This window comes from Sulfurospirillum sp. E15m (genome assembly GCF_059415145.1).
The window spans coordinates 115,344-156,127 of the sequence record NZ_JCAHZS010000008.1; the positions used below are offsets into that span (position 1 = coordinate 115,344).

A 40,784-nucleotide genomic window follows, 5' to 3' on the forward strand; every position below is an offset into this window, starting at 1 on the left:
GCATGAAAGTGTTTATGCCAGAGATGCCAGGCATGCCTGCGATGGAATCTGAGGCAGATGTGATGAATCAAGGCGACTCGTATATGGCGCATGCAACGTTTTCAATGCACGGAACATGGCAAGTGAGCATCGTGGTTGAGACGAAAGACGGCAAAAAACAACGTCTTAAATCTAGCGTAAATCTTTAATATGAAATCGCTCATTCTAGGCGTAGCTATTGCGAGTTACGCTCTAGGAGCGAGTTCACTCAGTGAGCTTGCTCTTAAAAATAATTATGATTTAAAGGCGCTTGAAGAGCAAAAATCAGCGCTCATGCAAGAGGTTGATTTGAGCAAAGTATGGGAAAATCCAAGGCTTGGCATTGGAGCAAAAGATATTTTCTTTGATAAGCCTCTTAAACGTGACACGGGAACCCAAAATGAATTCTTAGAGCTTTCCCAAAAAATACCGACAAGTTCAAAGCTCGACATCAAAGCCTCCATCGCACAGCAAAATGTCGCAGTCAAAAGCCTTGAAATTCAAGATAAAAAACTGGACATCACCAACACGGTGATGAGTTTGCAGTACACTTTAGGGCGCATTGATGCGGACATGCAGACATTGGCGCGGTATGAAAAAGTATTGACCGATTTAAAAGCGGCGCACTTAGCGTATAGCAGTACCGTGAGTGCCCACTACAATCAAACGCTCTCCAACACCATTTTGGAGAAAAATATCGCCATTTTGCAAAAGAGTTTAGTGCGCGAAAAAGGCTCGGTGTTGCACAAACTTGAGAGCATTGTCAATACGCCTGTGAACGAGAGTGCAAAGCTTGATTTAGCACGGCTTCCTTATACCAAAAGCAATGAAGAAGCAACCCTCAAAGAGCGCAACCCAAAACTCTTGCTTCAAAAAATCCAAACACAAAAAGAGCTGAACAATCTCCACTATGAAAAAGCGCAAAAAATTCCCGATGTGACCGTCGCCCTTGGGTACAATCACCGTGAGAGCAGGGACGATATGTGGTATCTCTCTTTTTCCATTCCATTGCCGATTTACGGGCGTGAAAACCTCTCGATTCGCAAAGCGGAATTGACGCAAAATGCTACTGAACAGAGTGAAAATGCGCTACAAAACAAGCTCATTTTTGACTTGCAAGATGAACTTTTGAACAAAGAGCTTCAGTCGGAGAAAATCAGCCTTAACCAAGGGATTTTGGACGAGAACCGACGTATTTACGACAATATTCTCTCTACCGCATTTAGTCAAAACGATGCGCTTGTGAAATTGCTGAGCAATCTTACCACGTCGCTTGACACGGAACTTAAAATCAACGCTTTGATGCTAGGCTACGACCTTTCATGTTTAAAAATCAACTATCTATTAGGAGAGCTGTAATGAAACGACTTTTTTTATTTTTGTGTGTGGTGATGCTGAGTCTTTCGCCGCTCAGTGCCAAACAGCTTTTCAATGTCAAAACCATCAAAGTCACCAAAGTCGTTGATGGCGAGTACAAGGATTTTTACGGTTACACCAAACCCAACGAAGAGACTACACGTGATGTGGTGCTTCGTTATGATGCCTTTGTTGGTGACATCTATGCCAATAAAATGCTCTCCTATGTCAAAAAAGGCGAGCCGTTGTTTCGTGCGTATTCTCCTGAAGTGTACACCGCGGAGCAAGAGTTACTCGGAGCGCTTCGCATCAACAACAAAGGGATGATTGAGAGCATCGCGCAAAAGCTCAAACTTTTGGGCGTGGACGAGGGAGTTATTCATAAAATTATGACCGATAAAAACACCCCTGAGCAGATCACGACGTATGCGCCATATAGCGGGTATATCACACAAAAGAAGATCAACCAAGGCTCGTTTGCGCCTAAAGGAAGTAGGCTCTATGAGCTGAGCGATTATAGCAATTTGTGGATGATGGTAAGCGTGTATGAAAAAGATGTCGCGTTTGTGAAAAACACGAAAAATGCCGAGCTCTTTTTTGACATTACCCCAAAGCCTTATAAGGCGAAAGTCGATTACATTTACCCCAGTGTCGATGCCAAAACCAAAAGCGTTGAAGTACGTCTTTTAGTTGAGAACACTGCGTTAGAACTTCCCATCAACGCGTTTGCGAGAGTGCGTTTTAGCGGCATGAAAAAAGAGTACCTTAGCCTTCCAAAAAGTGCGGTGCTGACCAAAGGAAGCCAACACTTTGTTTTTGCCAAAGGCGAATTTGAGGGCGAGTACGAGCAAAAAGAGGTGATCGCAAAGCGATTATCAAACGATACCTTTGAGGTTGAGAGTGGTGTAAAAGAGGGTGACGAAGTGGTTGCGAGTGCGTTGTTTATGTTTGATAGTGACGCGCAAATCAACGGAGCACTCCAATGATAGACGCCATTATCAATGCCAGTGTCAGGAACAAATTTCTGGTTATCTTGGGTATTGTCATTGCATCGTTGGTCTCCATTTGGGCGATTAAAAACACTCCCTTAGATGCGTTGCCAGACCTGACACCACCGCAAGTCATCGTCAATGTCAAGTACCCGGGGCAATCGCCAAAAATCATCGAAGATCAAGTGATTTACGAGCTTTCCAACTCTTTGCTCTCGGTGGCTAAAGCCAAGACGGTTCGGGCGTTTAGTTCGTATGAAAATGCCATCGTGTACATCATCTTTAACGATGACACCGACATGTACTGGGCAAGAGATCGGGTGAGCGAAGTCATCGCTTCCGTGTCTAAAAATGTTCCTCAAGGCGCAAGTATCAAGTTAGGACCTGACGCGACAGGTATCGGTTGGGTGTTTGAGTATGCGCTCAAGTCCAAAAATAGAAGTTTAGAAGAGCTTAGAAGCATTCAAGACTACCTCTACCGCTACGCACTTTTGGGAGTCGATGGTGTGAGTGAAGTGGCGAGTGTGGGCGGCTATGTGAAAAACTACGAAATTACCTTGCACAAAGACGCACTGGTAAAGTACAACCTTAGTGTCGCGCAAATAAGTAAAGCACTTTCTTCCAATAACCGCGATTTGGGTGGGAGAGTGCTGTTGGAAAACGGGTATGAAAACATCATCCAAGCCAAAGGATTTGTGAGTTCTTTAGAAGAAATCGGCGCTATTGCTCTCCAAACGACAAATGGCATTCCGCTCACCATTAAAGACATCGGCGATGTACGCATCGTGCCAAGTTACCGCAACGGTTTGGCTGAACTCAATGGTGAAGGTGAAGTGGTGGGCGGCGTTGTTGTCGTGCGCTACAAAGAGAACGCTTACAAGGTCATTCAAGCGGTCAAAGAGAAGCTGGCTTCTTTACATGTAAACGATGTGGAAGTGGTCACGACGTACGATAGAAGCGATCTTATCACCAAAGCCATCGGCAATTTGGAACACACACTCCTAGAAGAGAGCATCGTGGTTTTAGCCGTGGTGATGCTCTTTTTGCTTCATTTTAGAAGTGCGCTCATCGTTATCATCGTTTTACCGCTGACTATTGCGCTGACGTTTTTGTGTATGAAACTTTTTGGGTTGGAGTCCAACATCATGAGTTTGGGTGGCATTGCTATTGCCATTGGTGCGATGGTTGATGCGTGTATCGTGATGATTGAAAACGTGCACAAAAAGCTTCTGCATGAAGAGCATCTCACCCCTGCTAAACGCAACGAAATCATCATCGCTTCATCCAAACAAGTCGGGCGTCCTATCTTTTTTGCCCTCATCTTAATCGTCGTGAGTTTCTTGCCGATTTTTGCGCTCAGCGGACAAGAGGGCGCACTGTTTAAGCCGCTTGCCTTTACCAAAACCTTTGCGATGCTCATCGGCGCGGTGCTTTCCATAACGCTTGTGCCTATTTTGATGCTCTTTTTTATCAAAGGTGGTATCGTGAGTGAACATAAAAATCCGCTCAATCGCTTTTTTATTTGGCTCTATCAGCCACTTTTGAGCGTGTTTATCCGTTTTCGCTATGTCGCTTTAGTGCTATTTGCGCTCATCATGGTTTATGGCGGTTACGTGTTTACCCATCAAAAATGGGAATTTATGCCGCCTCTTAATGAGCAGACGTTTATGTATATGCCCGTGACACCCTATGGCATTAGCATCGACTTAGCAAAGGCGTACACGCAAAAAACCAATGAAGTGATTAAAAGTTTTCCTGAGGTTGAAACGGTCTTTGGTAAAGCGGGACGCGCAGATAGTGCGACTGACCCCGCGCCGCTTTCGATGATAGAAACCATCATCCAGTTTAAACCAAAAGAGCAATGGCGAGAAGGTGTGACGTATGAGAGTTTGTTAAACGAGATGGAAGACAAACTTCAGGTCATGGGGCTTGTGAACTCATGGACGTACCCGATTCGTGGGCGCATTGATATGTTGCTGACTGGCATTCGTACACCTGTGGGCATCAAACTGTACGGAGACAATAACAAAGACCTTGAACTCTATGCCAAGAAAATCGAGCAAGTTTTACAAGGGTTTGGCGCGACCAAAAGTGTTTTTGCCGATAAATCCAATGCGGGCTATTTTCTCAACATTAACCTAGATCAAACCAAACTGGCCGAGTATGGACTCAGCAAAGATGAGGTGTTGCAGTTTATCGACAGCGCGATGGGTGGGGCGAAAGTGAGTACCTATTTTGATGGGATTGAGCGTTATCCGATTTCATTACGCCTTGAGCAAGAAGACCGTAAAGATTTAAGTGTCATTAGCGAACTGCCGATAAAAACGGCGTACGGCTTCCAACCGCTCAAAAACGTTGCGAAACTCAGCTACGACGTCAGTCCAAGCGTGCTCAAATCTGAAATGGGCAAGAAAGTGACGTTCATCTATATCACGCTCAAAGAGGGTTACAGCTCACGAACGTATAAAAAGGAAGCAACGGAACTGCTCAAGTCCGTGCAACTGCCGACGGGATTTTACTTTACATGGGCAGGCGAGAGCGAATACCTAGAAAGTGCGATGGAGAGGCTCTCTTACATCGTGCCAATCACGCTTGTCATCACTTTTGTGCTCATTTTCCTAGGGCTAGGCAAAATCAAAAATGCGGTAATCGTCTTTTTAACCCTACCGTTTGCGGCAGTGGGCGGCGTGTTATATCTTAATTACCTCAATTTCAACCTCTCCATCGCTGTCGTGGTCGGCTTTTTAGCACTCATTGGTGTTGCGGTAGAAACGGCGATAGTCATGATCATCTACCTTGAAGAGGCGCTTTTACATGTCAAAGAGCATACACGTGAAAATGTCAAACACGCCATTTTTGAAGGTGCGGTGATGCGCGTGCGCCCCAAACTGATGACCGTTTTCGCCATCCTCGGCGGACTTTTACCCATCATGTACCTAAACGGTGTAGGAAGCGAAGTGATGCAACGCATCGCCGCCCCGATGATCGGTGGTGTGGTCAGTTCTGCGGTTTTAACGCTTCTCATCATTCCTGTGATTTACTATATGGTGCAGAAAAAAGTGGACTGAAAAAGTGTTTACATGTAAACCTTTATTGGAAGCGATACCATTTGGTGTATAATCGTTTAATTTTTGAGAAAGTGCGATTTATGGACGAACTTATTTTAAGCATCATCAGCTTTTTTGCTTCCATCATCACGGCGATAACAGGCATCGGTGGCGGGTTAATGTTAATTGCTATCTTGCCCTCTTTTTTGCCTGTGAATGCGATGATTCCCGTGCATGGATTTACCCAAATCGCCAGTAATGCCTCTCGTGCCTATTTTGGGCACCGCGATATTCAATGGAGCGTCGTGCCGAAATTTTTTATGGGCTCGTTAGTCGGTGTCGGCGCTTTTGCACTGATCCTTCATCTTTTAACGTTAAAATGGATACCGCTTTTTATCGGAGTGTACATTTTGCTCTCGTTGTGGTCGCAAAGCTTTAACGAAAAAATCAAAAAATACGAAAACTATTATGTCATCGGATTTTTCCAATCAGGACTCTCCGTCATCGTAGGCTCAACGGGACCATTAGCCCTTACCAAACTGCTTAAAGATTTTGAAGACAGAGACAAAGTGGTCGTCACATCAGCGGTGCTTATGAGCATCACACACGCCTTAAAAGCGCTCGTATTTCTCTACTTTGGATTTGTTTTTTCGGAGTATCTGGTGTTGATTTTGAGCATGATCGCAGGCTCGATTTTAGGCTCCTACGTGGGCACGAAATTTCGTAATGTTATCGACGGTAAGAAATTGGTGTTGATTTTGAAATACCTACTCACCGCAATGGCGATTAAATCGATTGTGGGGATTTTTTAACGGACGAATTTACTCCCTAGTACCTTTTAAAACCTTCAGGGTAAGAATAGTTTTTGCTTTCACTTCTGTTTAGGAGGTGCATGATGAAAATCGAATCGCACAGCATCACGTATGCAACAGCGCATGAGTTCTCTTATGAAAAGACAGATACCTTCGATGAAGCGTTAGCGTCGCTTTCTTCAAGCGAAGCGACCCTTCAAGACGATTCAAATTCTCTGAGTGAAGTTGATTGGATTCGGCGTATAAAATTTATGCTGATTCAAATGTTGCTCGCTATGTTAAACGGTACGCAAGAAAAATCTTCCAGTACCGTGCAAAACATGTGCGAAGACCAATCTTTACATGTAAATCAATCCTCAAACCAATTTCGTGTGTTGAAATTTGCCGAAGTAACGTACGAATCCACTTACCAAGAAGAAGAAAGTTTATCGATGCAAACGAAAGGATGCGTTAAAACCCAAGATGGTAGAAGTATAGACATAAACCTTGATGTAACGATGCAGCGCTCTTTTTACTCCAAAACCATGACAAAAGAGACGATGATGATAGACCCGCTTGTGATCAACTTTGAGGGCAATCTGCCTGAGCTTAGCGATGCAACATTTTCCTTTGACATTGATTGCGATGGAAAGAGTGACCAAATCTCATGCCTTGCTAAAAACAGCGGTTTTTTAGCACTCGATAAAAATCATAACGGTCAAATCGACGATGGCAGCGAGCTATTTGGGACACAAAGCGGCAATGGTTTTAAAGACTTGAGTCAATACGACATCGATGGCAACCAGTGGATTGATGAAAATGACCCTATCTTTGACGGGCTTCGCATCTGGAGCAATCATGAGCTGATAGGCTTAGGCGAAGTGGGAATCGGTGCGATATATCTGGGCGCTCAAAGTTCACCCTTTACGTTTAAAAACGATGCCAATGAGAGTCTAGGCTCACTGCGACAAAGTGGTATTTTTCTGTTTGAATCAGGAGATGTTGGCACGATTTCTCAGATTGATTTTGCTAAACATGGCGTTCAAGAGCCTATTGTCGAAGCTTTAGCGAAAGTGTAGAGGTGCGTTGATGGGCTACTTTTATAGTTTTACATGTAAAAAAGTTTGAATCAAAAAACTATGTGAAGTAGCCCGTATTTTTTTACTCATACCTTTTGCCGTTATACTCCAAAAACCCACCGACATGGCGATTGTGTGGGTCGTGGTGTGTCCAGTGAATGACGCCGCCTTTGTCATTGGTTTCTAAATCCCCACAAAACTTTATAACTCCACCTTCTTGTAACGGCGTCACTTTAGGAGCGATGTCGATGTTATGGGTGATTAAGAGCGTTTTGCCTGAAGATAGTTTGACGATGAAACGCTGATGGCGATTGCCTACGTTGTCGTCGCTTAGAAGTTTGATGACTTTGCCCGAGTCGCACATAGGCGTGCCTGCGAAGAGTTCGAGCGTTAGGAAGATGAAGCATAAAACGGTTTTCATACGGTATGTTTACCTTTTACATGTAAAGATTTTTAGTGAAAAAGCATTGTAGCAAAGCGTCAATAAAAGAATAGGTACTAAAAGAGCTGAAATTTCAAACGTTAGGTTTTTGGGTAATGTTACTCTAATTTTATTTGATTATAGTGACAGAACTTGCTTTGAACTGGAGAGAAACATGAACTCTAAAAAAGTACCTTTATCGGTTTTAGATTTAATTCCCGTGGGAGAGGGCTTTACCATCGCACAAGCCATCGCCAATAGCACTAAACTCGCCCAAGCGGTTGAAGCGTTTGGGTATAGTCGTTATTGGGTCGCAGAGCATCACAATTTTAGCGGAATCGCCAGCGCCGCGACATCGGTCGTACTCAGTTACATCGGCGCACACACGCAAACGATTCGGATAGGCTCTGGCGGAATTATGCTCCCCAACCATGCGCCACTCGTGATTGCTGAACAATTTGGAACGCTAGAATCTTTGTACCCCAATAGAATCGATTTGGGTTTAGGAAGAGCGCCGGGGACCGATAGACAGACCATGCTAGCGCTTAGACGCGACCCCAACAATGATGGCTCGGATTTTCCTAGGATGCTTGAAGAGTTACAATACTATTTATCAAACCAAGCAGGCGCAAAAGGCATCAAAGCGGTGCCGGGTTATGGGCTTGACATACCCATCTGGTTGCTGGGTTCAAGCACCTTTAGCGCGCAATTAGCCGCACACAAAGGCTTGCCTTTTGCCTTTGCCTCACACTTCGCACCGGGTGATATGGAAGATGCCATCAGGCTTTACCGTGATAATTTTAAACCCTCGTCTTCATTACAAGAGCCTTATATCATCATCTGCATCAATGTCGTTTGTGCTGAAACAACGGAACAAGCTCACTACCTAGCGACCAGTGAACTTCAAAAGTTCCTGCACCTTCAACGTGGCGATAATGCCAAGTTATGCAAACCAACGCATGATATGAATAGTTTATGGAAAGAGTGGGAAGAAAAGAGCATACGCCATAAAACCAGAGAGTCCATCTGGGGAACGCCAGCCTTTGTGAAAGAAAAACTAGAAAGCCTGATAGAGAGAACAGGTGCCAATGAAGTGATGATACACTCGATGATTTATAATCCAGAAGATAAAATCAACTCATATGATTTGATTTCGAAGGTTTGGTTTGAGTGAGATAGGCTACTTTAAATAGTTTCTTACAATCTTTAACCTAAAAGCTTTACATGTAAAACTCTATTTTGACGCATTCATCGCGTTTAAAATGGATTTTACGTAAGGTGATTTTTGTTTGCCGTAGGATTCTTGGTCGGTAAAACCGTTGGCGAGAATCGCTTTTTTCGATGCTTCATATGCCTCTCGTGCTGCGGGATTATCTAGCATGTAGTTTTTATAGTCTAACTGCTTTTGATGTTCTTCGCTTCCGTTTTGAATCACATGAACATGCACGCAGTACTCGATGCCATCCTCCCTCACGGTTGCATCTTTGCGTGGGCGCTCTTTGGGGAACGGTTTTTCACTGATTTGGTCTTGAAATCCAAGGTGTCGTAGATGTTCAACTACCTCGTTTAAATCGTTGTTTTTGTATAAAACCGATAGATCAATAATCCCCTTGCCGCCAACTTTAAAGGAGGTGGAGCCTATATGAATGACCTCAAATTGTTCAGTCTGAATAAAATCAATCAAGCGCTTAGCCACGTCACAATAGCGCGGTGACCAAGGGTTGAAACTCGCTTCAATTTTTTGATAGTTTAAAATTTCCATAGGCGGTAATGACTCCCTATAAAGTGTAGAGACAATCGGACATATGCGATTTGTCTCTTTACATGTAAACACACAATGATGGCTATTTTTGCGAAATCGTCACAAATTGCGTCAAAATTCTTTTCAAGCTTCCCTCTTCGACTTTTTTATCATAGGTTGCGAGAATTTCTCTAGGGGCGACGATGGCTCCGAGTTTGGAGAATTGTGTTCGCATAGCGTTGCAGACATCGTTACCGCCGCTTCCTGAGTGGGTGGCGAGTTGGACGCATTTGAGCGTGAAAAGCTCTCTAAAACTCTCACCATTTCTGGATAACCATGCGATGACATTGGTCAAAACTGGGGGAATGGAGTAGTTGTACTCAGGTGCTACGACGATGTAGCCTGAGGCATTTTTCATCTGTTCTGCAAGCTGGGTGATTTTGCTTGGAATGCCTTCATTGGCCTCTTTTAAAGTGTCGTAGAGCGTTATGTTCAAATCAACTAAATTGATTATTTCACTTTTGTGTCCCATTGTTTCTAAGTTTTGCGCGATGGTGCGGGCTAACTTCATATTTTCATGTAAACTTGCAACAAATATCAAATACATACTCAATCCTTATTGAAGACAAAATAGTGTTCATTATAGTACTGACTGAGTAGGGAAGTCAAGAATAAAAGAGGTGTTTTTTTCTATTTATCTTCACGGTAAGCGAGCTGATTTCGTCCGTTATTTTTGGCTTGGTAGAGCAGGTCATCGGCTTTTTTAATGAGTTCGTGTTCTGTGGTTTGCGCATGGGGATAAAGGGTGATAAGCCCGATGCTGGCCGTAACAACGGGCATGATGAGCGAGTGTGGATTGGGAATGTTGAGCATTTGAATCGTCTTTAAAAGCGTGTTCATGAGGACAATGGCAGGCTCAAGCGGTGTGTTTCCAAGAATGATGGCAAACTCCTCGCCACCGTAACGTGAACTCAAATCGCTTGGTCTTTTGGCAACGTTTTTTATCACGGCGCCGATTTTTGCAAGGTACTCATCGCCTTTGAGATGACCAAACGTGTCATTGACGCATTTGAAGTAGTCGATGTCAATAATGGCAAGCGTTAGCGGCGTATTTAACCGAGAACACTGCTTCAAAGAGGATTTGAGGAATTGATTAAAATAGCGATGATTTGGAAGTTTGGTGAGGCTGTCTATTTTGGAAAGACGAAGCACTTTCTCTTCGGCTCGTTTGCGTTGGGTGATATTTTGGTGTGAAATGACAAAATAATGTTTCTCTTGAATCGTTAAAGGCGTGACCCGCATCATAAACCAGAGTTTTTGCTTGTCAATTGTACAAGGGTATTCAAAATAAAAAAGGCTTTTTTCAGCCTTGATGACTTTACGAATGCCTTTGGTGGCTTTGCGGCTAAATACATCCCCTGCGGCAGCAGCTTTGTCGCAGACCTCAAGGTAATTGACATTTTCCCAATGCCTGCGTGCCCCATGATGCTCTACTCCAAAGGAAATCCAACTTTGATTAACAAATACAATGACCCCATCTTCGTCAATAACGGCCATTTGTTCGGTAACAGAATCTAAAATAGCTTTTAAAAAAGCGTAGGATTCAATCAAGTAGGTGTCCTTTTTCTCTGTTTAAAGTGATGAATGTGTCAATGATGTGCTCAAAAGTCATAACATTTTGTGATTAATCATAAGATATTTTTGATTAATGTATTATTTTTGTGACCGTTGCACAAACGCTTCTGCCTCTTTTTGATAAAGCACATTCGCAACATCTTTATCGACAATCGTCATGCCAATGGGTGCTAAAGAAATGCCGATGAGTTTAAGGTGCTGAATCGCAAAAGGAATACCGATGATGGTGATAGCACACGCAAACGCGGAGAGAATGTGTCCAATCGCCAGCCAAAATCCTGCGAAAATAAACCAGATGACATTGCCGACAAATCCCCAAGTTCCCGTGCCGATGTCCTCTTTTTGATGCAGTGCTTTACGGCTAATGGCTTCTTTGCCAAACGGGAAAAAGGTAAATTGTCCGATGACAAAGCAGGCTTTTGCCCACGGAATTCCAACGATGCTAAAAAGAGCGATGAGTCCAAAAAACCACCATGCCAGCCCCATAAAAACACCGCCGAAAAGAAACCAGATGATATTGCCAAGTAATCGCATGCATTTGCCTTTTATTTTTTGCATATTGTACTTCAAAATCTGTGAAAGACGTATCGAATCGTTAGGATTCATTAGAAAATGACATATGACGTGCGCAATTAACATTTCATTTATGCAGAAGTACTACAATGAGTGTATCAAATCCCAAGGAGCATTTTATGTATGTGCACGACTGGATGTTTGGGCATGGTTTTTTCATGCCGTGGGTATTTATTTTTCCTCTTTTGTTGGTATTCATTTTTTTTATGATGATGCGCGGTTGCAGCTCCTGCCATCATCATCGCTCTAAAGACAAAGAAGATGAAGCATTGGACATTGCGCGCAAACGCTTCGCACGAGGCGAAATCGACGAGGAGACGTTTGAAAAAATCAAACAAAAGCTCTCTTAACGCAGAGTAATTTCTGAAGCGTTTTACATGTAAATAATTACATGTAAAACATTACGAACTCTTCAAGTGCGATGCGAGGTGTTCGGTAGGAATTAATGAGGGCTTCTTTATCTTCGTAGCCCAAAGCTATGCCGCAGAGTAAAAGCATATTTGGTTTAATGTCTAGAGCTTTTTTCACGATGCTTGGGTACTCTGCCAACGCAGCTTGCGGGCAGGTAGCAAGCCCTTTTTCCGCGGCACTGAGCATCACCGATTGCAAAAACATCCCATAATCCAAATACGAGCCTTTTTCTAAACTTGCATCGATAAAAAAGAAGAGCACCACAGGAGCGTCAAATGCGCGGTAGTTGAGCTTCCATTGTTCTTTTTGTCTCTCTTTGTCTTCTTTGCTAATGCCCAGTGTGGAGTACATCAAAAGTCCTGTCTCTTTACGCCTGCTTTTATAAGGCTCTTCCCATGTGGATGGATAGTAAGCGTAGTCCATGACTTCTTTCTGTCCCTGTTCAAATGCTTCAATAATGCAATTTTGAAGGGTACACTTTTTCTCTCCACTCACAACACACACGTGCCACGGTTGCATATTAACACCTGAGGGTGCATGTTTGGCATCGTCGAGTATGGATTGAATGAGTGCTTGTGGAACCTCTTTTTTTAAAAAAGCGCGTGTGGATTTTCGCTCTTTAAGTGCTTCTGATACCTTCATAGACTGCCTTTTGTGTAAATTGATGTCTTATTGTACGAAACTTTTGTAAAATTAAATAAAATCCCTAACATTAACGTCTCTTCTTTAGAAAGAAAACATGGGCTATAATTCTTTTTTTGATGAAAGGATGTACCCGTGCTATCTGCAATCGATTTTTCCATTATGGCGATTTTTCTTCCGACTTTTTTCTTTGTTTCGGTGACACCGGGCATGTGCATGACACTTGCAATGAGCCTTGGCATGAGCATCGGTTTAAAGCGCACTTTTGCCATGATGGCAGGAGAGCTTGTGGGTGTTGGTATCGTGGCACTCTCTTCGGTCATTGGAGTTGCGGCAATTATGGTCAATCATCCCGATGTTTTTACAATTTTTAAGTATGTCGGTGGAACGTATTTGGGCTATCTTGGCATTCAAATGTGGCTCAATCGCGGCAAAATGGCGCTGTCAAAAACCGAATGCTCTGTGAGTATCTCCAATCGTGCTTTAGCGTTTCAAGGCTTCATCACCGCCATTGCCAATCCAAAAGGTTGGGCGTTTTTTATCGCACTCTTACCGCCCTTTATCAACCAAGCGCGCCCACTTATTCCTCAAGTTTCTGTGCTGTTGGTGATTATTTTAAGTCTGGAATTTATCTGTCTTGTCCTCTATGCAAGCGGTGGCAATACGCTCAGAAAGTTTTTACAAAAAAGTGACAATGTCAAACTCATGAACCGTGTCGCAGGCACACTGATGATAGGTGTGGGCATCTGGTTGGCGTTTGGGTAGACACACTTTTAAAGCAAAGCTCCCAAAGCTACGCTAACGCTGAGTCCTCTTCGGCAGAGTGCCCGCGCACCTTTGGTGCTTTTAGTGCTCTTGACAGAGGAAAGTATTTGCTATATACTTGCTAACTCAAATATATAGCAAGGAAATGCAATGAATCAAACCTTTGAATTTATCCTCGGATTATCTTCAGCCTATGCAAAAATAGCAAAAATGATGGACAGATGTTTAAGTCTGCATGGTATATCGTTTTCCGAATATTTAGTGATGTACGAGTTATCACAATCCACCAATAATGCTATGCGAAGAATTGATTTAGCGGAAAATACAAACATGAGCGCATCGGGAATCACGAGGCTTTTAAATCCTATGGAGAAGTTAAACATCGTGGAGAAAGAGCAAAATGCGCGCGATGCCCGTGTGAGTTTGGTGAAGCTAACCCCTGCGGGTTTTGAGCTGTTTACCAATGCCACGCAAAGTGTACAAGAATCTGCGAAGACTTTTTTGAGCGCTTTAGACACAAAAAGTATGGAGCAGTTTTTAGCTATTATCGCCAAAATACGTTAAGGAAGAGCCATGTATTTACTAAATAGTACGAAAAAATATCCGATGAGTATGCCCGATGGCACTGAAATCAAGCAGGTTGTTCATCTCAAAGAAGTGATCAACCATCCGCGCATCAGCGTGGGCGAATTTACCTATTATCACAATTTTGATGTGTTGGAAGACTATGCGAGTTTTTTAGCTCCGTATCTGTTTCCTTTGAGTTTGGACCGTCTTATCATCGGTAAATTTGTTCAAATTGCGCATGGTGTGCGCTTCATCACCAGTTCGGCAAACCACGCAATGAGCGGTTTTTCGACCTACCCTTTTGCCAATTTTAGGATGACCTCTCAAACAACCAGCGAAGAGATTGTCTCCATGTTTGAAGCATCGAAAAACAGAGGCGATATGATGATTGGCAACGATATTTGGATAGGACTTGATGCAACCATTATGCCAGGTGTTACCATCGGCGATGGCGCTATCATCGGTGCAAAATCCGTTGTCACCCATGACGTTGAGCCTTACACCATCGTGGCAGGCAATCCCGCACGGATGGTTAAAAAACGATTTGATGGCGAGACCATCAAGCGATTGTTGAAAATTCAATGGTGGAACTGGCCGATTCAAACCATCGAAGACCACAGAGATGTGATCACGGGGAATGATATTGATGCGTTAGAGCGCCTTGGCGAAGGCCGCTAAGTTTTACATGTAAAGGCTAAAGAACGCTCACCTCTTTGCGATACACTGTCCCCGTAAAAGTTGCGATGGTGTTTTCTTTCTCATCACAAATGCGCACCTCATACGTGGCGATTTTCTTTCCGTCACTCAGCTCTTTGGCGTACGCGAAAAGCGTACCGCTAGGCTTGGCTTTTTGAAAGAGTATGTTGGAACTGATGGAGAGTGAGAGGATGTTGTGCGAGTTGGATGCTAGGGCAAACGCATAATCGGCTAAAGAAAATAAAAACCCTCCATGCACGACATTCGCCGCATTGAGGTGCTCTTCTTTAATGACGGCACTGACCGTCGCCGAGCCTTTTTCAAACGCTTCAACCCTAAATCCCAAAAGTTTCGCAAATCGGTCATGTTCTTCAAAAAAGTGTTGTAATGCTTGCATAAAATCCCTTTACATGTAACGTATGTTGCGATTATAGCATCTTGGAAAAGTTTCACATGAACTTTACATGTAAAACCCAAAGCATTTATGTATAATTGACTTTAAAATATTACTCAAAAGGGACAATGATGAATAAAACACTCTCTTCCGATGCGAAGAAAAGCCTGAATACTTTGATGATTGTTTGGGTGACGATGCTCAGTTCGTTAGGTGTTTATATGATGGTGTGCTATATGATTATGACGCAAGGAAATTTTAAAGCCCCACGCACGCCTGCATTTTTACACACGCCGTTTTTCATGGGAATTGACGCGATTATTTTTGTGTATGGCGTGGCATTTTTGCTCTTAGCGTTTGGCATTATTCACTTCAAATCTTCTTATGCAAAGTTGGTTCAAAACATTGCAACGCAGACGTTTGAGACTACAGATGATGCGTTCAATGCTTTTAGAAAAGCGTATGCGAATGTGATGTTTATCCATATGAGTATCTTTAACGCTATTTCGATTTTGGGCGTTATCGTTTTTTTAGTGACGCTTGATTTTTCGACACTGATCAATCTGATGATTTTAGCGGCAGCTGGTTATTTTCTTGTGATGCCTAACGCGAAAAAATTTGTGTTTTAGAAAGAGTGTTTTCACATTTACATGTAAGGAAAAATCCTTACATGTAAAATGATGTGTCAATTATTCGATAGGGGTGTGGTTGTAGATGCTCTCGTCCAACTCGCCTTCACTTTTAGCGACCAAGACCGATGCCATCGCATCACCCGTGATATTAACGGTGGTACGCGCCATATCTAAGATTCTATCGATTCCTGCGATAATCGCAATTCCTTCTAACGGCAGATTCACCGAAGTGAGTACCAAAGAAAGCATGATAAGTCCAGCACCAGGAACGCCTGCCGTACCGATAGATGCTAAGGTTGCGGTTAAGATAATGGTCATATAGTTTGCAAAACTAAGATCAACACCAAACGCTTGAGCTACAAACATAGCACATACCCCTTGGTAAATCGCCGTTCCGTCCATATTAATGGTCGCGCCTAATGGAAGCACGAAGCTAGCAATCGGTTTGGAAACACCAAGGTTGTGGATGACGTTGCTAGTTGTTACGGGCAAGGTTCCTGAACTACTTGTTGTGGTAAACGCAACGCTTTGCGCAGAGAGAATACCTTTAAAAAATTTAATAGGACTCAGTTTTGCTAAGAACGTGATACCCCCGCCCATGGTAAATGCCATATGAACCAAACACGCTGCATACACACAAAGAATAACTTTTGCAAGGCTCATCAAAACATCGACACCGTAAGACGCACTTACCCATGCCATCAAACCGAAAACACCAATCGGTGCAAAACGGATAACAAGCTCCGTCATTTTGAACATCGTCTCTGAAAATGACTCAAAAAATGCGGCAACGGGTTTGCCTTTTTCGCCTGCGAGGTTAATGGAAATACCTAAAATAACCGCAAAAACGATGATTTGAAGAATATCGCCTTTGTTAAGACTTGCGACGGGGTTGGTCGGAATGAGTGCGAGAAGCGTGTCGATAAGCGGTGGTGCTTTTTTCGCCGCAATGGCACTCGCATGTTCTAGCGAAACGCCCGAACCTGGTTCAAACACAATACCAAACGCCAAACCAATTGCAACAGCAATCGCAGTCGTTACAAGATAAATCGCAAATGTTTTGATACCCACGCGACGCATTTTGCTAATGTCTTCCATCGACGTGATACCTGTAACGAGTGTTACAAAAATAAGAGGCACAATCAACATTTTAATAAGATTGATAAAGAGTGTCCCAAGAGGTTTAAGCATCAGTGCGGCATCTTTAAATAAAAGACCCATTACCAGACCTAAACAAAGACCGATAAATATCTTTTTCCAAAGCGCCAAGTGTTTCCACCATAAAATCATTTGTATTCCTTATTATAAGATAAATCTATTCTAAAAGCCCAAAGTGACCTCAAAGAGACTTTTTTGAAAAATGTACTCTTTGCGTATGTCAAAAAAATGTAAGGTGCGTATTTTTGATACAAATTACACGGTAACGAAAATTTTGATGTATATTTTTTACACAATAAGTGTGCACTCTCATAAAATTTTCTTAAGAAAAAGAAATAATTTTTTTTAAACAAACGTGAAGTTATAACGAAAGTGAGATAAAAATTAGATTTAATGCGTCAATTTTTTGATGCGCTCGTTGGCTTCTTGAATGCGTTCAAATGAAATAACCCCCTTTTTGACTTGCAGAAAAATCGCCTCAATAATTTCCTCCGTGTTAGTGTGTGAGAGTTGATTTCCAAAAAGGAGCATATCGATGCCGGAATTAATCGCAAGCGTAAGCGTGTCTTGAAGCGTATAATAATTATGGATAGCTTCCATCTGCAAATCGTCACTGATGAGCACACCTTGGTAATGCATCGTTTTTCGCAACAATTTGGTATTGGTCGCATAGGAGAGGGTTGCTGGGTACGTTGGGTCGAGTTTGGCGTTGAAAACATGGGCAGACATGATCATTTTGACACGATTGGTCGCAATCAATTGCGTATAAGGCTCCAACTCTTTTTCACTCCACGTCCGCGTGACATCGACAAAGCCTAAGTGAGAATCACCCAACGATGACCCATGCCCCGGAAAGTGTTTAAGCACGGAAATAATGCCTTGTTGATGCAAGGCTTCCATAAAGACATTGGCGTACATGGCGACACGTTGGCTCTCTTTTCCATACGAGCGTTCTAATTTGAAAATGACTTGATTGTCAGCATTGAGTGCTAAATCCACCACGGGAGCAAAGTCGCAGGTGATACCTTCTTCTTTTAGCATACGCGCCATTTGCGTGTAAACCTCTTTGGCGTGTTCAGGCGATGTTTTAGAAAGAGCGGTTGCGGAGGGAAATTCTTCAAATCCATCGCGTGCTTTGAGCCGTGCGACTTTGCCTCCTTCTTGGTCGATGGCAATGAGTAAAGGACTTTTTGCGTAGCGTTTGAGTTGTTTGGTGAGTTCGTGTAATTGTGCGGGTGAGCTGATATTTTTGATATGCGAACTCTCTCCATAAAATCGGTCAAATAAAATAACACCGCCTAATTCATACGTTTGAAGTTCTTTGACGATGGTACTTTGAGCATCAATCGCCGCATCATCAAAGCCAATAAAAAGCATATGACCTATCATTTTTTTTAACGTAGCATCGCTTGGCATCGCGTGAAGTGAAAGAGAGCAAAGGAGAAAAACGAACAAAAAAGAGACCATTTTTTTCAAAAAGCATCCTTTGGTTTTTCAAAAATTATAGCGCAGTTAGGATTTTTGAGGCTTAAATCAGCTCGGAGGGAAAGCGATGAGAAAATCCGCATCGATTACGATTTTCTCATCATTGCATATTAAATTTTAAATTCGTTCAATTTTTCACGAAGCTCCATTCCCCAACTATTGAGAACCGTTGCAATGGTGTTGATTTCTTCCGTTTGCAATGAATTTTCATGGAAAATAGCTTCTATTTGTTTTGAAGATGCCATCACTTCTTTTGTTTCACTGTCTATCGCTTCTGATTGTTGCGCAATATGATTGGATAACATTATATTTTTATCCGATACTAGAATCAATTTATCAATGACCGTATTGGCATCCAAAGAGACCGTTTGTAAGTCATAAACTTCTTTGGCATTGTGTTCCATTCGCGTACTAATCGTATGAATAGACTCAACAATGCCTGAAATAGTACGATTAATCTCTTCTAAGCTTTTTTGTGTTTTTTCGGCAAGATTACGTACTTCATCGGCAACAACGGCAAATCCCCTACCATGTTCGCCAGCACGTGCTGCTTCTATGGCAGCATTTAGTGCAAGCAAATTTGTTTGATCGGCAATATCATCAATGATGGAAAGCACCTCTTTTGTCTGTTTGGCTTCATTGCTCAACTGATTGAGTTCATTAACTAAAGTGGTCTCTTTTTCCACACTAATCTTTATTTTTGCGCCCAAATCGATAATGTTTTTTTGTGTATCGCCTAGATAAGTACCAATTTGTTGCATCTCATCACGGCTTTGTTGCGCTGTTGCGCTGATGTTTCCAAACACGGTGTTCATGGTCGTCACATTTTTGATACTTTCATTTAAAATAACTTGTTGCTTTTTGGTTTGCGAATTTAAAAATAAAGCGATGTTTTGTAGTTTTGATGAAATTTCATCGTGCGATTTTGAATGTTCTTGAAAGCCGATGATGGCAGTTTTAATTTTATTTTTAAAATAAATAACGGATTGCAACATGCTAGAAGATTCAGAGCTAAAACTGGTATCGATGGAAATTTCTTTCGTCAAGTCCATTGAAGCAAGCGATGTGTTAATCTTTCGACTGACATCGACACCCCATTTTTTCTCATCAATATCATGAATGATTAAAATAGCCGCTAAAATGTATTGAATGGTTGCGCCAATAACACTCTCCGTAAAAAAGAAAGCGTTGATGGGTAGTAGTAAAAATGCAACGATATGAATGGTACGCATTCGAAAAAAAAGTGATTTCATAAAGTCCTCTCAAATAATTTATTTAAGAGAAATATAGTCCTATTTAAAATTTATTGCATTGATATGTATCAATTCCAATACTCTCTTTAAAACATTTCGCTTGGTTAGAAGCGCTTTCAATACAGCGCAGTTGATAGTCAATCATCGCATGAAAAGGGGTGAGAAAAGACGCCAGCTTTTCATGTGAAATCATCTCAATGCGCCACTTCGTTAGCAATTCTAACACGGTGAGCGTGGATTCGATGGTTGAGAGGCAATACTCTAAAGGTTGCTCTTTGATTTTAAATTCAGAACGCTTCGTGGCGTCAAAACTAATATGAGCAAGCGCATGCAGATTTTTACTCTCCCGCATCATTTTTAGTGAACATGCCCATGTTGAATCAATGAGAAAAATCGCCATCGGTTTTTTTACATGTAAAGGGGTTTTCTCAAGCGGATTTTGGTGGCTGAGGTTGATAGCATGCTTAGAAGGATAGAGAATGAAACTCTCATGCGTTGCGATAATCTCATTGATGCGCGCATTGTCACTAAAGTCGATGCCCATAAACAGTTCAGAGTTTGGAAGTGAAAGGTGCGTGAGATGCCCCGTGCCATTTTTGGTCTTTTTAAACTCTTTTGGGTGCATCAAAATGATAAATTTTGTCTGTGTCTCAATAGGGCGAATGTGGCTACATATACACGAACTTTTAGGTCTATAACAGTGGTAACATTTCGCTCTATCGCCGTACATTGTTCGCATCGTCTACCTTAATATAATGGGGGATTATACTAAAAAACGGGAGAAGTCTAGTAAAGATAAAGCTCAGTTACTGTTGTCCTTGATTTCATTCCTCAAACATGTAAAATAAAAAAATGATCAAAAAGAGCACAGAGTCAAAAATATTAGGACATTTTCTGGGTATCTTCGCTCACATATCCATCATTCACACGAATAATTCTGTCAAATAACGGAATCATTCGTTCATCATGCGTGACGACCAAGATGGCAACGTCTTGTTCGGTGGCAAGTTTCTTAAGTAACTGCATGACTGAGAGGGCACGTTCAGCGTCCAAGGCGGCTGTTGGCTCATCGGCTAAAATGATTTTTGGGTTATTGGCTAAGGATCTAGCAATGGCGACTCTTTGACTTTGCCCGCCTGAAAGTTGTGAGGGCATAGCGGTGAGTTTGTTCCCCACCCCCAAATAATCCAACAGCTCTTTTGCCTTCAAAGTCGCTTCTTTGGGATTGGTTTTGTTCATCAGTGGAACGAGCGTTATGTTCTCTTCGACATTTAAAAAGGGGATGAGATTGTGCGATTGAAAGATAAAACCAATTTTTTCACGTCGTAATTTTCGTGTATCGCTGATGCACCACTGTTGATCAAAAATCAGTTCACCATCTAGATATAACTTCCCTTGCGTGGGCTCTGTGATGCACCCTATCATGGTGATGAGTGTTGTCTTTCCCGACCCACTTGGTCCCAAAAGCGCAACGGTTTCTCCTCTGAAAATTTCAAACGAACACGCTTTAATCGCCCTAACAGCATTTTCGCCTTTCCCATAGGTTTTTGAAAGCTGTTCTACTTTAATGACACTTGAATGTGATGATGGCATTTTCTTAGCCTCCAATAGCGCTGGCAGGATCGATTTTGAGTGCGGAGCGCACGCCAAAAAGAGACCCTAGGATACTCACGATGATGACAATCACCAAAAGACTGAGCGCATCAGCACTCATCAAAATAGTGCGTTTTGGAAATAAATCCATCAAGCTGTGTGAGAAAATAGTTCCTGCAATGAATGATAAGATGCCTAAAAGAACCGATTGTTGCACAATCATCTTAATAATCACCGCATTTGAAGCACCGATGAGCTTCAAAATGGCGATTTCTTTGAGTTTGCTCATGGTCATGGTGTAAATAATGAGTGAGATAATCACGGAAGCTACGAGCAATAAAATGACGGTAAACATACCGATCTGCTTGGCAGAGCGTTCGATGAGGTTTTTGGTGAGGAGCGAGGATTGTTCTTCTTGGGTAAATACTTTAACATGTTTCCATCGTTCGATTTCTTGCGCGATTGCTTTCAGATCAGCTCCTTCTTCCACGGTCGCAATGATGGCATTGATGGTTGTGGTGTCGGTTGTTTTATTGCCTCTGGCACGGTCATTGCGAATTTGTTCATTGCTCGATAAAAATTGGAGTTTTTGTGCATCGGGAAGCGAAAAATAGACCATCAAATCGCCGCTGGAAGAGACGGAATCTTTCGTAATGCCTACAACGTGAAATATATCTCTTCCAATCACAATCTCATCATGCAGTTTAAAGCCTGTTTTTTTATCAACAATCATTTCAAAATGATTCGCAAGAATCGGTCTTCCTTCGATGAGAAGATGAGGCGTGTAAAAAGAGCCAACATCGTACCCCATAGCAAAAACTCTGATAGGCTGATTGTTGCGGTAGAGTTGAAGATTTTGAAAGGTGATCGCTGAAACATCTTTGACTCCAGCAAAGGCTTTCATTTGGTATTTCATATCTTCATGCAGGCGTGAATTCTCAGCAAAAGGTCCTAGCGTGTCTTGTTGCACAATCCATAAATTGGCTTGGGTATCTTTGAGTAAAATATTGGCATCATCCACCAATCCTCGATACACCCCAATCATAATTAAAACAACCCCTAAAAGCATCCCAATGCCAGCAGATGTTGTGAGAAATTTACCCAGAGAATGGGCAATGTCTCGTTGTGCTAAACTGATCATAATCGAATCCGCATACCCTCAGTGATATCGCGCCCTGCGGGTATAAGAATGGTGTCTTTATCTGTTACGCCTTCCTTGACGATCATAAGCCCATCGGCACTGATAGAGTGAAACGTCAGTGGTTGAAAATGCGCATGCCCTTGCTTGGCAAGCCAAACACCTTTGATACCTTGGTGTGTTGTTAGTGTTAAGAGCGGAAGCGTTAACGCATGTGTATGCTGCGCCAGTGAAATCGCAGCTTCCGCGCGTTCTCCCACATAAAGAGGTTGCGGTGGCTGATCAAACGCAATGTCGACTTCTCTCTCTTCGGTGGTTCTATCACTCTCCAGTCCAATGCGAGCGATATGCCCACTATAGGGCGTTGAAGGATGAGAACGCAAGGTAATGGATGCAGATTCCCCTACATGTAAAGCGCCGCTTTGGCGTTCATTGATATAGATTTTAACCCAAATGGAAGATGGATTGATCAGCCTAAATACAGGTGAGCCCGCAAGAACCGTGCTTCCCACTTCGGCATCACGCGAAAGAACTACCATATTTTCCGGAGCTTTGAGCGCAAGATCCTCAATTTTGGCGTTATTGCTTTTCACAAGAGCTTCATTTCGTGCGATATCGGCCTGCATAAGGTTCACTTGCCACGTTGCATTTTCCACTTGAGCCTTAGCACTTTGTTCGGCTGAAAACGCCGCATCTAACTCAGCTTGTGCCACAAACCCTTCTGAGATAAGGTGTTGGTAACGTGTCAGTGTCGTGTGGGCTAAATGATATTTGGCTTCCAAATCTTTCAAAAGACTTTGTTGCGAAAAAAGCGACATTTGACTCTTTTTCATTGCCATCGAAGCCTCTTCTTTGGATGCGAGCAGATCCGAAGGGTCCATTATCGCTAGAAGCTTTCCTTTTGTCACCGTTTCACCTTGATCGGCAAACAATGAGAGCACTTTAGCCGTTGTTTTAGGCGCTAATACAATCGTCTCTTTTGCTTCAACCGTTCCGACTCCAAAAGCTGTTTCATTGACATCTTGGATGATGGGTGAGATCGAAGCAAAGGTGATTTTCGGCACATAAACTTTGAAATAAAAAAAGCTTCCGATAGCCATTATTACGGCTAAAATCAATGTGTTTTTCATCATGGATGCCCTGTTCATAGGGAAACTCCTTTAGGAATAAGTCTTTTGATATGTGCTAAAGAGGCTATCTTTTGCAACATAGCAGCACTTTGCGCAATGGTAGCATTGTCGTAAGCGCGTTGAGCTTCAAGCACTTCAATGTAGGTGGCTAATCCCTCTTTATAACGACCTTGGGCAATGGCAACGGTTTTGGCTAGTGCGCGTGCTGCCATGTATTTGGCTTCAATGGTCGCATCCAAACGTTTGGTATCTAAAATAGCTTCATACAACTCTTGCCACAGTGTTAATTCGCGCGCTCGCAGTGCCTCTTCTGAGACTAAGATACCAACTCTATCTTTTTCGATTTGATGCGAAATTCTTCCTCCTGTTAGAAGAGGGATGGAGGCTTTGATGCCAATTTGATTGCTTGAGTAAGAAGAGATGGAGGTATCGCTGCCTATAGAACCTGCAGAAATGATAGTTCCATAGCTTTCTGCTTTTGATGACTCGTATAATGCGTGACTTTGTTTAATTTTAGCGCTCAATGCTTCAAGCTCAGCGTTATGTTCTTTGAGCATGACTCGCCATTGTGTATCGGAAAAAGAAGGTAAAGTGGTGCGTGAAAATGCGGTAAAATCATCTTCAATGATAATGTCCTGTTCCAAAAGGCCTGTTAATACACTCAGTAAATGGATGTATTTGCGTTCTTCATTGCGACTGGTTTCCAATAAATCTTTGGCGTCCAACAAAGAAGCATAAAAGCGTTCGCTATCGGCTTCGGTTTTCAAGCCTACATTTTTCATTTGACGCGATTGATCGTACAGTGCTTGGTAAAAGGCAAGGGAGAGGGCATTGGCGGTGTTCACACGTTGGAGGTATGCTAATGAATAGTATGCTTGCCAGACTTTTTCACCCAGTAATGCTTTGGCATCTTCATTCAGTGCTACGGCAGACTCTGCATCTTGCTGTGCCGCATCAATGCGTTTTTGTGTACGTCCAAAATCCCATAATGTATACGTCATCGTCACATCTAAATGCGTTGAAAAATGATCTCGTGTTATAAAACTGCCATTATTTTGCGAAACGAGTGTTTTTGTAGGATAATATTCTGCATTAGCACTCAGCTCTGGATACGTGGCTGCTTTGGTGATACCTAGCGTTTCGTAAGCCATATTTAATTGATACAGCGCGAGTTTAGCATCAGGGTGCGATAAGAGTGTAGCGTCAATAGCTTCTTGCAATGAAAGTGTTTTTGCAAACAGTGTTTGCAGTGCTAAAAGGATGAAAATAACGGTTCGCAGTAGTGTCATTATAAATACTCCTATATTTTACTCTAAAGCATTGTACACCACGCCATTTTCCCTTGACTTGATATGAATCAATTTTGCACAGTAGTACGATAATAAGTTTGAAGAGCTTCTTTTTTTTGTAAAGTTATGATGTGCTTTTTGTCAATATGAATAAATCCTAAAGATTTCAATTTTGAAAGCATGCGTGAGAGTGTTTCAGGCGTTGTATTGAGGATAGAAGCTATTTCAATTTGTTTGAGTGTTTGAACAAGGTGCTTATTATCGAGTAAAAATTTTATAACTTTCGCTTCTGTATTGGTAATAATTTCATTATGGATGACATTTAAAAAAACTCTCTGTTTTTTTATGAGAGATTGGATGACATGGAGGTTTAAGATAGAATTGTTGAGCATCTCTTTTTGGATAGGGAAAAAATTTATTTTAAGCACTTCCCCTTCTGTTACAAATTGTGCGGTATTAGGATAAGGGCTCTTGGCATACAGAGCGTAATCTCCAATAATTTCACCGGGTTGTGTAAAAAAAAGAATGAAAACATGGTTCGCCTTGGCAGTTGTTTGATACACTTTGAGCATACCTTTTAAAAGGATATAGAGATATTTTGGCGTTTCACCTTCGTAAAAGAGTATATCATTAGATGTATATTTTTTCAGTGTGCAACAATTTTTTATTTTTTTAAGTTCAGTGGAGTTGAGATGCGAGAAATAAGGAAGATTTTCAATTTTTATCATTGTAATTCTTTTTTGACGATGAATTTTTAAAAATATATAATAAAAAATAGGGCATGTCCTTGATAGATATCAAGATTTATGCTATAGAATTTTTTTGTGTAAGCTTTGTTATTCCTTTTAAGCCTAACTCCTATACAATTTTAAACGTATTAACCCACTTCAAAAAGGAGAAAGCATGGCAAAAGGTAAAGATGTCAAAAAAGAAGTCAAGAAGAAACCTGAGAAGTCGTTAAAAGAGAAACGTGAAGAGAAAAAGGCAAAAAAAGCGTAGTCATTCAACCCTTCCTAGAGAGACAAACAAAGTCTCTCTAGCACTCGCTATCGTGTTTTATGCCATTCTTTTAAGAACACATCTCACATTTTAAATATTTTTTACTATTACTTACTTAAAATACTGTAAGGGAATTTTAAGTACATTGCTCCTATACTTCTTTTAGAATTAAATACAAAGGAAAAAGATGCAAAAAATTGTTCTCGTCGCGACATTGACATTAAAAAACTCAAACGATGAAGGTATTTTAGACGCCTTAACCACGTTACATAAGGCAACGCATCAAAATGATGCAGGATGCTTGCAATACGATGTTCATCAAGACATTGACAACAAAAATACCTATGTTTTTATCGAGACATGGGAGAGTGAAGCCCTTTTGGCGGAGCATATGAAAAAAGAGCATTATAATAGCTACAAAGCATTTATGGACGACAAAGTTGAGAGTATATCGCTTCAAAAATTAAAAAAGATTTTATAGGAGACATCATGGAAAATCCAACTATAAAGCAGCTACAAAATCGAAAATCCATCCGCCAATTTACCGGTGAACGTATCAGTGACGCAGATTTAGAACTGATTTTTAAAACCGCACAACGCGCTCCGACGTCCATCAACGGTCAGCAAATCAGCCTTGTGTATACGCGCAACAAAGAGAAGCTCAAAACCATCGCTGAACTCTGCGGCGGACAAGCGCACATCGCTGAAGCGGACGTCTTTGTGGGCATTGTCATTGACTTTAACCGCACGAGTGCCATCGTGGAGAGTGTAGGGCGCAAACACGTCATCGAACAGAGTGCTGAGGGCATCATGGTAGGCGCGATTGATGCGGGCATTATGATAGACCATCTTCAAAGTGCTGCCGGCGCTTTAGGGTACGGAACAACCTGCATCGGCGCGGTACGCAGAAACTCGCCAGCACTTGCAAAGCTGTTTAACTTGCCGTCCAAAACCTTTTTAGCTGTGGGTTGCACCATCGGCGTTCCAACCGAGCGTGCCAAAGGTGCTCCTTTAAAACCCCGCGTTGCCCTCGATACATTTGCCATGGAAGACGTGTACGAAAGTGAAAAAGTCCGAAACGGCGCACTAGCATATGAACACACGCTCAAAGAGTTCCGAGATAAAACGGGAAGCGGCTCGATGCCGACTTACGCGGAGATTACCACCAATTACTACGCTGATGTTTATTACCGAAGTACAGCGAAAGACTTGGTAGCACAAGGTTTTGCGTTTAAGGACGAGTAAGTTAAAAGGAAAATTTTAAATTGAGTATGGAATGAAACACTAAAATTCCTAGTTATAGAATTCTTCTAAGAAGTGTTTCCTCGTCTTCATACTCTATCAATGCAAAATCAATACTCTTAAAAATATACCAAATTCCATTAGCATAAATTTCTATTATAAAATATGCTGACAATGCAATTCCAAATATTACTCCTAATAAAGGTGCATATTGATTTATCTGGAGATTATTGAAATCTATAGTTTTACTAGCAATAAAACTGTAGAGCGACCATAATAAAAAGATAATTCCACGTAAAGTAAATAATTTTTGTTTTGTTCGTAGTTGAAAGTCGTCAAGTATTGCTTTTACTTTTTTGACTTCATGTATCTTAAGATGATGTTCCATCAATACATTTAAGACAATGACAATATCTTGTTGTTGGACACCATAATTACAAAATTTTGAAGGTAAAGGGAAAAAAGACACAAGTATAGATAGTATAGCAACCAATTGAAGATTTTCAAAAAATTGTTTTTCAGTATGAGGAATATGCCATATTATAAAAATTCCAATGATGAAGTAGATGATAAATTTTACAAAATTTTTTATATGGAGCTTAAAACCTTTTGCCATAAGTTCTATCACTGAAAAATCATAAATGACTTCTTCAATTTGTTTAAAAAAAGAATTTTTAATTTGGCGATTAGCTTTTGTTTTTACTAACAATTCCTTCTCTACATCTTGTAGAATTGTAAGGGTTTTTGCAAAACTCATGTGAGCCTTTCAATAAATATTTTAAACACGATATTATAGTAAATGTTTTTAAAACAAGAAAATTCTATTATTTCCGCTAAAATACTTCTCCAAAAAATCTTTACATGTAAAACCTAGGAAAACAAAAATTATGAATCCTCTTATTCCCATTTTAGTCCAAAAAACAGGCATTCCCAAAGAAAACATTATCAACATTTTAAAACTCTTAGATGAAGGCTCAACTATTCCTTTTATCGCTCGTTACCGCAAAGAGATGACGGGCGGGGCGAGTGATGAGCAACTTCGTGAGTTTGAGAGCATTTATGCGTATGCGAAGAAATTGCATGAGCGCAAAGAGGAAGTTTTACGGTTGATTGCCGAGAAAGTTGCATTAAGCGCTGAGGTGAAAAGTGCCGTCGAAAAGGCGGAGAGTTTTCAGGCGTTGGAGGACATTTACAGACCGTATAAAGAGAAGAAAAACACCCGTGCGGCGGTGGCAATTGCGGTGGGGCTCTCCCCTTTAGCCGATGTTTTAGAGCGTGCGGAGTTGGAGCTTGAAGCGTTTGAAAAGAGAGCGCAAAGTTTTGTAAATGAAAAAGTAGGAAGCGTGAAAGAGGCGATTGCGGGGGCGCAAGACATTTTAGCCGAGCGCTACTCCGACGAGCCTAAAGAGCGCGAATATTGGCGCGATCAGCTCTACACTTACGGCGCTTTTGAGATTAAGGCATCCAAAACGCTTAAACCCGATGGACTTTACGCCAAATTGGCAGGCAAAAGCGAACGCATCTCTTTCATTCCCTCGCACCGTTACCTTGCAATGATGCGTGGTGTGAGCGAAAAAGAGTTACATGTAAAGATACTGCACGACATGGAAAGGGTGGAGAGTGCGATAGAGCGTTACCGCATTCCACGCAATGCGAAAAGTTCTAAAAGCTACTTGCTAGAGGCGTATTTGGATGGTTTTAAACGCCTTCTCTTCCCTTCATTGGAGCGTGAAATTCATGCCATTGTGAAAGAAAAAGCCGATACACAAGCGATTGCGACCTTTGGAAAAAATCTCTCACAACTTTTAAATACTCCACCTGTGACCAAGCGCGTCATTTTGGGTGTTGATCCGGCATATCGCACGGGGTGTAAGCTCGCTGTTGTGGATGAGCATGGTACGTATCTGACGCACGCGGTTATCTACCCGACACCGCCGCAAAGTGACTATGAAAAATCTGCCAAAGTTATTAAGGACTTTACCCAAAAATACCACATCACCGCTGTGGCGATTGGCAATGGCACGGGTTCGCGTGAAAGCCAAGAATTTTTTGCACGCCTCAACCGTGAAGAAGGATTGAACCTTGCCTATACGGTGGTTTCCGAAGCGGGTGCATCCATCTACTCGGCTTCTAAAATTGCCACCGAAGAGTACCCGAATCTTGATGTGACGATTCGTGGAGCGATTTCTATCGCCCAACGTCTGCGCGACCCGATGGCAGCCCTTGTGAAAATCGACCCAAAATCACTGGGCATCGGACAATACCAACACGATGTCGATCAAAAAAGCCTAGAGAAGAAACTGCACGAAGTCATCGAAGATTTGGTCAATCGCATTGGGGTTGATCCTAACAGCGCTTCCATTTCTCTGCTTTCTTATGTGGCGGGCGTTGGTAGCAAACTTGCCAAAGCGATTGTCGAGCACAGAGAGGCTCAAGGAGCTTTTACATGTAAAAGCGAATTGCTAAAAGTTAAGGGTTTAGGTGCTAAAGCGTACGAGCAGTGCGCGGGATTTTTCCGTATACGTGAGGGTAAAAGCGTGCTCGATAACACGGGCGTTCATCCAGAGAGTTATGCCATCGCCCAAACACTTTTGAAACGCTCCGATTTGGCAACGCTTTCCAAAGAGCAGATTATCGCTTTAGCCAAAGAGCAGGGCATCGGTGAAGCAACCTTGCAAGACATCATCGCCGAGCTTTTAAAACCAGGATTTGACCCCAGAGAGAGTTTACCGCCGATTGCGTTTCGCTCCGATTTGACTGACATTTCAGAACTGAGTGAAGGTTCCATCGTTTCGGGCGTGGTGCGAAATATCGCCGATTTTGGCGCATTTGTGGACATCGGGCTGAAAAACGATGGGCTGATTCACATCTCACAAATGAGCGACAAACGCATCACGCATCCGCTTGAAGTGCTCAGCATCAACCAGCAACTCACACGTATTCGTGTGCTTGAAGTCGATAAAGAAAAAGGCAAAGTGAGCCTGAGTCTCAAAGAGATTTAAGTGTTTGAAATGATGAGCGTTATCATTTATTTACTCTGACACGTTACAATAGCGAACGAAAAAATTAAAGGAAAAAGATGAAAAAATGGTTCGTTGTGCTTTTGTGCATATTACCCCTTGGTTTATTTGCTGAGGCCTTAAAAGAGGGTTCTGCTATTGTCCCTTTGAGTGTTGTGAAAGACCAGTTTAAAAAGAGTGTCGCGCTTGATGGAAATACTAAACAGATTATTGTTGCGTTTACGAGAGACCAAGGCAATCAAATCAAAGCATTTTTAGATGCCCATCCTAATTATCTGAGTGAAAATAATGCACTCTATTTTATGGATGCGACGGGTGTTCCTAGCATGATTATGAGTATGTTTATGTTGCCAAAATTCAAAGATTATGCATATTCTATCGGAATTGTCGATGAGAAAAACGATGCGGCTTATTTACCAAAACAAGAGGGTAAAATCACCGTCATATCGTTAGAAAATCTAAGAGTCTCTTCCATCGAGTACAAAGAGACGCTTTAAGACTAAAACGCTTAGCGCTGAGAAAGCGTTTTTGCAAGGGCACGGCAGATGCGGGCATATTGGTTGTCTATCGGGTGTCCTTGTGATTCTAAGGATGTGATGGCCGTTTGCGTATCGCTCATGCGTCGTTCATTGACATAAATGCTTTTTTGCTTATTGGCGCGTGCCATTTCAAGCTCTCTGATATGTTTTTGAAGATGGTTTCTATCATTGAGAAGATGGTCTTCTTTGCGGTAAAGTTGTGCCATAAGGGAGCGTCGCTCGAACATTTTCTCCACACCATCTTCAACGAATTTTACCTCTTTAGAGTCACTCGCTTCCAAACGGTCTATCGTCGTGCGTGCTGCTTGTGCTTTCTCTTCTATCTCTTTTAAAAGTAAGTGTTGGCCTTTAAGATGGGCTTCTTGTGTTTTAAGTTCCGTACGTAAGATGTCGAGTCTTTTTTTGAGTGAGCCAAGGTCTTTTTGTTTGGAAAAAAGCGATTGTTTCGATTTTTTGTACTGAATCATGGTTGAGCGAATGGTCGTCATGTTCCACGCACGATTGCTTTCATCTAAAATAGGGTTTGGCTTATAGCGATTGCCTTTGGAGTCGATAGTCTCATGGATACCAAAGTGGCTCAAAAACTCAATGGCATGTCTCTCTTGGTTTGAAAAATGCATCAAAATATCCTCAGCAATGCGGAGCATCATCTCTTCAAACATTTCGCGCAAGAGGTACAAACTAAGGGCTCGAACCTCTTTGAGGTCTTCAATTTCACTGAATTCGATGACAACGATGTCGGTTAGGTTTACCAACACCGAAACAAAAAGACGTTTAAACTCTAAAGGGTTAATCTTCTTAATATTTAAGGTGCTCTCAATGGCAAAAGGAAGCAGCTCTAGAAGGCGCGCTTTATACTCATCGTTTGGAAAACATGTTTTCTTATACGCTAAAAGTGTTTCAGCAGGAATACTGCACGCACGGCGCTCTTCAGCATCTTTGGGAATATCGATTTTAAAATAACGTTTAATGTAGATTTCATCATTGGTGCAAATAAACAAATCGTGACGATCTAGGTTGAGTTTTTGCGTGAATTTTTCATGGAGAACATCCACAAAAGAGGTGTAGCGTTTGGGCAAGCGGCACTGGTCTAGTGCTTCTAAAACGACTTCAAGGTCACTCTCTTCAAAGCGGTATAACACATCTAGGTAGAGGTATTGCTCTGGATTAAATGTTGCAAAAAATTGGTCGATTGTTTTTTCAACGTGGCTAAAAGGCTCTTCTATCATATCTTACTTATTCCTAACAAAGAGTGAATTTTAGCTAAAAATACTAAAAGTAAGATTTTAAGCCTTTTGTTCTGGCGAAAAAAAGGCTTATTTTAAGCAAAACATTTAAACGTTGTAAAATTCTCTTAGATGCGAGATGCTCGCATGTCCCATCGCTAAAATACTCTCTTTAGAGTTACCGCCAAGGTGCGGCAAACAGACAAGATTTGGAAGGTCTACAAGCTCCCAATCGTGCGTTGGTTCTTCTAAAAAAGCTTCCAAGCCCGCTCCGGCGATTTGCCCGTTTTTTAGTGCCACTTTGAGTGCTTCTTCGTCAATGATTCCACCGCGCGCTGTATTGATAATAAACGATGAAGGCTTCATCGCTTCAAACTCTGCGTACGAAAAGAGATTTTTACTCTCAGGCGTCAGCGGCAAATGAATCGAAATAATATCTGCTTCTTTGATGATACGCTCTTTGCTCGCATAGGTGATGCCGTATTGTTTGGCATCTGCTTCACTGTGCGTGCGGTTTGATACAAGAATGGTGCAGTGAAAAGGAGCTAAAAGTTCGACCACACGCTTAGCGATATTGCCAAAGCCAAAAAGACCGATGGTTTTTCCGGTCAGCTCACTGCCGCCATTGACTTTCCAAACGTGTTGTTTGAGCAGTGTTGTTGCGATGTGAAGATTTCTGGTCAGTGAAAGCATCAATGAAAGTGTGATTTCCGCGACAGAATTGCTATTGGTTCCGCCACTCCAGCCTAGTTTTACACCTCGTTTTTGCATCGCTTCGACATCCATATTGTCCAATCCGACACCATAACGTGAGAGAATTTGAAGCTTAGGGCACGCACGTAGAATTTCATCGTCTATCTCTTCACGTCCGACTATGGCGCCATCAACATCGTGTAAAAAAGCGATGATGTCTGCTTTGGTTTTAAGGGTATTATCGGCATTGTGTTTTACATCATCAAAATGGCTCTGAAGTTCTTGCATCAGTTCATTTGAACGAGAGAAAAGAGGAGAAATGACGGCGATTTTCATTGGTTATCCTTTATACATTATCACATTGTATAAAAAAGTATAACATCTTTTAAAAAATATTGGGTTAAAAAAGAGGCATTAGATTTTACATGTAAAACCTTAGGAAAGACTCTTATTCTCCTCATCGGTAAAGATACGTGAGCGTGTGATAAACTGGTATCCTTCGTCAATTTCAAGCGAAAAAGAGTTCCCAAAAGCGGCTTTTTCTTCTTTGACGTCTAAAATGATTTGTGAGTAGCGAAAGTATTCAAACTGGTCTTTGTCGATGAAAAACTCGCATCCGCCGACTTCGCCCATTTTGACATTGCGAGAAGGCACATGAAAGTCTTTTTTTTCATAGCACATCGGTGCTGTGCCATCGCAACAACCGCCGCTTTGGTTAAAGACGAGTTCACCATACTCTTTTTTGAGTTTTTCGATAACCGCTAATGCCTCAGGTGTGGCGATAATGCGTTTGACTTCCATGGTTTCTCCTTTAAGAAGAGAGTGAGTAGCTCTTGGCTACGCACTCATAAAGGCTAAAAGAAGCCTAGTTTATTTTTGTTGTATGACGTCAAGATATTTTTGGTGTGTCTGTACGCATTAAGCATCATCATGTGTGTTTCACGTCCGATACCTGATTTTTTATACCCACCAAAAGAGGCATGCGATGGGTAGAGATGGTAGCAGTTTACCCACACACGTCCTGCTTCAATGCCACGTGACATTTTGTGAAGTTGATGCGCGTCTCTTGACCAAACGCCAGAACCTAAACCGTAAATGGTGTCATTGGCGATGGCAAGTGCTTCATCTTCATCTTTAAACGTAGTCACACAAAGCACTGGTCCAAAAATCTCTTCTTGGAAGATACGCATTTTGTTGTGACCTTTGAAGATGGTTGGTTGGATGTAGTTACCTTTTGGGAAGGTTTTATTTTTGTATTCTCCTCCACCAATTAAGCATTCAGCCCCTTCTTCTTTACCGATGCGAATGTAATCTAAGATTTTTTCTTTTTGATTGACCGAAGCTTGAGCACCCATTTTGGTCGTTGGATCAAGTGGGTTTTCTTGCGTGATCGCTTTAACGCGCTCTAAAACACGTTTCATAAACGGCTCATAGATAGACTCTTGAATAAGGGCACGTGATGGGCATGTGCAGACTTCACCGCTGTTAAAGGCAAATAAAACAAGTCCTTCAATCGCTTTGTCAAAAAACTCATCGTCTTTTTCCATAATAGATTCAAAAAAGATGTTAGGTGATTTTCCACCGAGTTCCAAAGTGGATGGGATGATGTTTTCGGTTGCGTACTGCATGATGAGCTGACCGGTTGTGGTCTCACCCGTAAAGCCTACTTTTTTAATGTCGGGGTGCGTTGAGAGGTGTTTACCGATTTTTCCACCTGCTCCGTTGATGATATTGACAACGCCTTTTGGGAGTACATCTTGGATGGTTTCCATTAAAAGTAAAATAGACATTGGCGTTGCACTCGCTGGTTTTAAAACAACGCAGTTACCAGCCGCAATGGCTGGAGCAATTTTCCATGCAGCCATTAAAAGAGGAAAGTTCCAAGGAATGATTTGAGCGACAACACCCAAAGGCTCGTGAATTTCTTGTGAAATCGTGTTTTCATCGAGGTCTGCTACCGTTCCAGCTTCGCCGCGGATGACAGAAGCAAAATATCTAAAATGGTCAATGACCAAAGGAACATCCGCCGCTAGTGTTTCACGAACCGCTTTACCGTTGTCAAGTGTTTCAGCAATCGCGAGCGCTTCAAGGTTTGCTTCGATTTTGTCGGCAATTTTATTTAAAAGGGTACTTCTTTCAATGACGGAAGTGTGTTTGTAGGTTTCAAACGCTTTGACACCAGCCGCAACGGCTGCATCAACATCGGCAGTTGAAGAGCGAGGAATTTTAGTTAAAAGTTCGCCATCAACGGGAGAGAGGTTATCAAAATATTCACCGCTAAGAGGTGGAACCCACTCACCACCAATAAAGTTTTCGTAACGAGGTTTATACGTCGGTCTAGAATATGCCATTTTTGCACCTTTCTTAATAGAGTTAAAGATAAAAATTATCTTTTACCCAACTTTAGTGTAGCTCCCTTTAACCCCTAAGACAATCTGACAACTAACTTTTTTTTTCAGGTTATGTTTATTTTTATACAATGACGTAGGCTTTTACATGTAAAAAAATAACCTATTAGTATTTCGTTTACGAATGATTAAACCATCGTTTATGCTACTACCGTATACTTTCATTACCAAGACAATACCTCCTTTTTGTAGATAACCTAACCTTTTTAATACAGAAACGCTCAAATTGCCCGGTTTGAGCGTTTCATCTCATCATTTTCTCTTTATAAAACTATCCAGTTTGGCAAACTTCCTCCAACGCTTGTGATATGATATAAATCCTTGAGTCTAGAAGTAAGATAGTTTTACAGTAACATGCTACTATAAAAAGCAATATTTTAAAACAAATTTGGCTATTGTGGATTAGGCGTTAGGAAGAATATAGATGAAAAAATAAAGACTTATGCTATAATTATGAATACAAAAAATACATGTATTCACAAAGGAGGATCATATGGCTACTTCTATTAGACTAGATGATAGTTTTGAAGTGAGGTTAGCTCGTTTAGCAACTTTAACAGATCGTCCAAAATCTTTTTATATTCGTAAATTGTTTGAAGATTATTTTGAGAATTTGGAAGATTACTATTTAGCGGAAAAAGCTGATCAGACACCTGAAAGAATTTATACGTTAGATGAAGTGGTAAAAGAACTTGGCTTGGATCATTAAATTTAAAGAGAGTGCAAAAAAAGAACTCTCAAAGCTTGATAAACCTATTGCCAAAAAGCTTATCATTTTTTTACAACAATTAAGTGATTGTGATGATCCTAGACATAAAGGTAAGCAACTTAAAGGTAAACTTAAAGAATTTTGGCGATATAGAGTAGGTGATTACCGCATTATTACCAAAATTACCGATCAAGAAATTACTATTTTAGTATTGAAAGTCGCACATCGAAAAGATGTGTATGAGGATCAATAAATATTCGGAGACAGTACGTAATATGATAGATTCAAGACTCAATATTAGTGATGAGATTTTAGAAATAGCTAGAGCCGTTATCAAAGAAGAGGCTCCTTCTTTAATTAGAGTCAATGCTTTAGCAGGTACTGGAAAAACTACACTTTTAAAAATACTTGAAGAATACCATACTATGTATTGGAAATCTCCTTTTAAACACCCTGAGGTTATTTTTTTGGCCTATTCAAGACTACTTGCAGATGAAGCAAAGCATTTATTTGAAAATAGTAGAGTAACGTGCTGTACGGTATATGAACTTGCAAAGAATTATTATATAGGACGAAAAGAAGCTACACTCTCTAAAGCTTATTCGTGGGAGTTATTTGCAACATATTTTAATGTTAGCTATTCCGACGCAAATCAAATTTATACACTTTTAAAGACGTGGTTGAGTAGTGGATATGACGAAATGGCTCTATCTACCTATGATTTTAGTGGTAATTTTGATAGTGCAACTTACTATAACGTGCAAACATTTATTACAGATGTGCGTAGTCATCAAAACGGTACTTTTATGACGCCAGAGTTTATATTAAAAGAGTTTCAGCTAGATCTTTTAAAAAATCAATCTATGGAACCAATTGATCTTCTATTAGTCGATGAAGGTCAAGATTTATCTGATGCAGCATTATCAGTATTTCTTCATTATCCTGCGAAAAAAAAGGTGATTGTCGGTGATACCAATCAAAAAATTTATGATTTTGTATCAACTAAGAATGCATTGATTCAAGATATTAAAAAGCAAGATATTTTAGATTTTACATTATCAACAAGTTATAGACATGAGAAAAATGTTGCGCAAAAAGCTGAATGGATTTTACAAACATTGAAAGGGCAAAATACAGTTTTTTCTATATATGAAAATACTCAAAAGCTAAATCCTCCAGCAAGAACTGCCAATAAAGGAATTCTCTGTGGAACGAATATTGGTCTTTTAAAAGCTATACAATATGCAAAAGAAAATACTATTGAAAGTCTTGATTTAACATCGTTCGTGTTACAGGATCTTTTTAAGTTACCTCTTGAAATCTATAAATTTAGTACATTAACATTGAATGATGAAGTACCTGCTGATATGTCATATGCACTCAAAGAACAATTCAACTTTTTTAAAGATTACGCTGTCTATGATAAATTCTTCACTTTTTTAGATAAAAAACCTATAGAAGCCTTTAAAGGAAATTTAAATCGAGCTATGAGTATTGTTAAGGCATATACAAATGAAGAATTAAGAAGCCTACATACGTATGCTATTGTTGCTTCATCTGAACCAGTAACGTACAATTCGGTTGCAATTTGTACAATACATAAATCTAAAGGATTTGAATTTAATGCTGTTGTAATTGTTGATGACCTAAAAGACTTGGCATTACATATAGCAGAATATTTTATTTCAACCCAGAATACGGTAAAAAGAGGGGCAAAATATGATTTTGTTAAAGAATTTGGAGAATTTATTAATAAGCGAGAAAAAAGTATTTTCAATGACAGAGATATAAGTGCAAGAAGCCATCCTATTAATCTTTACTACACAGCAATTACAAGAGCAAGAAGAGAATATATAGATTTGAGTATTAATAGTAATTACCAGAATAAAGAAAGCCTCAATGAAGCAGTTTTCAAATTTGTTGAAAGATCAAAAAGACGAAGTAAATAAAGTTTATATATTATATTTTAAAAGGTATACTCAATGGAGGATATGAAAAATATATTTAGAGAAAATGAAAAAATAAATAAACAAATTATTTTAGAGGATGACACTATTATCATTAATGTTAAATATAAATATTGTATAAAGTTACATAGTTGTAATACGGAATCTAAGCTTTTAGGTGTTATCTATCAACTAAGTCAAAAAAAATGGATGACGACACAGCTTATAGAAAGATTTATAGAAATTGTTATTAAAGAAAATAGACTTATATTAGAATTTAATCAATACTTACATAGCGGTAAAACTATAAATCTAAATGATCCATATGATTTTACATTGGAGAATGTGAGAGCTTTAATTGCATCTAAAGATGACTCACAAAATAGGCAGCTACGTGTAACAAAACATGGTATTGCCTATCTCTCAGATGTTGTTGGCAATGTTGATATTAATGATTTAGTCTGTAGATTTGAAACTTTTTCTCAAGGTAATGATGATGTTGGTCTTAATGCCTCCAAGAATGATTCATGGGTCAGAGAAATTTACAATATGCTGAAAGCAAATTGGCCAATCCCCAAAGACTCATATATCGATTATTAATTATCAAAAAATAAAACTAAATCTTTAGCTTTTAGACTTCATTATGGTTTTACAAGTAAAAGACTTATTGTTTCATTTCATTTTGCAATAAATCCTCCTCCTTTTTTCTGCTTGTTCTATAATCTTTTTATGTTTTACATGTAAAGGTTGGTGCGTGATTATTCATCTTGATTTAGACTGCTTTTTTGTCTCTGCCGAGCGTACACGTACCCCTTTTCTAAAAAATAAACCCGTCGTTGTTTGCAAAAGTGGCGATACTAAAATTTTTTCACGTGAAGATACCGAATGTGTTATGACAGACTCCGTGGGTGGATTTAACGGTCTTTTTCAGCATAAAAAAACCTATCAGGGATTTGATAAAAATGCTTGGAAAGAGGAGTTTATGGATGAAGAGGGCAGAATTCATGGCATTGTCATCGCTAAAAGCTATGAAGCTAAAAAGTACGGCATTAAAACAGGCACACTGTTAAAAGATGCGCTCATCCTCTGTCCTTCCTTACTTGTAGTTTCAAGCGACCATCTGTTTTACCAACTGCTTTCAACAAAGCTCAAAGCGTTTCTATTGACGAAAATCCCTGTACTAGAGCAGTACAGCATCGATGAATTTTGGGGAGAGCTGAAAGGTTGGGTGAAAGATGAAGATACCCACGCCTTTGTGGCAAAATTACAGCGCGAAGTGCTAGAAGTGTTTGATTTGCCTATTTCCATTGGAGCGTCTAGCTCTAAATGGATTGCAAAACTGGCGACAGACTTTAACAAACCTTATGGTTTAACCATCGTTCCCAAAGAAAAAATAGGCACGTTTGTCTCCCCGATGCCAATTGAGAGTTTTCCAGGAATCGGCAAAGTGTTGGCAAAAAAATTACACGGCTATAAGATTGAAACATTAGGTGATTTGATGGCATTTAAGCGATTGGTAATTGGGTGGGGCAGAATGGGAAAAGACTTGGTTGCTAGGGTTTTAGGCGAAGATAACGAGCCTGTACTTGCTCATAGAGATAGAAGCTCCATTGGCATTTCACGTAATTTTGCTCCCGTGCAGGAGCGCAGTGAGATTAAAAGGCGCATTATCATTCTCTCCCGTCATCTGTCGCATACGATGGCGAAACTTGATTTGCATCCGATGACTTATTATTTTAAGATACGTTATGAAGGCGGTACAAAGTCAAAATGCTCATTCAGCGTAGAGCGAGAATTTAGTGAAGGATTTTACAGAGAATTGGCGTTACAAACGTTTGAAAAACTCGATACATGCCCTCATTTGAAGATTCACCATCTTAGTCTTGCTACATCCAATTTTATCACGAGAGCTCAATTAAAAACGTTTTCACTTTTACATGTAAAAGATGATACCAAAGCTAAACAGTTGGGTGAAAAGCTTACGCAACTGCGTGATAAATACGGTGTGGATATCATAAGAGCCGGCATTGAGAAATTATAATGCGTCTCTTAAAAACTTCAAACACGCTTCAAAATTTGACGCAATAACGATGTTGGCAAACATAAGATTGTGGCTGAGTCCAAAGTCTTCAAGATGCATACCTTCATGGTCGATGGTGTTATCACCTAAATGAAGCATCGCTTGCGTTCGCTCTTTGAGGCTTCGCCTATCGTTAGAATATGCGACCACTCTCTTGCCAAGTCCCTGAGCAAATCCCACTTCCCAAACCGTTCCACTATCAGGTTCAGGGCCTCGAAAAGGAGAGAGATTGGCGATGACAATGTCGCAGGTGCGAATCATCTCTTGGTTGGCTTCTTGAATTTTAAGTGCGATTTCACTCAGAGATGCTCCTGAAATAACATTATCCAACGGAAAATTTCCCTCAAATCCATACGCTAAACAGCGTTGTTTTAATGTTTCACCTATTTCAATGGCATTAGGTAAAAAGACCTCAGGCCCTGCGAGGTAGATTTTTTGCATGGTGTATTCTTTAGCGTAAAATAAAAATTGAGTGTAACAAAAAAGCTTGCAAAGATAAATAAAAAAGGAGGGCAAGCTCTTTTTACATGTAAAAAATTGATTGCTTCATTTCATACAAGTAGCTTATCGCTTTCTTGGCACCAAAGTGTTGATACACTTTGGTTGCCCTTGTTTATTGGAATTGATTGAGCTTGTTGTTAAGATTTTCAGCCAAACGCGAGAGATGGTCTGCGGCTGAAGCTATCTCCTCCACACTGCGTGCATTCTGACTGGTAAGAGTATTGATATTGGTGACCATATCAACTATTTTATCAGTGTCTTGCGATATCTTGCGTGAGTTGGATGCACTGGTCGTTACTGCTGAGACACTCTCTTGCATGACATGGGTTGTTCCTAAAATGGTTGTCTCAACACCACTGGAAACATCAGAGAGTCTTTGGATGTTTTTAGCATTTTTCCCCATTTGCTCTGATGAATCAACAATGGATTGTACAATGACATTAATCGTGGCATTGATTTCTGTCAGTGAGCTTTGTGTACGTTCTGCTAGTTTTCTCACTTCATCCGCAACAACGGCAAACCCTCGTCCATGTTCTCCCGCCCTTGCTGCTTCAATAGCGGCATTGAGTGCTAACAGATTGGTCTGGTCTGCAATATCAGAGATAACCGTTAAGATTT

At 40.9% G+C, this 40,784-nt stretch carries 43 protein-coding genes and 1 pseudogene (1 of these 44 only partly in view); 21 read left to right on the top strand and 23 right to left on the bottom strand.

Features of this window, described 5'->3' with window-relative positions; genetic code table 11:
• The 6 genes from AC5SLP_RS11370 to AC5SLP_RS11395 all read left to right on the top strand — a co-directional run.
• A protein-coding gene (locus tag AC5SLP_RS11370; protein WP_495255271.1) for a FixH family protein crosses the window boundary here: on the top strand, window positions 1-188 show its 3' portion. 196 nt of this gene lie to the left of the window's left edge; 188 of the gene's 384 nt are visible here — the last part of the coding sequence; its start codon lies off the left edge, out of view; it ends in the stop codon at window positions 186-188.
• A 1-nt stretch (window position 189) separates the two neighbouring features.
• On the top strand, window positions 190-1,377 hold the full coding sequence (locus AC5SLP_RS11375) for a TolC family protein (protein ID WP_495255272.1): 1,188 nt from the start codon (window positions 190-192) through the stop codon (window positions 1,375-1,377).
• Complete coding sequence (locus AC5SLP_RS11380; protein WP_495255273.1) at window positions 1,377-2,360, top strand: efflux RND transporter periplasmic adaptor subunit; 984 nt, start codon at window positions 1,377-1,379, stop codon at window positions 2,358-2,360. The genes AC5SLP_RS11375 and AC5SLP_RS11380 overlap by 1 nt, the downstream gene beginning before the upstream one ends.
• On the top strand, window positions 2,357-5,431 hold the full coding sequence (locus AC5SLP_RS11385; RefSeq protein ID WP_495255274.1) for an efflux RND transporter permease subunit: 3,075 nt from the start codon (window positions 2,357-2,359) through the stop codon (window positions 5,429-5,431). Before AC5SLP_RS11380 ends, AC5SLP_RS11385 begins: the two co-directional genes overlap by 4 nt.
• Before the next feature lie 80 nt (window positions 5,432-5,511).
• Complete coding sequence (locus AC5SLP_RS11390) at window positions 5,512-6,222, top strand: sulfite exporter TauE/SafE family protein (protein ID WP_495255275.1); 711 nt, start codon at window positions 5,512-5,514, stop codon at window positions 6,220-6,222.
• An 80-nt stretch (window positions 6,223-6,302) separates the two neighbouring features.
• Window positions 6,303-7,280, top strand: coding sequence for an SPM autocatalytic domain-containing protein (locus tag AC5SLP_RS11395; RefSeq protein ID WP_495255276.1), 978 nt, complete (start codon window positions 6,303-6,305; stop codon window positions 7,278-7,280).
• A gap of 82 nt (window positions 7,281-7,362) precedes the next feature.
• Here the strand turns inward: AC5SLP_RS11395 and AC5SLP_RS11400 are convergent, their stop codons facing one another.
• On the bottom strand, window positions 7,363-7,701 hold the full coding sequence (locus AC5SLP_RS11400) for a DUF3465 domain-containing protein (protein WP_495255277.1): 339 nt from the start codon (window positions 7,699-7,701) through the stop codon (window positions 7,363-7,365).
• Window positions 7,702-7,876: 175 nt separating this feature from the next.
• Here AC5SLP_RS11400 and AC5SLP_RS11405 point away from each other — a divergent pair, with 175 nt between their 5' ends.
• Window positions 7,877-8,875 (top strand): LLM class flavin-dependent oxidoreductase, encoded by a 999-nt coding sequence (locus AC5SLP_RS11405; protein ID WP_495255278.1) that lies wholly within the window; start codon window positions 7,877-7,879, stop codon window positions 8,873-8,875.
• A gap of 60 nt (window positions 8,876-8,935) precedes the next feature.
• Here AC5SLP_RS11405 and AC5SLP_RS11410 read toward each other — a convergent pair whose 3' ends face one another.
• From AC5SLP_RS11410 to AC5SLP_RS11425, 4 genes are all read right to left on the bottom strand, one after another.
• Window positions 8,936-9,463, bottom strand: a complete 528-nt coding sequence (locus AC5SLP_RS11410) for a GrpB family protein (RefSeq protein ID WP_495255279.1) — start codon at window positions 9,461-9,463, stop codon at window positions 8,936-8,938.
• 82 nt (window positions 9,464-9,545) lie between these two features.
• On the bottom strand, window positions 9,546-10,049 hold the full coding sequence (locus tag AC5SLP_RS11415; RefSeq protein WP_495255280.1) for an NADPH-dependent FMN reductase: 504 nt from the start codon (window positions 10,047-10,049) through the stop codon (window positions 9,546-9,548).
• 83 nt (window positions 10,050-10,132) lie between these two features.
• The gene (locus tag AC5SLP_RS11420; RefSeq protein WP_495255281.1) at window positions 10,133-11,053 is read right to left on the bottom strand and encodes a sensor domain-containing diguanylate cyclase; all 921 of its coding nucleotides are present in this window, start codon (window positions 11,051-11,053) and stop codon (window positions 10,133-10,135) included.
• Between the two features lie 102 nt (window positions 11,054-11,155).
• Window positions 11,156-11,611, bottom strand: a complete 456-nt coding sequence (locus tag AC5SLP_RS11425) for a YccF domain-containing protein (RefSeq protein WP_495255282.1) — start codon at window positions 11,609-11,611, stop codon at window positions 11,156-11,158.
• Window positions 11,612-11,769: 158 nt separating this feature from the next.
• On the opposite strand from AC5SLP_RS11425, the gene AC5SLP_RS11430 reads away from it, so the two are divergent.
• Window positions 11,770-12,000: an SHOCT domain-containing protein gene (locus AC5SLP_RS11430; RefSeq protein WP_495255283.1), complete on the top strand. Its 231-nt coding sequence runs from the start codon at window positions 11,770-11,772 to the stop codon at window positions 11,998-12,000.
• 37 nt (window positions 12,001-12,037) lie between these two features.
• Here AC5SLP_RS11430 and AC5SLP_RS11435 read toward each other — a convergent pair whose 3' ends face one another.
• A complete protein-coding gene (locus tag AC5SLP_RS11435; RefSeq protein WP_495255284.1) occupies window positions 12,038-12,703 on the bottom strand; it encodes a nitroreductase in 666 nt (221 codons plus the stop codon).
• 135 nt (window positions 12,704-12,838) lie between these two features.
• Here AC5SLP_RS11435 and AC5SLP_RS11440 point away from each other — a divergent pair, with 135 nt between their 5' ends.
• From AC5SLP_RS11440 to AC5SLP_RS11450, 3 genes are all read left to right on the top strand, one after another.
• Window positions 12,839-13,468 carry a LysE family translocator gene (locus tag AC5SLP_RS11440; RefSeq protein WP_495255285.1) on the top strand — a complete coding sequence of 210 codons (630 nt, stop codon included), beginning with the start codon at window positions 12,839-12,841 and terminating at the stop codon, window positions 13,466-13,468.
• Window positions 13,469-13,618: 150 nt separating this feature from the next.
• Window positions 13,619-14,032: a MarR family winged helix-turn-helix transcriptional regulator gene (locus AC5SLP_RS11445; protein WP_495255286.1), complete on the top strand. Its 414-nt coding sequence runs from the start codon at window positions 13,619-13,621 to the stop codon at window positions 14,030-14,032.
• 9 nt (window positions 14,033-14,041) lie between these two features.
• Window positions 14,042-14,713: a CatB-related O-acetyltransferase gene (locus tag AC5SLP_RS11450; protein WP_495255287.1), complete on the top strand. Its 672-nt coding sequence runs from the start codon at window positions 14,042-14,044 to the stop codon at window positions 14,711-14,713.
• Window positions 14,714-14,729: 16 nt separating this feature from the next.
• On the opposite strand, the gene AC5SLP_RS11455 is transcribed toward AC5SLP_RS11450, so the two are convergent.
• Complete coding sequence (locus AC5SLP_RS11455; protein WP_495255288.1) at window positions 14,730-15,128, bottom strand: PaaI family thioesterase; 399 nt, start codon at window positions 15,126-15,128, stop codon at window positions 14,730-14,732.
• A 128-nt stretch (window positions 15,129-15,256) separates the two neighbouring features.
• On the opposite strand from AC5SLP_RS11455, the gene AC5SLP_RS11460 reads away from it, so the two are divergent.
• Window positions 15,257-15,754: a hypothetical protein gene (locus AC5SLP_RS11460; protein ID WP_495255289.1), complete on the top strand. Its 498-nt coding sequence runs from the start codon at window positions 15,257-15,259 to the stop codon at window positions 15,752-15,754.
• A 60-nt stretch (window positions 15,755-15,814) separates the two neighbouring features.
• Here the strand turns inward: AC5SLP_RS11460 and AC5SLP_RS11465 are convergent, their stop codons facing one another.
• The 9 genes and pseudogenes from AC5SLP_RS11465 to AC5SLP_RS11505 all read right to left on the bottom strand — a co-directional run bounded on the left by AC5SLP_RS11465 (window position 15,815) and on the right by AC5SLP_RS11505 (window position 25,531).
• Window positions 15,815-17,047 (bottom strand): dicarboxylate/amino acid:cation symporter, encoded by a 1,233-nt coding sequence (locus tag AC5SLP_RS11465; protein WP_495255290.1) that lies wholly within the window; start codon window positions 17,045-17,047, stop codon window positions 15,815-15,817.
• 258 nt (window positions 17,048-17,305) lie between these two features.
• Window positions 17,306-18,382 (bottom strand): glycoside hydrolase family 3 protein, encoded by a 1,077-nt coding sequence (locus AC5SLP_RS11470; RefSeq protein ID WP_495255316.1) that lies wholly within the window; start codon window positions 18,380-18,382, stop codon window positions 17,306-17,308.
• A gap of 128 nt (window positions 18,383-18,510) precedes the next feature.
• Window positions 18,511-19,053 (bottom strand): annotated as a pseudogene (locus AC5SLP_RS11475) (methyl-accepting chemotaxis protein); the annotation flags it as partial.
• Between the two features lie 643 nt (window positions 19,054-19,696).
• The gene (locus AC5SLP_RS11480) at window positions 19,697-20,392 is read right to left on the bottom strand and encodes a tRNA-uridine aminocarboxypropyltransferase (protein WP_495255291.1); all 696 of its coding nucleotides are present in this window, start codon (window positions 20,390-20,392) and stop codon (window positions 19,697-19,699) included.
• A 143-nt stretch (window positions 20,393-20,535) separates the two neighbouring features.
• Window positions 20,536-21,246: an ABC transporter ATP-binding protein gene (locus AC5SLP_RS11485; protein ID WP_495255292.1), complete on the bottom strand. Its 711-nt coding sequence runs from the start codon at window positions 21,244-21,246 to the stop codon at window positions 20,536-20,538.
• A gap of 4 nt (window positions 21,247-21,250) precedes the next feature.
• Entirely contained in the window at window positions 21,251-22,387 is a 1,137-nt protein-coding gene (locus AC5SLP_RS11490) for an ABC transporter permease (RefSeq protein ID WP_495255293.1), read from the bottom strand.
• A complete protein-coding gene (locus AC5SLP_RS11495; RefSeq protein ID WP_495255294.1) occupies window positions 22,384-23,532 on the bottom strand; it encodes an efflux RND transporter periplasmic adaptor subunit in 1,149 nt (382 codons plus the stop codon). Before AC5SLP_RS11495 ends, AC5SLP_RS11490 begins: the two co-directional genes overlap by 4 nt.
• Window positions 23,529-24,803 carry a TolC family protein gene (locus AC5SLP_RS11500; RefSeq protein ID WP_495255295.1) on the bottom strand — a complete coding sequence of 425 codons (1,275 nt, stop codon included), beginning with the start codon at window positions 24,801-24,803 and terminating at the stop codon, window positions 23,529-23,531. Before AC5SLP_RS11500 ends, AC5SLP_RS11495 begins: the two co-directional genes overlap by 4 nt.
• A gap of 68 nt (window positions 24,804-24,871) precedes the next feature.
• Window positions 24,872-25,531, bottom strand: coding sequence for a Crp/Fnr family transcriptional regulator (locus AC5SLP_RS11505; RefSeq protein WP_495255296.1), 660 nt, complete (start codon window positions 25,529-25,531; stop codon window positions 24,872-24,874).
• Between the two features lie 458 nt (window positions 25,532-25,989).
• Between AC5SLP_RS11505 and AC5SLP_RS11510 the strand changes: the two genes are divergently transcribed.
• Window positions 25,990-26,283: a putative quinol monooxygenase gene (locus AC5SLP_RS11510; RefSeq protein WP_495255297.1), complete on the top strand. Its 294-nt coding sequence runs from the start codon at window positions 25,990-25,992 to the stop codon at window positions 26,281-26,283.
• A gap of 8 nt (window positions 26,284-26,291) precedes the next feature.
• Window positions 26,292-27,047, top strand: coding sequence for a nitroreductase family protein (locus tag AC5SLP_RS11515; protein WP_495255298.1), 756 nt, complete (start codon window positions 26,292-26,294; stop codon window positions 27,045-27,047).
• Window positions 27,048-27,099: 52 nt separating this feature from the next.
• On the opposite strand, the gene AC5SLP_RS11520 is transcribed toward AC5SLP_RS11515, so the two are convergent.
• Complete coding sequence (locus AC5SLP_RS11520) at window positions 27,100-27,801, bottom strand: hypothetical protein (RefSeq protein WP_495255299.1); 702 nt, start codon at window positions 27,799-27,801, stop codon at window positions 27,100-27,102.
• 130 nt (window positions 27,802-27,931) lie between these two features.
• On the opposite strand from AC5SLP_RS11520, the gene AC5SLP_RS11525 reads away from it, so the two are divergent.
• Window positions 27,932-30,046 carry a helix-hairpin-helix domain-containing protein gene (locus AC5SLP_RS11525; protein WP_495255300.1) on the top strand — a complete coding sequence of 705 codons (2,115 nt, stop codon included), beginning with the start codon at window positions 27,932-27,934 and terminating at the stop codon, window positions 30,044-30,046.
• A gap of 77 nt (window positions 30,047-30,123) precedes the next feature.
• Window positions 30,124-30,561: a hypothetical protein gene (locus AC5SLP_RS11530; RefSeq protein ID WP_495255301.1), complete on the top strand. Its 438-nt coding sequence runs from the start codon at window positions 30,124-30,126 to the stop codon at window positions 30,559-30,561.
• 11 nt (window positions 30,562-30,572) lie between these two features.
• Here the strand turns inward: AC5SLP_RS11530 and AC5SLP_RS11535 are convergent, their stop codons facing one another.
• The 4 genes from AC5SLP_RS11535 to AC5SLP_RS11550 all read right to left on the bottom strand — a co-directional run bounded on the left by AC5SLP_RS11535 (window position 30,573) and on the right by AC5SLP_RS11550 (window position 34,873).
• On the bottom strand, window positions 30,573-31,832 hold the full coding sequence (locus AC5SLP_RS11535; RefSeq protein WP_495255302.1) for a coiled-coil domain-containing protein: 1,260 nt from the start codon (window positions 31,830-31,832) through the stop codon (window positions 30,573-30,575).
• 105 nt (window positions 31,833-31,937) lie between these two features.
• Window positions 31,938-32,858 carry a phosphoglycerate dehydrogenase gene (locus tag AC5SLP_RS11540; RefSeq protein WP_495255303.1) on the bottom strand — a complete coding sequence of 307 codons (921 nt, stop codon included), beginning with the start codon at window positions 32,856-32,858 and terminating at the stop codon, window positions 31,938-31,940.
• A 99-nt stretch (window positions 32,859-32,957) separates the two neighbouring features.
• Window positions 32,958-33,323 (bottom strand): DUF779 domain-containing protein, encoded by a 366-nt coding sequence (locus tag AC5SLP_RS11545; protein ID WP_495255304.1) that lies wholly within the window; start codon window positions 33,321-33,323, stop codon window positions 32,958-32,960.
• A 53-nt stretch (window positions 33,324-33,376) separates the two neighbouring features.
• On the bottom strand, window positions 33,377-34,873 hold the full coding sequence (locus AC5SLP_RS11550; protein ID WP_495255305.1) for an aldehyde dehydrogenase family protein: 1,497 nt from the start codon (window positions 34,871-34,873) through the stop codon (window positions 33,377-33,379).
• Window positions 34,874-35,423: 550 nt separating this feature from the next.
• Here AC5SLP_RS11550 and relB point away from each other — a divergent pair.
• The 5 genes from relB (at window position 35,424) to AC5SLP_RS11575 (ending at window position 39,626) form a co-directional block, all read left to right on the top strand.
• Complete coding sequence (gene relB / locus AC5SLP_RS11555) at window positions 35,424-35,639, top strand: type II toxin-antitoxin system RelB family antitoxin (protein WP_495255306.1); 216 nt, start codon at window positions 35,424-35,426, stop codon at window positions 35,637-35,639.
• A complete protein-coding gene (locus AC5SLP_RS11560; protein ID WP_495255307.1) occupies window positions 35,623-35,892 on the top strand; it encodes a type II toxin-antitoxin system RelE family toxin in 270 nt (89 codons plus the stop codon). Before relB ends, AC5SLP_RS11560 begins: the two co-directional genes overlap by 17 nt.
• On the top strand, window positions 35,879-37,588 hold the full coding sequence (locus AC5SLP_RS11565; RefSeq protein WP_495255308.1) for an AAA family ATPase: 1,710 nt from the start codon (window positions 35,879-35,881) through the stop codon (window positions 37,586-37,588). Before AC5SLP_RS11560 ends, AC5SLP_RS11565 begins: the two co-directional genes overlap by 14 nt.
• A gap of 33 nt (window positions 37,589-37,621) precedes the next feature.
• Entirely contained in the window at window positions 37,622-38,185 is a 564-nt protein-coding gene (locus AC5SLP_RS11570; protein ID WP_495255309.1) for a hypothetical protein, read from the top strand.
• 154 nt (window positions 38,186-38,339) lie between these two features.
• Entirely contained in the window at window positions 38,340-39,626 is a 1,287-nt protein-coding gene (locus tag AC5SLP_RS11575) for a DNA polymerase Y family protein (protein WP_495255310.1), read from the top strand.
• Here AC5SLP_RS11575 and AC5SLP_RS11580 read toward each other — a convergent pair.
• The gene (locus tag AC5SLP_RS11580) at window positions 39,621-40,106 is read right to left on the bottom strand and encodes a nucleoside 2-deoxyribosyltransferase (RefSeq protein ID WP_495255311.1); all 486 of its coding nucleotides are present in this window, start codon (window positions 40,104-40,106) and stop codon (window positions 39,621-39,623) included. The genes AC5SLP_RS11575 and AC5SLP_RS11580 overlap by 6 nt on opposite strands.
• A gap of 172 nt (window positions 40,107-40,278) precedes the next feature.
• The coding region (locus tag AC5SLP_RS11585) for a methyl-accepting chemotaxis protein (protein ID WP_495255312.1) at window positions 40,279-40,784 on the bottom strand (506 nt) is incomplete at its 5' end.

What these genes read in the sequence shown, in the direction of transcription:
- AC5SLP_RS11375 (WP_495255272.1), top strand. Translation starts at nt 190, where the DNA reads ATGAAATCGCTCATTCTAGGCGTAGCTATTGCGAGTTACGCTCTAGGA.
- AC5SLP_RS11380 (WP_495255273.1), top strand. Translation starts at nt 1,377, where the DNA reads ATGAAACGACTTTTTTTATTTTTGTGTGTGGTGATGCTGAGTCTTTCG.
- AC5SLP_RS11385 (WP_495255274.1), top strand. Translation starts at nt 2,357, where the DNA reads ATGATAGACGCCATTATCAATGCCAGTGTCAGGAACAAATTTCTGGTT.
- AC5SLP_RS11390 (WP_495255275.1), top strand. Translation starts at nt 5,512, where the DNA reads ATGGACGAACTTATTTTAAGCATCATCAGCTTTTTTGCTTCCATCATC.
- AC5SLP_RS11395 (WP_495255276.1), top strand. Translation starts at nt 6,303, where the DNA reads ATGATGAAAATCGAATCGCACAGCATCACGTATGCAACAGCGCATGAG.
- AC5SLP_RS11400 (WP_495255277.1), bottom strand. Translation starts at nt 7,701, where the DNA reads ATGAAAACCGTTTTATGCTTCATCTTCCTAACGCTCGAACTCTTCGCA.
- AC5SLP_RS11405 (WP_495255278.1), top strand. Translation starts at nt 7,877, where the DNA reads ATGAACTCTAAAAAAGTACCTTTATCGGTTTTAGATTTAATTCCCGTG.
- AC5SLP_RS11410 (WP_495255279.1), bottom strand. Translation starts at nt 9,463, where the DNA reads ATGGAAATTTTAAACTATCAAAAAATTGAAGCGAGTTTCAACCCTTGG.
- AC5SLP_RS11415 (WP_495255280.1), bottom strand. Translation starts at nt 10,049, where the DNA reads ATGTATTTGATATTTGTTGCAAGTTTACATGAAAATATGAAGTTAGCC.
- AC5SLP_RS11425 (WP_495255282.1), bottom strand. Translation starts at nt 11,611, where the DNA reads ATGCGATTACTTGGCAATATCATCTGGTTTCTTTTCGGCGGTGTTTTT.
- AC5SLP_RS11430 (WP_495255283.1), top strand. Translation starts at nt 11,770, where the DNA reads ATGTATGTGCACGACTGGATGTTTGGGCATGGTTTTTTCATGCCGTGG.
- AC5SLP_RS11435 (WP_495255284.1), bottom strand. Translation starts at nt 12,703, where the DNA reads ATGAAGGTATCAGAAGCACTTAAAGAGCGAAAATCCACACGCGCTTTT.
- AC5SLP_RS11445 (WP_495255286.1), top strand. Translation starts at nt 13,619, where the DNA reads ATGAATCAAACCTTTGAATTTATCCTCGGATTATCTTCAGCCTATGCA.
- AC5SLP_RS11450 (WP_495255287.1), top strand. Translation starts at nt 14,042, where the DNA reads ATGTATTTACTAAATAGTACGAAAAAATATCCGATGAGTATGCCCGAT.
- AC5SLP_RS11455 (WP_495255288.1), bottom strand. Translation starts at nt 15,128, where the DNA reads ATGCAAGCATTACAACACTTTTTTGAAGAACATGACCGATTTGCGAAA.
- AC5SLP_RS11460 (WP_495255289.1), top strand. Translation starts at nt 15,257, where the DNA reads ATGAATAAAACACTCTCTTCCGATGCGAAGAAAAGCCTGAATACTTTG.
- AC5SLP_RS11465 (WP_495255290.1), bottom strand. Translation starts at nt 17,047, where the DNA reads ATGATTTTATGGTGGAAACACTTGGCGCTTTGGAAAAAGATATTTATC.
- AC5SLP_RS11470 (WP_495255316.1), bottom strand. Translation starts at nt 18,382, where the DNA reads ATGGTCTCTTTTTTGTTCGTTTTTCTCCTTTGCTCTCTTTCACTTCAC.
- AC5SLP_RS11480 (WP_495255291.1), bottom strand. Translation starts at nt 20,392, where the DNA reads ATGCGAACAATGTACGGCGATAGAGCGAAATGTTACCACTGTTATAGA.
- AC5SLP_RS11485 (WP_495255292.1), bottom strand. Translation starts at nt 21,246, where the DNA reads ATGCCATCATCACATTCAAGTGTCATTAAAGTAGAACAGCTTTCAAAA.
- AC5SLP_RS11490 (WP_495255293.1), bottom strand. Translation starts at nt 22,387, where the DNA reads ATGATCAGTTTAGCACAACGAGACATTGCCCATTCTCTGGGTAAATTT.
- AC5SLP_RS11495 (WP_495255294.1), bottom strand. Translation starts at nt 23,532, where the DNA reads ATGAACAGGGCATCCATGATGAAAAACACATTGATTTTAGCCGTAATA.
- AC5SLP_RS11500 (WP_495255295.1), bottom strand. Translation starts at nt 24,803, where the DNA reads ATGACACTACTGCGAACCGTTATTTTCATCCTTTTAGCACTGCAAACA.
- AC5SLP_RS11505 (WP_495255296.1), bottom strand. Translation starts at nt 25,531, where the DNA reads ATGATAAAAATTGAAAATCTTCCTTATTTCTCGCATCTCAACTCCACT.
- AC5SLP_RS11510 (WP_495255297.1), top strand. Translation starts at nt 25,990, where the DNA reads ATGCAAAAAATTGTTCTCGTCGCGACATTGACATTAAAAAACTCAAAC.
- AC5SLP_RS11515 (WP_495255298.1), top strand. Translation starts at nt 26,292, where the DNA reads ATGGAAAATCCAACTATAAAGCAGCTACAAAATCGAAAATCCATCCGC.
- AC5SLP_RS11520 (WP_495255299.1), bottom strand. Translation starts at nt 27,801, where the DNA reads ATGAGTTTTGCAAAAACCCTTACAATTCTACAAGATGTAGAGAAGGAA.
- AC5SLP_RS11525 (WP_495255300.1), top strand. Translation starts at nt 27,932, where the DNA reads ATGAATCCTCTTATTCCCATTTTAGTCCAAAAAACAGGCATTCCCAAA.
- AC5SLP_RS11530 (WP_495255301.1), top strand. Translation starts at nt 30,124, where the DNA reads ATGAAAAAATGGTTCGTTGTGCTTTTGTGCATATTACCCCTTGGTTTA.
- AC5SLP_RS11535 (WP_495255302.1), bottom strand. Translation starts at nt 31,832, where the DNA reads ATGATAGAAGAGCCTTTTAGCCACGTTGAAAAAACAATCGACCAATTT.
- AC5SLP_RS11540 (WP_495255303.1), bottom strand. Translation starts at nt 32,858, where the DNA reads ATGAAAATCGCCGTCATTTCTCCTCTTTTCTCTCGTTCAAATGAACTG.
- AC5SLP_RS11545 (WP_495255304.1), bottom strand. Translation starts at nt 33,323, where the DNA reads ATGGAAGTCAAACGCATTATCGCCACACCTGAGGCATTAGCGGTTATC.
- AC5SLP_RS11550 (WP_495255305.1), bottom strand. Translation starts at nt 34,873, where the DNA reads ATGGCATATTCTAGACCGACGTATAAACCTCGTTACGAAAACTTTATT.
- relB (WP_495255306.1), top strand. Translation starts at nt 35,424, where the DNA reads ATGGCTACTTCTATTAGACTAGATGATAGTTTTGAAGTGAGGTTAGCT.
- AC5SLP_RS11565 (WP_495255308.1), top strand. Translation starts at nt 35,879, where the DNA reads ATGAGGATCAATAAATATTCGGAGACAGTACGTAATATGATAGATTCA.
- AC5SLP_RS11570 (WP_495255309.1), top strand. Translation starts at nt 37,622, where the DNA reads ATGGAGGATATGAAAAATATATTTAGAGAAAATGAAAAAATAAATAAA.
- AC5SLP_RS11580 (WP_495255311.1), bottom strand. Translation starts at nt 40,106, where the DNA reads ATGCAAAAAATCTACCTCGCAGGGCCTGAGGTCTTTTTACCTAATGCC.